This is a genomic window from Hydrogenophaga sp. (assembly GCF_014773545.1).
Taxonomy (GTDB): domain Bacteria; phylum Pseudomonadota; class Gammaproteobacteria; order Burkholderiales; family Burkholderiaceae_C; genus Hydrogenophaga.
Window position 1 is genome coordinate 1 of the sequence record NZ_SDDV01000013.1, and the last position, 53,883, is coordinate 53,883.

The 53,883-nt window shown below is 66.0% G+C and carries 54 protein-coding genes, 1 other RNA gene and 1 riboswitch; of the genes, 38 read left to right on the plus strand and 17 right to left on the minus strand.

Translation table 11 applies throughout. The features are described from left to right. The first annotated feature begins 570 nt into the window (after positions 1-570). Entirely contained in the window at positions 571-1,983 is a 1,413-nt protein-coding gene (locus EST26_RS09170) for a nodulation protein NfeD (protein ID WP_291067247.1), read from the plus strand. Positions 1,984-2,021: 38 nt separating this feature from the next. After that, positions 2,022-2,789, plus strand: coding sequence for a slipin family protein (locus EST26_RS09175; protein ID WP_291067248.1), 768 nt, complete (start codon positions 2,022-2,024; stop codon positions 2,787-2,789). A gap of 41 nt (positions 2,790-2,830) precedes the next feature. Here EST26_RS09175 and EST26_RS09180 read toward each other — a convergent pair whose 3' ends face one another. Further along, positions 2,831-4,138 carry a GNAT family N-acetyltransferase gene (locus EST26_RS09180; protein WP_291067250.1) on the minus strand — a complete coding sequence of 436 codons (1,308 nt, stop codon included), beginning with the start codon at positions 4,136-4,138 and terminating at the stop codon, positions 2,831-2,833. Here EST26_RS09180 and EST26_RS09185 point away from each other — a divergent pair. Beyond that, positions 4,137-5,834 (plus strand): NAD+ synthase, encoded by a 1,698-nt coding sequence (locus EST26_RS09185; protein ID WP_291067252.1) that lies wholly within the window; start codon positions 4,137-4,139, stop codon positions 5,832-5,834. The two genes, EST26_RS09180 and EST26_RS09185, sit on opposite strands and share 2 nt — an antisense overlap. Before the next feature lie 61 nt (positions 5,835-5,895). Next, positions 5,896-6,234, plus strand: a complete 339-nt coding sequence (locus EST26_RS09190) for a P-II family nitrogen regulator (protein WP_291067255.1) — start codon at positions 5,896-5,898, stop codon at positions 6,232-6,234. A 23-nt stretch (positions 6,235-6,257) separates the two neighbouring features. Here EST26_RS09190 and EST26_RS09195 read toward each other — a convergent pair whose 3' ends face one another. Both EST26_RS09195 and EST26_RS09200 read right to left on the minus strand, forming a co-directional pair. Then, positions 6,258-6,662, minus strand: coding sequence for a diacylglycerol kinase (locus EST26_RS09195; protein WP_291067257.1), 405 nt, complete (start codon positions 6,660-6,662; stop codon positions 6,258-6,260). After that, positions 6,659-7,231 carry an RDD family protein gene (locus EST26_RS09200; protein ID WP_291067259.1) on the minus strand — a complete coding sequence of 191 codons (573 nt, stop codon included), beginning with the start codon at positions 7,229-7,231 and terminating at the stop codon, positions 6,659-6,661. Before EST26_RS09200 ends, EST26_RS09195 begins: the two co-directional genes overlap by 4 nt. A gap of 273 nt (positions 7,232-7,504) precedes the next feature. On the opposite strand from EST26_RS09200, the gene EST26_RS09205 reads away from it, so the two are divergent. From EST26_RS09205 to rsxB, 5 genes are all read left to right on the plus strand, one after another. Then, on the plus strand, positions 7,505-9,286 hold the full coding sequence (locus EST26_RS09205; RefSeq protein ID WP_291067261.1) for an acetolactate synthase 3 catalytic subunit: 1,782 nt from the start codon (positions 7,505-7,507) through the stop codon (positions 9,284-9,286). 116 nt (positions 9,287-9,402) lie between these two features. Continuing rightward, positions 9,403-9,894 carry an acetolactate synthase small subunit gene (gene ilvN, locus EST26_RS09210; RefSeq protein ID WP_291067263.1) on the plus strand — a complete coding sequence of 164 codons (492 nt, stop codon included), beginning with the start codon at positions 9,403-9,405 and terminating at the stop codon, positions 9,892-9,894. Between the two features lie 173 nt (positions 9,895-10,067). Next, positions 10,068-11,084, plus strand: a complete 1,017-nt coding sequence (gene ilvC, locus EST26_RS09215; protein ID WP_291067265.1) for a ketol-acid reductoisomerase — start codon at positions 10,068-10,070, stop codon at positions 11,082-11,084. 241 nt (positions 11,085-11,325) lie between these two features. Then, complete coding sequence (phaZ, locus tag EST26_RS09220) at positions 11,326-12,849, plus strand: polyhydroxyalkanoate depolymerase (protein ID WP_291067267.1); 1,524 nt, start codon at positions 11,326-11,328, stop codon at positions 12,847-12,849. Between the two features lie 20 nt (positions 12,850-12,869). Then, the gene (gene rsxB / locus EST26_RS09225; RefSeq protein WP_291067339.1) at positions 12,870-13,568 is read left to right on the plus strand and encodes an electron transport complex subunit RsxB; all 699 of its coding nucleotides are present in this window, start codon (positions 12,870-12,872) and stop codon (positions 13,566-13,568) included. A 10-nt stretch (positions 13,569-13,578) separates the two neighbouring features. Here rsxB and EST26_RS09230 read toward each other — a convergent pair whose 3' ends face one another. The 5 genes from EST26_RS09230 to lptF are packed head-to-tail and all read right to left on the minus strand — an operon-like array spanning position 13,579 to position 18,314. Continuing rightward, on the minus strand, positions 13,579-14,760 hold the full coding sequence (locus EST26_RS09230) for a pyridoxal phosphate-dependent aminotransferase (protein WP_291067269.1): 1,182 nt from the start codon (positions 14,758-14,760) through the stop codon (positions 13,579-13,581). Beyond that, positions 14,750-15,694, minus strand: coding sequence for a CysB family HTH-type transcriptional regulator (locus EST26_RS09235; protein ID WP_291067271.1), 945 nt, complete (start codon positions 15,692-15,694; stop codon positions 14,750-14,752). The genes EST26_RS09230 and EST26_RS09235 overlap by 11 nt, the downstream gene beginning before the upstream one ends. After that, complete coding sequence (locus EST26_RS09240) at positions 15,691-16,059, minus strand: CbiX/SirB N-terminal domain-containing protein (protein ID WP_291067273.1); 369 nt, start codon at positions 16,057-16,059, stop codon at positions 15,691-15,693. The genes EST26_RS09235 and EST26_RS09240 overlap by 4 nt, the downstream gene beginning before the upstream one ends. A gap of 6 nt (positions 16,060-16,065) precedes the next feature. Then, positions 16,066-17,184 (minus strand): LPS export ABC transporter permease LptG, encoded by a 1,119-nt coding sequence (gene lptG / locus EST26_RS09245; RefSeq protein WP_291067275.1) that lies wholly within the window; start codon positions 17,182-17,184, stop codon positions 16,066-16,068. Next, positions 17,181-18,314: an LPS export ABC transporter permease LptF gene (gene lptF / locus EST26_RS09250; RefSeq protein ID WP_291067277.1), complete on the minus strand. Its 1,134-nt coding sequence runs from the start codon at positions 18,312-18,314 to the stop codon at positions 17,181-17,183. The genes lptG and lptF overlap by 4 nt, the downstream gene beginning before the upstream one ends. Positions 18,315-18,339: 25 nt before the next feature. Between lptF and EST26_RS09255 the strand changes: the two genes are divergently transcribed. The 6 genes from EST26_RS09255 (at position 18,340) to EST26_RS09280 (ending at position 23,764) form a co-directional block, all read left to right on the plus strand. Further along, positions 18,340-19,854, plus strand: coding sequence for a leucyl aminopeptidase (locus EST26_RS09255; RefSeq protein ID WP_291067278.1), 1,515 nt, complete (start codon positions 18,340-18,342; stop codon positions 19,852-19,854). A 7-nt stretch (positions 19,855-19,861) separates the two neighbouring features. Continuing rightward, positions 19,862-20,299: a DNA polymerase III subunit chi gene (locus tag EST26_RS09260; RefSeq protein ID WP_291067279.1), complete on the plus strand. Its 438-nt coding sequence runs from the start codon at positions 19,862-19,864 to the stop codon at positions 20,297-20,299. A gap of 121 nt (positions 20,300-20,420) precedes the next feature. Continuing rightward, positions 20,421-20,708, plus strand: a complete 288-nt coding sequence (locus EST26_RS09265; RefSeq protein WP_291067281.1) for a BrnT family toxin — start codon at positions 20,421-20,423, stop codon at positions 20,706-20,708. Then, positions 20,692-20,988, plus strand: a complete 297-nt coding sequence (locus EST26_RS09270) for a BrnA antitoxin family protein (RefSeq protein WP_291067283.1) — start codon at positions 20,692-20,694, stop codon at positions 20,986-20,988. The genes EST26_RS09265 and EST26_RS09270 overlap by 17 nt, the downstream gene beginning before the upstream one ends. 342 nt (positions 20,989-21,330) lie before the next feature. Continuing rightward, a complete protein-coding gene (gene tadA, locus EST26_RS09275; protein WP_291067285.1) occupies positions 21,331-22,788 on the plus strand; it encodes a tRNA adenosine(34) deaminase TadA in 1,458 nt (485 codons plus the stop codon). 28 nt (positions 22,789-22,816) lie between these two features. Then, a complete protein-coding gene (locus EST26_RS09280; protein ID WP_291067287.1) occupies positions 22,817-23,764 on the plus strand; it encodes an LD-carboxypeptidase in 948 nt (315 codons plus the stop codon). Positions 23,765-23,775: 11 nt separating this feature from the next. Here the strand turns inward: EST26_RS09280 and pdxH are convergent, their stop codons facing one another. The 3 genes from pdxH to EST26_RS09300 all read right to left on the minus strand — a co-directional run bounded on the left by pdxH (position 23,776) and on the right by EST26_RS09300 (position 28,839). After that, entirely contained in the window at positions 23,776-24,414 is a 639-nt protein-coding gene (pdxH, locus tag EST26_RS09285) for a pyridoxamine 5'-phosphate oxidase (RefSeq protein WP_291067289.1), read from the minus strand. A gap of 40 nt (positions 24,415-24,454) precedes the next feature. After that, entirely contained in the window at positions 24,455-27,031 is a 2,577-nt protein-coding gene (locus EST26_RS09290) for an ATP-binding protein (RefSeq protein WP_291067290.1), read from the minus strand. A 653-nt stretch (positions 27,032-27,684) separates the two neighbouring features. Further along, positions 27,685-28,839 (minus strand): aromatic ring-hydroxylating dioxygenase subunit alpha, encoded by a 1,155-nt coding sequence (locus tag EST26_RS09300; RefSeq protein ID WP_291067293.1) that lies wholly within the window; start codon positions 28,837-28,839, stop codon positions 27,685-27,687. Positions 28,840-29,100: 261 nt separating this feature from the next. On the opposite strand from EST26_RS09300, the gene xseB reads away from it, so the two are divergent. From xseB to dut, 5 genes are read left to right on the plus strand one after another with little or no spacing between them, the layout of a single operon-like run. Further along, positions 29,101-29,352 carry an exodeoxyribonuclease VII small subunit gene (xseB, locus tag EST26_RS09305; protein WP_291067295.1) on the plus strand — a complete coding sequence of 84 codons (252 nt, stop codon included), beginning with the start codon at positions 29,101-29,103 and terminating at the stop codon, positions 29,350-29,352. Beyond that, positions 29,349-30,254, plus strand: coding sequence for a farnesyl diphosphate synthase (locus EST26_RS09310; protein WP_291067297.1), 906 nt, complete (start codon positions 29,349-29,351; stop codon positions 30,252-30,254). Before xseB ends, EST26_RS09310 begins: the two co-directional genes overlap by 4 nt. A 13-nt stretch (positions 30,255-30,267) precedes the next feature. Then, positions 30,268-32,157 carry a 1-deoxy-D-xylulose-5-phosphate synthase gene (gene dxs / locus EST26_RS09315; RefSeq protein WP_291067298.1) on the plus strand — a complete coding sequence of 630 codons (1,890 nt, stop codon included), beginning with the start codon at positions 30,268-30,270 and terminating at the stop codon, positions 32,155-32,157. Then, positions 32,157-32,993, plus strand: coding sequence for a GTP cyclohydrolase FolE2 (folE2, locus tag EST26_RS09320; RefSeq protein ID WP_291067300.1), 837 nt, complete (start codon positions 32,157-32,159; stop codon positions 32,991-32,993). The genes dxs and folE2 overlap by 1 nt, the downstream gene beginning before the upstream one ends. Before the next feature lie 37 nt (positions 32,994-33,030). After that, a complete protein-coding gene (dut, locus tag EST26_RS09325; RefSeq protein ID WP_291067302.1) occupies positions 33,031-33,480 on the plus strand; it encodes a dUTP diphosphatase in 450 nt (149 codons plus the stop codon). 168 nt (positions 33,481-33,648) lie between these two features. Here dut and EST26_RS09330 read toward each other — a convergent pair whose 3' ends face one another. Further along, on the minus strand, positions 33,649-34,194 hold the full coding sequence (locus tag EST26_RS09330) for a peptidylprolyl isomerase (RefSeq protein WP_291067304.1): 546 nt from the start codon (positions 34,192-34,194) through the stop codon (positions 33,649-33,651). A gap of 134 nt (positions 34,195-34,328) precedes the next feature. Between EST26_RS09330 and EST26_RS09335 the strand changes: the two genes are divergently transcribed. Both EST26_RS09335 and EST26_RS09340 read left to right on the plus strand, forming a co-directional pair. Beyond that, positions 34,329-35,402 (plus strand): cupin domain-containing protein, encoded by a 1,074-nt coding sequence (locus EST26_RS09335; RefSeq protein WP_291067341.1) that lies wholly within the window; start codon positions 34,329-34,331, stop codon positions 35,400-35,402. A gap of 25 nt (positions 35,403-35,427) precedes the next feature. Then, positions 35,428-35,943 (plus strand): hypothetical protein, encoded by a 516-nt coding sequence (locus EST26_RS09340; protein WP_291067306.1) that lies wholly within the window; start codon positions 35,428-35,430, stop codon positions 35,941-35,943. A gap of 24 nt (positions 35,944-35,967) precedes the next feature. On the opposite strand, the gene EST26_RS09345 is transcribed toward EST26_RS09340, so the two are convergent. After that, positions 35,968-36,420, minus strand: a complete 453-nt coding sequence (locus EST26_RS09345; protein WP_291067343.1) for an SWIB/MDM2 domain-containing protein — start codon at positions 36,418-36,420, stop codon at positions 35,968-35,970. 262 nt (positions 36,421-36,682) lie between these two features. Here EST26_RS09345 and rraA point away from each other — a divergent pair, with 262 nt between their 5' ends. After that, positions 36,683-37,189 carry a ribonuclease E activity regulator RraA gene (gene rraA, locus EST26_RS09350; protein WP_291067308.1) on the plus strand — a complete coding sequence of 169 codons (507 nt, stop codon included), beginning with the start codon at positions 36,683-36,685 and terminating at the stop codon, positions 37,187-37,189. A 13-nt stretch (positions 37,190-37,202) separates the two neighbouring features. Here the strand turns inward: rraA and EST26_RS09355 are convergent, their stop codons facing one another. The 4 genes from EST26_RS09355 to EST26_RS09370 form a co-directional block, all read right to left on the minus strand. Further along, positions 37,203-38,021, minus strand: a complete 819-nt coding sequence (locus tag EST26_RS09355) for a sulfite exporter TauE/SafE family protein (RefSeq protein WP_291067310.1) — start codon at positions 38,019-38,021, stop codon at positions 37,203-37,205. A 71-nt stretch (positions 38,022-38,092) separates the two neighbouring features. Continuing rightward, positions 38,093-38,271, minus strand: a non-coding RNA gene (ssrS, locus tag EST26_RS09360) — 6S RNA. Positions 38,272-38,342: 71 nt separating this feature from the next. Further along, on the minus strand, positions 38,343-38,720 hold the full coding sequence (locus EST26_RS09365) for a cell division protein ZapA (RefSeq protein WP_291067312.1): 378 nt from the start codon (positions 38,718-38,720) through the stop codon (positions 38,343-38,345). Further along, positions 38,720-38,947, minus strand: a complete 228-nt coding sequence (locus EST26_RS09370) for a DUF904 domain-containing protein (protein WP_291067313.1) — start codon at positions 38,945-38,947, stop codon at positions 38,720-38,722. Before EST26_RS09370 ends, EST26_RS09365 begins: the two co-directional genes overlap by 1 nt. 50 nt (positions 38,948-38,997) lie before the next feature. Beyond that, positions 38,998-39,242, plus strand: a riboswitch (cobalamin riboswitch). A gap of 77 nt (positions 39,243-39,319) precedes the next feature. Here EST26_RS09370 and EST26_RS09375 point away from each other — a divergent pair. From EST26_RS09375 to EST26_RS09445, 15 genes are all read left to right on the plus strand, one after another. Next, a complete protein-coding gene (locus EST26_RS09375; RefSeq protein WP_291067314.1) occupies positions 39,320-41,173 on the plus strand; it encodes a TonB-dependent receptor in 1,854 nt (617 codons plus the stop codon). Positions 41,174-41,180: 7 nt separating this feature from the next. Continuing rightward, a complete protein-coding gene (locus EST26_RS09380) occupies positions 41,181-41,993 on the plus strand; it encodes an ABC transporter substrate-binding protein (protein ID WP_291067315.1) in 813 nt (270 codons plus the stop codon). Further along, on the plus strand, positions 41,986-42,561 hold the full coding sequence (locus EST26_RS09385; RefSeq protein ID WP_291067317.1) for a bifunctional adenosylcobinamide kinase/adenosylcobinamide-phosphate guanylyltransferase: 576 nt from the start codon (positions 41,986-41,988) through the stop codon (positions 42,559-42,561). Before EST26_RS09380 ends, EST26_RS09385 begins: the two co-directional genes overlap by 8 nt. 75 nt (positions 42,562-42,636) lie before the next feature. Next, entirely contained in the window at positions 42,637-43,530 is an 894-nt protein-coding gene (locus tag EST26_RS09390; RefSeq protein WP_291067319.1) for a helical backbone metal receptor, read from the plus strand. A gap of 65 nt (positions 43,531-43,595) precedes the next feature. After that, a complete protein-coding gene (locus EST26_RS09395; RefSeq protein ID WP_291067344.1) occupies positions 43,596-44,564 on the plus strand; it encodes an iron ABC transporter permease in 969 nt (322 codons plus the stop codon). 4 nt (positions 44,565-44,568) lie between these two features. Continuing rightward, entirely contained in the window at positions 44,569-45,402 is an 834-nt protein-coding gene (locus EST26_RS09400) for an ABC transporter ATP-binding protein (RefSeq protein ID WP_291067321.1), read from the plus strand. A 37-nt stretch (positions 45,403-45,439) separates the two neighbouring features. Further along, positions 45,440-46,009, plus strand: a complete 570-nt coding sequence (cobO, locus tag EST26_RS09405; RefSeq protein WP_291067322.1) for a cob(I)yrinic acid a,c-diamide adenosyltransferase — start codon at positions 45,440-45,442, stop codon at positions 46,007-46,009. A 29-nt stretch (positions 46,010-46,038) separates the two neighbouring features. Beyond that, complete coding sequence (bioB, locus tag EST26_RS09410; RefSeq protein ID WP_291067324.1) at positions 46,039-47,067, plus strand: biotin synthase BioB; 1,029 nt, start codon at positions 46,039-46,041, stop codon at positions 47,065-47,067. An 11-nt stretch (positions 47,068-47,078) separates the two neighbouring features. Beyond that, complete coding sequence (gene panD, locus EST26_RS09415) at positions 47,079-47,495, plus strand: aspartate 1-decarboxylase (protein WP_291067326.1); 417 nt, start codon at positions 47,079-47,081, stop codon at positions 47,493-47,495. Positions 47,496-47,507: 12 nt separating this feature from the next. After that, positions 47,508-48,893: an adenosylmethionine--8-amino-7-oxononanoate transaminase gene (locus EST26_RS09420; protein ID WP_291067328.1), complete on the plus strand. Its 1,386-nt coding sequence runs from the start codon at positions 47,508-47,510 to the stop codon at positions 48,891-48,893. Beyond that, the gene (gene bioD / locus EST26_RS09425; protein WP_291067330.1) at positions 48,883-49,593 is read left to right on the plus strand and encodes a dethiobiotin synthase; all 711 of its coding nucleotides are present in this window, start codon (positions 48,883-48,885) and stop codon (positions 49,591-49,593) included. Before EST26_RS09420 ends, bioD begins: the two co-directional genes overlap by 11 nt. Continuing rightward, a complete protein-coding gene (locus EST26_RS09430) occupies positions 49,577-50,821 on the plus strand; it encodes an 8-amino-7-oxononanoate synthase (protein ID WP_291067333.1) in 1,245 nt (414 codons plus the stop codon). The genes bioD and EST26_RS09430 overlap by 17 nt, the downstream gene beginning before the upstream one ends. Positions 50,822-50,843: 22 nt before the next feature. Next, complete coding sequence (gene cbiB / locus EST26_RS09435; RefSeq protein WP_291067334.1) at positions 50,844-51,830, plus strand: adenosylcobinamide-phosphate synthase CbiB; 987 nt, start codon at positions 50,844-50,846, stop codon at positions 51,828-51,830. Further along, the gene (locus EST26_RS09440; protein WP_291067336.1) at positions 51,827-52,798 is read left to right on the plus strand and encodes an aminotransferase class I/II-fold pyridoxal phosphate-dependent enzyme; all 972 of its coding nucleotides are present in this window, start codon (positions 51,827-51,829) and stop codon (positions 52,796-52,798) included. Before cbiB ends, EST26_RS09440 begins: the two co-directional genes overlap by 4 nt. A gap of 117 nt (positions 52,799-52,915) precedes the next feature. Further along, positions 52,916-53,883 (plus strand): IS481 family transposase (locus EST26_RS09445; RefSeq protein WP_291067337.1); only part of this gene is annotated, 968 nt, incomplete at its 3' end.

Below are 53,883 nucleotides of genomic sequence, written 5' to 3' on the forward strand. Positions count from 1 at the left end.
AAGAAGACGTGCCGGATCACAAGACAGAAGGTAGGGGCGGAAGGCTCCAGACCGGGTGTGGCAATGTACCCTACGCTTGGTGAGACTAAGGCAAGTCGTTTGAGTGGCAACACTCTGGCGCTCTGGTCGTTGAGTCAGGAAACCCCCGCTATAGCTTTGGCTTAGCGGTGGGAGTCTTCATGCCTGCGTTCGATCTGGTTCGAAGTGGCTTTCGGGGCGGCCTGGCCTTTGCTGCCCGGCCTGCCGCGGCGGTGGCCGTCCTGCTGCGACTGCGTGCGGATGGCGGGCCGCTTGCGCCGCAGCCCGGGTTGGTTGAACCGAGATTGTCCATTAGACGCACCTGCGGTGCTGGCGGCGCATGGGCGGTCATTTTTGCCCCTCATCAGTGCCCATGGCACAGGCCATGGGCTTCTCAGTCGGGACAAAACTGCCTCGCCACTGCATCCACCAGCCCACCCAAGCCCAATGGACAATCCCGGTTGAATAAAAATGGCGGACCGGGGAATTTGGAACTTGCACGCCAGCCACATCAGGGCATAGACTGGCACCATTACCCGCACGGGAGTTGCCATGCCAGAGCGTCAGCCGGCGAGACTTGCATTTCACCCATGGCGGCGCCCGCTCGCGCTGGCGTGCCTGTGGCTGTGCGCGCTGCTGCTGGGCCTGGCCGCCAGCGGCGTGCAGGCCGGCGTTCCGGTGCCGGTGCTGACGCTGCAAGGACCGATCGGGCCGGCCAGCGCCGACTACGTCATCCGTGGCTTGGCGCGCGCGCAGCAACAGGGTGCGCCGCTGGTGGTGCTGGAGCTGGACACGCCGGGCGGGCTCGACAGCTCGATGCGGCAGATTGTGATGGCCATTTTGGCTTCGCCGGTGCCGGTGGCCACCTACGTCAGCCCGCCGGGCGCACGCGCCGCCAGCGCCGGCACCTTCATCCTCTACGCCAGCCATATTGCCGCCATGGCGCCGGCCACCACGCTGGGTGCGGCCACGCCGGTGGCCATTGGCATGCCGGGCGCGCCGCCGCGCCCGGCGCCGCCGCCGCCAGGTCAACCCGCGCCGGCGCAGCCCCAGCCCGCCGCACCGCTGGACCCCGCGGCCGCCAAGCGCATTCACGACGCCGCTGCTTTCATTCGCGGGCTCGCCGAGCGCCACGGCCGCAACGCCGTCTGGGCCGAGCGTGCAGTGCGCGAGGCGGTCAGTCTGACGGCGGCCGAGGCGCTGCGCGAGAACGTGATCGACGTGGTGGCGCGCGACATCCCGGACTTGCTGGCGCAGATCGACGGCCGCAGCGTGCGGGTGGCCGATGAGCGGCGCCAACTGCAAACCCTGGGCCTGGCCGTTGTGATGCAGCCGCCCGACTGGCGGCACCAGTTGCTGGCCGTGATCTCCAACCCTGGCGTGGCGCTGATTTTGCTCATGATCGGCGTCTACGGCCTGCTGTTCGAGTTTGCTTCGCCCGGTTTTGGTGTGCCCGGCACGGTGGGCGCAATCTGCCTGTTGCTGGCGCTGTACGCGCTGCAGTTGCTGCCGGTCAATTACGCCGGGCTGGCGCTGATATTGCTCGGTTTTGCGCTGCTGGTGGGCGAATTGCTGATGCCGGCTTTTGGCGTGCTGGGGGTCGGCGGCATCGTGGCTTTCATTGCCGGCGCTTTGTTGCTGTTTGACCGCGAGGTGCCTGGTCTGGGCGTGCCGCTGCCGCTGATTTTTGCCGTCTCCATCGCCGCCGGGGTGGCGGTGTTGTTGGCCGGTGGCATGGCTTTGCGCGCGCGCCGCGCGCCGGTGGTCAGCGGCAGCGAAGAACTGCTGGGCAGCCTGGGCGAGGTGGTGCAGATCGAGCACGGACAGGCCTGGGCGCTGGTACATGGCGAGCGCTGGCAGGTGTGCGCCGATGCGCCGCTGGCGATTGGCCAGCGGGTGCGGGTGAACCGTGTGCTCGGGCTGGTACTGCAGGTGCAGCCAGAAGCCGATGCCGCAGCGGATTGATCGATTCCATTTTTCTGGAGAAAAACCCGATGTTCGATATGAATTTTGCACTCAGTGCGCTGCTGATTCCCTTGCTGCTGGCGCTGCTGCTGGCGTCGTTTCGCACCTTGCGCGAGTACGAGCGCGGCGTGGTGTTTCAGCTCGGGCGCTTCTGGCGGGTCAAGGGTCCGGGGCTGGTGATCGTGGTGCCCGGTCTGCAGCAGATGGTGCGGGTCGATCTGCGGGTGGTGACGATGGACGTCGAGCCGCAGGACGTGATCTCGCGCGACAACGTCTCGGTCAAGGTCAACGCAGTGGTGTTCTTTCGCGTGGTCGACGCGCAAAAGGCCATCATCCAAGTGGAAAACTACCTGATGGCGACCAGCCAGTTGGCGCAGACTACCTTGCGCGTGGTGCTGGGCAAGCACGAGCTCGACGAAATGCTGGCCGAGCGCGAACGGCTCAACCTGGACGTGCAGCAGATTCTGGATGCCCAGACTGACGCCTGGGGCATCAAGGTGACCAACGTCGAGATCAAGCACATCGACCTGAACGAGTCGATGGTGCGCGCCATTGCGCGCCAGGCCGAGGCCGAGCGCGAACGGCGCGCCAAGGTGATTCACGCCGAAGGCGAAAAGCAAGCGGCGGTGGCGCTGCTGGAGGCGGCGCAAATGCTGGCGCAGCAGCCCGAGGCGATGCAGTTGCGATACCTGCAAACCATGACCCAGGTCGCCGGTGACCGCGCCTCGACGATCGTGTTTCCGCTGCCCATGGACTTGCTGGGCAAGCTGCTGAACAAAGATCGACCGCCGTCGGATGCGAGCTGAGTTCAGGCAGCAAGCACCCAGACCGACGCGCTGTGCGCCGTTTACGCAGCGGGTTGCGCGCGCTGCTTTGCCCCGGCGGCGGCGGGCGGCGAGGTTTTCAGCGGCGTGCGCTGATCCAGTTGCTCCAGGTACAGCGCGAGGCCCTGGTCCTCGCGCTGCAAAAAGCGCTCTACTGCGTGGGCAAACGCAGGCTGCGCCAGCCAGTGCGCGCTGCCGGTTTTGACCGGCAACAGGGCACGCGCCATTTTGTGCTCGCCTTGGGCGCCGCCCTCAAAGCGCAAGTAGCCGTGCGCGATGCACCAGATCAGCGGCTGGTAGTAGCAGGCCTCGAAATGCAGGCAGTCGACGCGCTCGAGCGCGCCCCAGTAGCGGCCGTAGGCGACCCGGGCATCGGGGTCTATGCCAACCAGGCTGCACGCGATGGCCTGACCCGCGCGCTCGGCCACGAACAGCAGCCAGTGCTGCGGCATCAGTTGCGCTTGGAGCTGAAAAAATTCACGGTTCAAATAGGGTTGGTTGCTGTGTTCCAGGTAGGTGCGCCGGTAGCAGTGGTAGAAAAAATCCCAGTCGGCCGTCTTGATCTCAGGCCCGAGCAGGCAGCGAAAGCGCACGCCGGCTTGTTCGACTTTGCGCCGTTCCTGGCGAATTTTTTTGCGTTTTTCTTGCTGCAGACTGGCCAGGAAGTGCTCAAAATCGTCGAACGGTTGACGGTCTGCGTCCGCTGTGTCGGCCCAGCCGGGCGGGTGCGGCGCTGGGGCGTGGTTTGTCCAGTGGAACTGCACCGTCTGGCGCAGCAGCAGGCCGGCAGATCGGCAAGCGGCCAGGTCTGGCGCGGACGCGAACAACAGATGCAGTGAGGAGAGGTTTTCGCTTTGGGCGTGGTCGATCAGCGCGCGCACCAGTGCGGCACGCGCGGCGTCGTCGCGCGCGAGCAAACGCGCGCCCGGCACTGGCGTGAAGGGCACCGCCACCAGCGCCTTGGGGAAGTAGTCCAGGCGGTGTTGCGCGTAGGCATGGGCCCACGACCCGTCAAACACGTATTCGCCGCGCGAGTGGTTTTTCAAATACAGCGGGCAGGCGGCATGCAGTTCACCGTCGCGCCAGAGACTGAGGAACTGCGCCTGCCAACCCGCCTCGGCCTGGGCGCAGCCGCTGGCGTGCAGGGCTGCCAGGTACTCGTGGCGCATAAAGGGCGTGGCGCCTTGTTGCTGGGCCAGCAAACCGTTCCAGTCTGCTGCGCTGATGTCCTGCGGTGCGGCAAAGACCCGGGTGCGATAATTCACCGCCGACAAAGCGCGCTGCGCTGTGGCGTGTGGGGCAGCGTCGGCGTCGATCAATTCAAATCCCATGACCATCTCCATTTGCGTTGCTCAACTCAACTTTGTGGTGGGTGATATGGCGGGTAACGCGCGCCAGATCATCACCGCCGCACAGCAAGCGCACGCGCGCGGTGTGCGTCTGCTGCTGACGCCCGAGCTGGCCTTGTGCGGCTACCCGGCGCAAGATTTGCTGTTGCGTCCAGCCTTCATAGACGCCTGCGATGATGCCCTGAAAACCGTGGCGCATGAGACGGCCGGCCTCAAAGGCCTGTACCTGGTGGTGGGACACCCGGTGCGCAGCGCACTGCCGGCCTGCGCCCAAGAGGAGGGGTGGCGCCGCACGCAGCCGGTCTTGCACAACGCTGCCAGCGTGCTGTTTGAGGGGCGGCTGCTGCAGCGCTGCCACAAGCGCGAGCTGCCCAATGACCAGGTCTTTGATGAGCGGCGTTACTTTGTGCCCGGCGAAAACAGCGCTGTGTTCGACCTCGAGGCGGCCCCTGGCGAGCGGGTCCGGCTCGGCCTGCTGATTTGTGAAGACGCCTGGCATGAGGCGCCGGTGCGCGCAGCCTTGGCCGCTGGGGCCGAGCTGCTGCTGGTCATTAACGCATCGCCTTTTCACGCTGGCAAGGGTGGCGAGCGCGAGCGCATCATGCGCGCGCGCGTGCGCGCCACCGGCTTGCCGCTGATCTACGCGCACCTGGTGGGCGGGCAAGACGAACTGGTTTTCGATGGCCGCAGCTTCGTGCTGGCGGCCGACGGCGCGCTGGCTGGGCGCGCACCCAGCTTCGAGCCTGCTTTGTTCGATTGCCGCTTGAGCCGACAGGGCCCGGGCTGGCAGATCGACGCTCACACCGCGCCCGAGCACGACCCGCAGACCGAGCTCTGGCACGCGCTGGTGCTGGGGCTGCGTGACTACGTGCAGAAAAACGGGTTTTCCTCGACCCTGCTGGGGCTGTCGGGCGGCATCGATTCGGCGCTGGTGCTCGCGCTTGCGGTCGACGCGCTGGGACGCGAGCGGGTGCGTGCGGTGATGATGCCTTCGCCCTACACGGCTGCCATATCCTGCAGCGACGCGCGCGAGATGGCCGCCCGCTTGGGGGTGCGCTACGACGAGATCGACATTGCGCCGCTGTTTGCGGTGTTCAAGGCGGCGTTGGCACCCTTGTTTGCCGCTTGCGCCGAAGACAGCACGGAAGAAAATCTGCAAGCGCGCATACGTGGCACGCTGCTGATGGCCTTGTCCAACAAGTTAGGCGGCCTGGTGCTGACCACCGGCAACAAAAGCGAACTGGCGACCGGCTACTGCACGCTGTACGGCGATATGGCGGGTGGCTTTGCGGTCATCAAAGACCTCGCCAAGACCGAGGTGTTTCGCCTGGCGCGCTGGCGCAACGCCCACAACCCCTGCGGCGGCGTTGCCACGCCCATTCCCGAGCGCATCATCAGCCGCGCGCCGAGTGCCGAATTGCGCCACAATCAGACCGATCAAGACAGCCTGCCCGACTACGCCGTGCTCGACGCCATCGTCGAGCGCTACATGCAAGACGACCAGAGTCCGGCCAGCATCGTGGCCGCAGGCTTGGACCGCGCCGCCGTCGAACAGGTGGTGCGGCTATTGCACGGCAGCGAATACAAGCGCCAGCAAGCGCCGCTGGGCATTCGCCTGACGCACCGCAGCTTTGGCAAAGACTGGCGCTACCCTGTTACGAGCAAGTACCTGTCTTGAGCCGGGTTGGTGGGCAGTCAGCATCATTTTTGAACCATCCGTATCGACTGGAGCTTCCCCCATGAAACAAATCACCGCCATTGTCAAACCGTTCAAGCTCGAAGAGGTGCGCGAGGCGCTGGCCGAGCAGGGCGTGACCGGCCTGACCGTGACCGAGGTGAAAGGTTTTGGCCGCCAAAAAGGCCACACTGAGTTGTACCGTGGCGCCGAGTACGTGGTTGATTTTTTGCCTAAGGTCAAGGTCGAGGTGGTGGTGAAAACCGACGACGTCGAGCGCTGCGTGGACGCCATTGTCCGCGCCGCGCGCACCGGCAAGATCGGCGATGGCAAGATTTTCGTCACCTCGGTCGAGCGCGTGGTGCGTATCCGAACCGGCGAGGAAGACGAGGCTGCGGTCTGAGTGGTCCTGAGCGGTCGGCGCGTTCAAGCTGGCGCCAGCAGCGCCCAAAGAGCCGCCGCCCACACGCCAGCGCACAGCAGCAGGCTCAGCAGCACGGCGGCGCTGCCCATGTCTTTGGCGCGCTTGGACAGGTCGTGCCATTCCGGCCCGATGCGGTCGATCGCGGTCTCGATGCCGGTGTTGAGCAATTCGACCACCAGCACCAGCACCACCACGGCCACCAGCACGGCCACTTCGACCCAGCTCTGCCCGACCCAGAACGCCGCCGGGATCAACACCAGCGCCGCCAGGGCTTCTTCCCGGAACGAGGTCTCGCCCCAGCCGGCCCGCAAGCCAGCCATCGAGTAGCCCCAGGCGTGCTGGATACGGGCCAGGCCGGTGCGCTGCTTTTGCGCGTTGGCCGGTTCGCGTGGTACGGGCGTGTTCATGCCGGTGCGCTGCGTTTGTCGTGCTTGGGTGGGATGGGTTCCCTGTGGTGCACCAACTGGGTGCCGGCCAGGGCGTCGTGCAGGAATTGGCGCTGCGGATGCAAGCGCGCCAGCAACGCCCAAACCACAATCCACGCCAGCGTCAGCGCCACCACGTCCAGGCTGTGCAGTTGCAGCGCGCTGCCCAAGCCCAGTGGTGGCAGCAGCCACAGCCAGGCCAAAAGGTAGCGCAGCAGCGCATGCGCCGGCCTCAGGCGCCGGCCGTTGCGATCGACCACCCGGATGTCCCAGGTTTTCATGGCCAGCGTCTGCCCCTTGGCCCAGAACCAGGTGAAATAAAGGCCTAGCACGGCGAACAGGTAGGCCATCAGCAGCGGACGGTTTTCGAGCGCCGCTTCGACGTTCGGAATCCATTGGGCGAGCAAAAAACCGGCCAGCAACAAGACGCAGCCGGCTGCAAACAGCACGCCAAATAGCAGCAAGCCCTCGTACAGCCAGCAGGCCATGCGGCGCATGATGGGTGGGGCCTGGAGCGTGGCAGGGGCAGGCGTAGGGGTCGGGGTGAACATGGTCTGGGGCAGGGTTGTGGGGCCGGGCTGACCCGGCGGCCAGCAGCGCGAACCGATTGTCGCACTCCGGCCCGATGGCCACGGGGCGCTGGGCCAGCGCAGTCGCTATCGGTGATAATGCGCCTTGCGATTCAAAATACGGCAAACGGGTCAGGGTTCGGTGGGCAATGCGCCTGCTTATGGCTACTGGTCTCAAGTCTCGACACCGCTTCACAAGAGTGGGTCAAGAGGCACCCAAGGTTTTTCGTCAGAGAAATTCTCAACAGGTTCAACATGAAAATCAACTTGGCCGAACAGGCCCAGGCGCTCGTCGTCAATGCCGCTGCTGCGCCCCTGCCAGAGCTGCGCGGTGCAGAAATACTCGTCAAGGCCTTGCAGGCCGAAGGTGTGAAGTACATCTGGGGCTATCCCGGTGGTGCGGTGCTGCACATCTACGACGCGTTCTACAAGCAAGACACCATCCAGCATGTGCTGGTGCGCCACGAGCAGGCCGCCGTGCACGCCGCCGACGGCTACGCGCGCGCCACCGGCGAGGTCGGCGTGGCGCTGGTCACTTCCGGCCCCGGCGTCACCAATGCCATCACCGGCATTGCCACCGCCTACATGGACAGCATTCCGATGGTGATCGTCTGCGGTCAAGTACCCACGGCTGCGATTGGTCTGGACGCTTTCCAAGAGTGCGACACGGTCGGCATCACGCGCCCGATCGTCAAGCACAATTTCCTGGTCAAAGACGTGCGCGACATGGCGCTGGTGATGAAAAAGGCGTTTCACATCGCCCGCAGCGGCCGCCCCGGCCCGGTGGTGGTCGACATCCCGAAAGACGTGTCGTTCAACAAGACTGCTTACGCCGGCTACCCCGAGTCGGTCGAAATGCGCTCGTACAACCCGGTGCGCAAGGGCCACAGCGGCCAGATCCGCAAGGCCTTGCAACTGCTGCTGGGTGCCAAGCGCCCCTATGTCTACAGCGGCGGCGGCGTGCTGCTGGGCAATGCGGTGCCGGAGTTGCGCACCCTGGTCGACCTGCTGGGTTACCCGATCACCAACACCTTGATGGGCCTGGGCGCTTACCCGGCGTCGGACAAGAAATTTCTGGGCATGCCGGGCATGCACGGCACCTTCGAGGCCAACAACGCGATGCAAAATTGCGACGTGTTGCTGGCGGTGGGCGCGCGCTTTGACGACCGCGTGATCGGCAACCCCAAGCACTTTGCGCAGAACGAACGCAAGATCATCCACATTGACATCGACCCGTCCAGCATCTCCAAGCGCGTCAAGGTTGACGTTCCCATCGTCGGCCACGTCAAAGAGGTGCTGACCGAATTGATTCAGATGCTGCGCGAGACGCCGACGCGGGCCGACCCGAAGGCGCTGGCCGGCTGGTGGGACACCATAGAGGGTTGGCGCGCCAAAAATTGCCTGAGCTACGAGCGCGGCAATAAAGACGTGATCAAGCCGCAGTACGTGGTCGAGACGCTGTGGAACATGACGCGTGAGGCCGACGCCTACGTCACCTCCGATGTGGGTCAGCACCAGATGTGGGCCGCCCAGTACTACCGGTTTGACGAGCCGCGGCGCTGGATCAACTCGGGCGGCCTGGGCACCATGGGCGTGGGCATTCCCTACGCCATGGGCATCAAGCTGGCCAAACCCGACAGCGAGGTCTACTGCATCACCGGTGAGGGATCGGTACAGATGTGCATTCAGGAGCTCTCCACCTGCTTGCAGTACAACACGCCGATCAAAATCATCTCGCTCAACAACCGCTACCTCGGCATGGTGCGGCAGTGGCAGGAAATTGATTACGAAGGGCGCTACAGCCACAGCTACATGGACGCGCTGCCCAATTTCGTCAAGCTGGCCGAGGCCTACGGCCACGTCGGCCTGCTGATCGAGCGCCCGCAAGACGTCGAGCCGGCGCTGCGTGAAGCGCGCAAGCTCAAAGACCGAACGGTTTTCATGGACTTTCGCACCGATCCGACCGAAAACGTGTTCCCGATGGTCAAGGCTGGCAAGGGGCTGACCGAAATGCTGCTGGGTTCCGAAGACCTCTGAGCGCTTCGCATCCCCGGCCGCCTGTCCTGCACGCGCGGCCTCGCAAGAATCTATTTGCTGCCAAGCCGACGCATTACCGTGCGCCGGGGAGGGTACAGAAAAGAGGAATTTTTATCATGAAGCACATCATTGCCGTTTTGCTCGAAAACGAAGCCGGCGCGCTCTCGCGCGTGGTCGGCTTGTTCTCGGCGCGCGGCTACAACATCGAGTCGCTCACGGTGGCACCGACCGAAGACCCCAGCCTGTCACGCATGACGATCCAGACCACCGGGTCGGACGACGTGATAGAGCAAATCACCAAGCACCTCAACCGCCTGATCGAAGTGGTCAAGGTGGTCGACCTGACCGAAGGCGCTTACACCGAACGCGAGCTGATGCTGGTCAAGGTGCGCGCGGTGGGCAAGGAGCGCGAGGAAGTCAAGCGCATGGCCGACATTTTCCGCGGCCGGGTGATCGACGTCACCGACAAGAGCTACACCATCGAGCTCACCGGTGACCAGAGCAAGAACGACGCCTTTCTGGAAGCGATCGAGCGCAGTGCCATTTTGGAGACCGTGCGCACCGGTGCCTGCGGCATTGGCCGCGGTGAGCGCATCTTGCGGGTTTGACGGTTTTTCACAGGGCTCAGCCGTTTCTCTGCCCGTTCGGGCTGAGCCCTCAGACAGGCGTGGTACAGGCTTTGTCGAGGCTGCGGCCGCACCCCTGCGAGCGCAGCGCCTGAAGTCGTTTGGTAGGCTCAGGAAAAACGGGTCAACCTTCTGGTATTCCATTGGAGCAACAAATGAAAGTTTTCTACGACAAAGACTGTGACCTGAGCCTGATCAAAGGCAAGACGGTGGCCATCATCGGCTACGGCAGTCAGGGCCACGCGCACGCGCAAAACCTCAACGACAGCGGCGTCAAAGTGGTGGTCGGTCTGCGCAAGGGCGGTGCCTCGTGGGACAAGGTCGGCAAAGCCGGTCTGAGCGTGCTGGAAGTCAACGACGCCGTCAAGGCCGCCGACGTGGTCATGATTTTGTTGCCCGACGAGCAAATCGCCGACGTCTACCACAACAACGTGGCGCCGAACATGAAGCAGGGCGCTTCGCTGGCGTTTGCGCATGGTTTCAACGTGCACTACAACCAGGTCGTGCCGCGCGCCGATCTGGACGTCTGGATGGTTGCCCCCAAGGCGCCAGGCCACACCGTGCGCAACACCTACACCCAGGGCGGCGGCGTGCCGCACCTGGTTGCGGTGCATCAGGACAAGAGCGGTAAGGCGCGCGATCTGGCCCTGAGCTACGCCATGGCCAACGGTGGTGGCAAGGCAGGCATCATCCAGACCAGCTTCAAGGAAGAAACCGAAACCGACCTGTTCGGCGAGCAGGCGGTGCTGTGCGGCGGCGCGGTCGAGCTGATCAAAATGGGCTTTGAAACCCTGGTCGAGGCCGGTTACGCGCCAGAGATGGCTTATTTTGAGTGCCTGCACGAGCTCAAGCTGATCGTCGACCTGATCTACGAAGGCGGCATCGCCAACATGAACTACTCGATCTCGAACAACGCCGAATACGGCGAGTACGTGACAGGCCCCGAAGTGATCAATGAGCAGAGCCGTCAAGCCATGCGCAACGCCTTGAAGCGCATTCAGAGCGGTGAGTACGCCAAAATGTTTATCCTGGAAGGCCGGACCCAGTACCCGAGCATGACGGCACGCCGGCGCCTGACCGCCGAGCACCAGATCGAGGTGGTCGGTGCCCAGTTGCGCGCCATGATGCCCTGGATTGCCAAGAACAAACTGGTCGATCAAAGCCGCAACTGATGCGCCGGCGCGGCGGGCTGTGTCGGCCTGCCAGTGAACAAAGGCCACTGCGGTGGCCTTTGTTCTTGCTGCGCCCAGCAGGGGCGCAAGCGGTCAGCCGAACCGCCCGCTGCAGGAAAAACTTCATGTGAATTTTTTCATGAAGCTGACGATTGCTACACAAAATTAGGTGTAATCATCGCCACAGGGTTTTGTGCATGCTGTTATATTGCACTGCAACATCACTTTTTTCTCTTGAATCATGCTGTACCAGATTTACGAAACGCAGCGCTCCTTCATGGAGCCGTTTGCCGAATTGGCCAGTGTGGCCGCCAAGATTTACAACAACCCGACTTGGTCTTTTGCCAAGTTGCCGATGGCGCAACGCATCTCGGCGGCTTATGAGCTGATGCACCGGCTCGGCAAAGACTACGAGAAACCGGAGTTCGGCATTCACACCGTCGATGTCGACGGCGTTGGCGTGGCGATTCACGAGCGGGTCGAGATCGACAAACCGTTTTGCGAGCTGCGCCGCTTCAAGCGCTTCTCGGACGACAGCGAAACCTTGCTCAAACTCAAGGGCCAGCCGGTGGTGCTGGTGGTCGCTCCGCTGTCGGGACATTACGCCACGCTGCTGCGCGAGACCGTGCGCACCATGCTGAAAGACCACAAGGTCTACATCACCGACTGGAAAAACGCCCGCATGGTGCCGCTGTCCGAAGGCGACTTCCATCTCGACGACTACGTCAATTATGTGCAGGAGTTCATTCGCCACTTGCAGCGGATCTACGGCAACTGTCACGTCATGAGTGTGTGCCAACCCACCGTTCCCACGCTGGCCGCCGTTTCGCTCATGGCCAGCCGGGGAGAGACAGTGCCGCTGTCGATGACCATGATGGGTGGACCGATAGACGCCAATAAATCGCCCACGGCAGTCAACAACCTGGCGCTGCAGCGCAGCCACAGTTGGTTCGAGAACAACGTGATCTATCGCGTGCCGGTGAGCTTTCCGGGTAAGCGGCGGTTGGTCTACCCGGGCTTTTTGCAGCACGCCGGTTTCGTCGCCATGAACCCGAGCAGCCACGCCAGCAGCCACTACGATTACTTCCAAGACCTGATCAAGGGCGATGACTCCGGCGCCGAGAGCCACCGCAAGTTCTACGACGAGTACAACGCCGTGCTCGACATGGACGCCCACTACTACCTGGAGACCATCAAAGTGGTGTTTCAGGATTTTGATTTGATCAACGGCACCTGGGACGTGAAAAACGAACAGGGCGTAGTCGAGCGGGTGCGGCCGCAGGACATCCGCGACAGCGCCTTGCTCACCATCGAAGGCGAACTGGACGACATTTCCGGCTGCGGCCAGACCGCCGCCGCGCACGATCTGTGCACCGGCATCTCGGCGACGCAGCGCATGCACTATGAGGCCAAGGGTGCGGGTCATTACGGCATCTTTAGCGGGCGGCGCTGGCGTGAGATGGTTTATCCGGTGGTCAAGGCCTTTATCTTGTCGCACCAGCCGAGAGCGGCGAAGCCCGTTGTGCAAGCTGTCGATGCAGCCACCTTCGCGCCGGACCCGGCCAGCGAGCCTGCGGCCAGTGTGGCGGCCACAGCCAAAACGCCGGCCAAGGCAGCGCCAAGGCAGGACGCGTCATCAGCGGAAAAAACTCGAATGCCCAAGCTCAAACGAGTGGCCGAACCGGCGCTTGCCGAACCGGCGCTTGCCGAAGAATTTGTTCAAGCCAGCGACCGGGTCCTTGCAGAATCTGTCAAGTCGAACTGAAAGCCCCTGCTGCTATCGGGCTGGCTGCTGCTGCGCCGGGTATGCTTGTCGAGATGAACGAACTGGCCCGCCGCATCGACGCGGCCCTGCCGCAAACCCAGTGCACGCGCTGCGGCTACCCCGACTGTGCGCACTACGCGCAAGCCGTCGCCGACGCACAGGCGGGCATCAACCAGTGCCCGCCGGGCGGTGCGCAGGGTGTGGAGCGCTTGGCCGCCATCACCGGCTGGGCTGCAAGCCCGATCGACCCACAGCATGGCGCTGAAGGGCCGTTGTGCCTGGCGGTGATCGACGAGAACTGGTGCATCGGTTGCACGCTGTGCATCAAAGCCTGTCCGGTTGACGCCATCGTCGGTGGCAACAAGCGCATGCACAGCGTGCTCGAGCCGTATTGCACCGGCTGCGCGCTTTGCCTGCCGGTCTGCCCGGTTGACTGCATCGTGCTCGAGCCCGTCAGCGCTGCGCGCACCGGCTGGCAGGCCTGGTCCGATGTGCAGGCCAGTCAGGCGCGGCAGCGCTACGCGCAGCACTTGCAGCGCGTGCAGCGCCACACCCTGGAGCAGCAGCAGCGGCTGGAAGAAAAAGCGCGCGCCAAGCTGGCCGACCTGGCGGCTCATTCACTGCATACCGACCCCGCCGTGCTGGACAAAAAGCGCGCCGTGATCGAAGCCGCGCTGGCGCGCTCGCGCGAACGTCGCGCCGCCGTCAGTCAGGGCTAAGACGCTGATCTCACAGGCGCGCCAGCCGCTGCAAGGCTTGTTGCAGCGTTTGTTCTTGTTTGGCAAAACAAAACCGCAGCACCTTCTGCTCAAAACCCTTGCCGTAGAAGGCCGAGAGCGGAATGGCGGCGACGCCGATTTCGCGCGTGAGCCAGCGGCAGAAGTCGGCCTCAGGCAGGTCACGCTCGGGCAGCGCCAGCTCGGAGATGTCGACGCACTGGAAATACGTGCCTTCGCACGGCAGCAGGCGCAAGCGCGTGGCCGCCAGACCGGCGCGAAACAGGTCGCGCTTGCGCTGGTAGAAGGCCGACAATTCCAGGTACGGCGCCGGGTTGGCCAGGTAGTTTGCCAGCGCGTGCTGCATCGGCGTGTTGACGGTGAACACGTTGAACTGGTGCACCTTGCGGAATTCGACCGTCAGTGCCGCCGGCGCCACCACGGTGCCGATCTTCCAGCCGGTGACGTGGAAGGTCTTGCCAAAGCTGCCGACGATGAAGGCGCGTGCGGCCAGGCCCGGGTAGCGCGCCACGCTCTGGTGCGCCTGGCCGTCAAACACCATGTGTTCGTATACCTCGTCGCTGATCAGTAGCACGTCGGTCGGCTCCAGCAGGTCTTGCAGACGCAGCATGTCGGCCGCGCTCCAGACGGTGCCGCTGGGGTTGTGCGGGCTGTTGATGAGCAGGGCGCGCGTGCGCGACGAGAGCGCCGCAGCGATGGCGTCGAAATCGGGCCGGAAACGGCCTGGGCTCAGGGGAACGCGAACCGCCACACCGCCCGCGAGTTCGATGCCGGGTACGTAGCTGTCGTAACAAGGCTCGAGCACCATCACCTCGTCGCCCGGCTGCACCAGCGCCACAATGGCAGTGAAGATCGCCTGCGTGGCGCCGGCGGTGACGGTTACTTCGCTCTCGGGTTGGCAGCGCAGACCGTAGAGGGCGGTCATTTTGGCCGCCATCGCCGCGCGCAGCGCGGGCACACCCGGCATGGGCGGGTACTGGTTGTGGCCAGCCAGCATGGCGCGCGTGACCGCTTGCGGCAGCGCCGGGTCGCAGTCGAAGTCCGGGAAGCCTTGGCCCAGGTTGACCGCGCCGTGTTCCTGCGCCAGCGCCGACATGACGCTGAAAATGCTGCTGCCGACGGCGGGCAGGCGCGAGCTGATGCGGGGCTGCTTGATGGCGCGCTCAGAGTTCATAAGCGTCTGGCGTGCCGCTCATGGCACGTTGAATCTGCTCGCGCGTCAGGCGCTCGCTGAGCAGCTCGGCAAAACGCAGCACGAACTGGCGCAGGTAAGCGCCGCGCTTGAAAGCCACGCGCGCCAGGTTGTGGCCAAACAACTGGGCCGCGGGCCGCGCCACCAGCTCGGGGCTCTGGTTCTCGCCCTGCATCGCCATTTCGGCCACGATGCCCACGCCCAAGCCGAGTTTGACGTAGGTTTTGATGACGTCGGAGTCGATCGCCTCCAGCACCACATGGGGGCGCAACTGGCGCAGCGCGAAGGCCTGGTCGATGCGGCTGCGGCCGGTGAAGCTGGGGTGGTAGGTGATCAGCGGCACCTGCGCCAGGTCTTCCAGCGCGATGCGTTCGCGCGCCAGCAGCGGATGATCAACTGGCAACACCAGCACGTGCTGCCACTCGTAGCAGGGCAGGGTGATCAGCTCCGGGTAGTTGCCCAGCGACTCGGTGGCAACGCCGATTTCGGCCACATCTTCGAGCACCATGCGCGCCACCTGGTCAGGAGAACCCTGGTGCAGGCTGATGCCGACCTTGGGGTAGATCTGGCGCAAACGCGCCACCGGCACCGGCAGCACGTAGCGCGCCTGGGTATGGGTGGTGGCAATCGAGAGGGTGCCGCTGTCCTGCGCCGCATACTGTTCACCGATGCGCTTGAGGTTGTTGACTTCGCGCAAAATGATTTCGATGCTCTTGAGCACCTGCAGGCCGGGCTCGGTGACGCGCTTGATGCGCTTGCCGTGGCGGACAAAGATGTCTATGCCCAGCTCTTCTTCGAGCTCTATGATGCCCTTGGAGACGCCGGGTTGCGAGGTGTGCAGGGCCTGTGCCGCTTCGGTCAGGTTCAGGTTGCGGCGCACCGCCTCTTGCACAAAGCGAAATTGGTGCAGGTTCATGAGCTGCCATTTTCCAGCGCCATCTGGGTCAGCAGCAGGCGCAGGCGCGGGTCTTCACCCGCAATCGGCAGTTGTTCGAAGCACACCGCCGGGTGCGCCCGCCCGAGTTCGGCCATGCGCAGCGGCAGATCTTCGCGCGCGTGTTTGCCAATACCGAAAAACAGCGGCAACACGCGCACTGTGCGCGCACCAGCGGCCACCAGTTGCTGTGCGGCGCTGCCCAGGTCGGGTTGACGCAGCTCCAGGTAGGCGCACAGCACGCTGGTGGAGCTGTCTTGCGCGGCGATCTGGCGCGCCAGCTCTTCCACGGGCAGGCTCCAGAGCGGGTCGCGCGAGCCGTGCGCCAAAACAATCACAGCCTGCATGCGTGCCTACCTCCTGAAAACCAGCCAGCCAAAGGCGCCGAGCGAAACCAGTGAATAAATCAACCCTGGGGACGCTGCAGCCAACCAGGGTCGCCACTGGTTGAGGTTGCCAATGTAGCCGAATACGTTGTTGAGCAGAAAAAAGCTGATGCCAATCATGACCCCGCCAAAGACGTAAGCGGTGATGTGGCCGGAGCGAAAATGCAGGTAGGCAAACGGCAGCGCCAGCATCACCATCACCAGGCAGCTCAGGGGATAAAACACCTTGCGCCAGAACTCGATTTCATAGCGTTGCGACGCCTGGTTGTTGGCCTGCAGGTGGCGGATGTAGCTGAACAGGTCGGTGGTTTGCATCCGATCCGCACGCAGCAGGGCGGCCGACACCATCTCCAAGCTCAGGCCGCTGGGCCAGCGCGCACTCGCCGCCGTGCTGTGGCTGATGCGTTGTGCGGCCTGGCCTGCGGTGTCGAACTCGCGCCGCTGCACCTGGTGCAGCGTCCAGTACGCGTCGGCCTCGATCTGCCCGCTTTGCGCTTGCACAATGGAGACCAGAAAGCCCCGGTTGTCGAATTCAAAGATGCGCACGCCGCCGAGTTCACCGCGGCCCGACAGCGATCCGACGTTGACCGAGAACTGGCTGTAGGTCTGGCGATCCTTGAGCCAGGCGCCCGTTTGTCCCAGGCTGAGGTGGCCATCGAAGCGGGCCTTGTGCATCTGGGCGCTGCGCTCGGCCAGTGGCGCGACGTAATCGCCCACCACAAAAGTCAGCACAGAAAAAATGGCCCCCAGCCCGAGCAGGGTACGCAGCGCGCGCCAGGGCCCTAAACCGCTGGTGCGCAAAATAGTGTATTCCGAGCCCTGGGCCAGCCGCGCCAGCACCCAGATGGTGCCGATCAGTGCGGCAATCGGCAGGATTTCGTATATCCGGTTCGGCATGCCCAGCAGCACGTACAGCAGCGCGTGCTGGAATTCGTAGCTCAGCGTCGGGTCGATGACCGAGGGTCGACCCAGCGCCGGCAGTTCGTCGACCAGGTCGAAAAAGGAAAACAGCGCCAAAAAAGCCAGCAGCACGAAGGCCACGGCGACCGACACCTCGCGGTAGATCAGGCGGCGAATGGTTTTCATGGCGACGCGCTGGCAGCGGCTGCGCCGCGAGAGCGCCAGCCAACCAAGCCCTGGCGCAGGCTCAGGTTGTGGTGGCGCTTGAGCAGCCAGAACAAAGCCAGAGCAAAGACCGAGCCGTGCAGTGCCAGCATGAAGCCGCCCAGACTGACGTGGCCGCCAGCCACCCAGTTTTGCCCCAGGTTGAGAAAGTTGAAGTAGACAATGAAGGCGAACAAGGTGAAAAACAGGTTGCCGCCCCGGCCCGCGCGTGGGTTGCTGGCGGTGGCGGCAAGTGCGAGCAAGATGAAGTTGACGGCGGTCAGCGCCATGCCGATGCGCCAGCCCAGCTCGCCCAGGTTTTCCGGCTTGGGGTTTTGCAGCAAGACCCAACTGGGTCGGGCTCTGAGCCCGAGCGCAGCCGCCGGTACAGCAGCCGCATCTGCTGCAGCGCGGATGCGGGTGCCGTATTGTTCGAATTTACTGACGCGCAGACCGCCCTGGTTGGCCATGATTTCGACCCGCTGACCGTTGTCGAGCAGCAGGAATTGTTCGCCTGCGATCCACTCGAGGCGACCCGAACGCGCCGATGTGATGGTTTCGCTGCCGTCGTCAGCCCGGGTCGAAATGAACAGGTTGCGGCCCTCGGTGCCGTCGACCTCGTCTTTTTCGATGAAAAACACCTGCCGTCCGCCGGAGAATTCCTGAAACTGGCCCGGCGTCACACGCTCCAGATCACCGCGGTGTTCATAGCGCTCGCGCAGTTGCTGGGTCTGCTGGTTGGCCCAGGGCCAGGCGAAAAACACCATCAGCGTGATGACCAGCAGGATCGGCCAGGCAAAGTGCAGCACCGGGGCGACAAAACTCCCGAGTGAGCGACCAGAGGAAAACCAAACCACCATTTCGCTGTCGCGGTACATGCGCGAGAGCGTGAAAACAATCGCGATGAACAAGGCCAGCGTCAGTATGGTGGGCAGGTGGCCGAAGACCGTGTAGCCCAGCACCAGCATGATCTCCTGCGGGTTGACCCGGCCGCCGGCGGCCAGACCCAGGGTGCGAATCAGCAGCATGGTCAGCACGATGGTAAACAGCACCAGCAGCGTGGCGCCGAAACTGCGCGCGAGTTCTTTGCGAAGGGAAGAATGGAATAACATCGAATCAAGACAGGAAAACGCCATTATGGACTTCGAACTCAAATCTTTGCTGCCCGCCGAGGCCGCCGCGCTGCCTTGCGATGCGTTGTTGGTGTTGGTGCCCGAGGCGCTGGCGCCTGAGCTGGCGCCCGGTTCCCTGCACGAGCTGCTTGCCGCGGTCATGCGCGATGGCGATCTGGAGCCCGGGGTTGGCAAAACCCTGGCTTGCTACCGGGTGGCAGGCATCCAGGCAAGCCGCGTGCTGCTGGTGCGCGCCGGCGATGCGACGCCGGCGGCGGTGCGCAAGGCGGTGGCTGCGGGCGTGGCGCAGCTCAAGCAGCCCGGCGTCAAAAAAATCGCACTGCTGCTGAGTTTGATCGACGCTGACGGTGCTGCCGTGCGCGCGGCCATGCAGGCCTGCGCCGAGGCCAGCTACAGCTACACCCACACCAAGCCATCGGCCAAGGCGCGCGCCGTGCAGCAAGTCTTGCTGGGGGTGGCCGACGCCGCGCGCGTGCAGGCCGATTTTGCCTTTGGCAAGGCGCTGGTGACCGGGGTCGAACTGGCCAAGGAGTGGGCCAACCGACCCGCCAACCACGCCACGCCCAGCGCGCTGGCGCAGGTGGCGATTCAGTGCGGACGCAAAGCGGGCTTCAAGACCGACGTGCTGGGTCTGAAAGAAGTGACCGCGCTCGGCATGGGGGCCTTGCTGGCGGTGGCGCAAGGCTCGGCGCAACCGCTGCGCTTCATCGTCATGCGCTACCAAGGCGCGGCCCGCTCCAGCGCGCCGGTGGTGCTGGTGGGCAAGGGCATCACCTTTGACACCGGTGGCATCAGCCTCAAGCCCGCCGCCGAAATGGACGAAATGAAGTTCGACATGGCCGGCGCTGCCAGCGTGCTGGGCGTATTCGCCGCCCTGGCCGAGTGGCGCCCGGCGCTCAACGTCGTTGGCCTGATTCCGAGCTGCGAAAACATGCCCGATGCTCAGGCTATCAAACCCGGCGACGTGGTCACCAGCATGAGCGGGCAGACGATAGAAATCCTCAACACCGACGCCGAGGGCCGCCTGATCCTGTGCGACGCGCTGAGCTATGCGGCGCGCTTCAAGCCGCGCAGCCTGATCGACGTCGCCACGCTCACCGGCGCTTGCGTGGTGGCGCTGGGTGCCGTGCGCTCGGGCCTGTTTTCGGCCCATGAGGAACTGGCGCAGGCGCTGCAGCAAGCGGGCGAGACGGCGCTCGACCCGTGCTGGCGCCTGCCGCTGGACGACGAATACGCCGAGGCGCTCAAGTCCAACTTTGCCGATCTGGGCAACGTGGGCGGGCGACCGGCGGGTGCCATCACGGCGGCCAAGTTTTTGCAGAAATTTACCGCCGACCTGCCCTGGGCGCACCTGGACATTGCCGGCTGCGCCTGGAAAAGCGGTGCAAGCAAGGGCGCCACCGGGCGGCCGGTGCCGCTGTTGCTGCACTACCTGCGAGACGAGGCGGCCCGCGCGGCCGCCGCCACCGAGCCGCCGCCAGCAGCAGCGGGGCGCAAGCGAGCTGCCAAAACCCCATGAGCTCGCCATGACCGAGGTGGTGTTCCACTTCAACGTGCCCGACAAGCAGGCTTATGCGTGTCGCTTGTTGCGCAAGGGCTACCGGCAAGGCGTGCCGCTGCTGGTGCTGGCCGATGAACCGGTGCTGACGGAGCTGGACGCCGCTTTGTGGACGTTTGCGCCGCACGAATTCGTGCCGCACTGTCGCGCCACGGATCCGGCTCATGTCGTGCGCCACTCGCCGATTCAGTTGCACGCCGAGTTGCCGCCCTCTGCCCCTGCAGATGCGGTGCTGGTCAATCTGCGCCCGCTCGTGCCGCAGGGCTACCAGCGCTGCGCGCGCCTGATCGAGCTGGTCACAGCCGATCCGAACGACCGCCAGTTGGCGCGCCAGCGCTGGCGCGGCTACCAGCAAGACGGCTTGCAGCCGCAAAAGTATGATCTCCAAGCCCTTGCCCGGCCTTGAGTTTGCGCTGGCGCCGGGGTGAACCCCGACCTGCCGGCGCTCAAGCTCACCAAATGGCGCGAGAGGCTCCATCCCATACGCTTGACGTAACTACAAAACGAACCAACAATGTGAGCACAGTGTGAGCACAGTGGAGCTTGAATGGGACGCCGATAAAGCGGCACGAAACTTGAATAAGCACGGCGTTTCCTTCGAGGATGCCGAGCTTGTTTTTTACGACACCGGGCGGGTTGAAGCCTACGACGGGCGCGAGGACTACGGGGAAGATCGATGGGCAACGATTGGGCTTGCTTTTTCGGCTGTCCTGTATGTGGTTTACACAGTTCGACACGGGAAAACCATCCGCCTTATCTCTGCGAGGAAAGCAAGTGCCAACGAAAGAAAGCAATACCGTGAAGCGAACGCTTGACCTGAAAAAACCGCCTGTCTTGAGTGCCGAGCAGAAGGCCCGACTGGATGCCGTGGCCTCGATGCCGGATGAGCAGATCGATTACAGTGACGCACCTGGCCTGCCTGATGCCGTCTGGATGAAAGCAGCAGAGCAGTTGCCCCACATCAAGAAGCAAATCACGCTGCGCATTGATGCCGAAGTGTTGGAGTTCTTCAAGCATACCGGGGCGCGGTATCAGTCCCGCATGAACGCCGTTTTGCGCTCTTACGTTGAGGCGCACAAGGCGCGCGCGAAATGAGTGCCCACCAAATGGCGCGAGAGGCTCCATCCCATACGCTTGACGTGAAAATCGGGCCGCGACTCACTTCGCTCCCCTCTCCCGCGTGCGGGAGAGGGGTTGGGGGTGAGGGAGAACGGGCATGACTTTCATTTCCCGGGGTGGCTTTCAAAGTCATGCCCGTTAGCCGCAACGTGGCTTGGAGGCAGAGCCGTCCGAATGGGCTGGAGGGGTAGGCGCCGCCAGCCGCAGGCTGGCTTCAATCGTCTGGCCTGTCCTGCTGCTGGATGTGCTGCTTGATGATCTCCAGGGGGCCCACTCAGGCGCAGGCGCTGCGGCGCGCCAGTCTGCTAGGCTTGGCCGATGCGAGTGCCTGAGCCGCCAACCGAGAGTGACGCCGATTTCATGCGGCTGGCGCTGGCGCAGGCCCGGCTGGGTGCGGCGCTGGGTGAGGTGCCGGTGGGTGCGGTGGTGGTGCACCAGGGCCGGGTGATCGGCGCCGGCCACAACGCCCCGAGGGGCGGGCACGACCCGACCGCGCACGCCGAGATGCAGGCGCTGCGGGCGGCAGCGCAGACGCTGGGAAACTACCGGCTCGACGACTGCGAACTGTTCGTCACCCTCGAGCCCTGCGCCATGTGCAGCGGTGCCATGCTGCACGCGCGCCTGCGGCGTGTGGTTTTCGGCGCCGCCGACGCCAAAACCGGCGCTGCCGGATCGGTGCTCAACCTGTTTGCGCAGCGCCAGCTCAACCACCACACGCTGCTGCAAGGCGGTCTGCTGCAGGCCGAATGCGTCGGCTTGTTGAGCGATTTCTTTCGCCAGCGCCGCGCGCAACAGCGCGCCCTCGCGCAGCCGCTGCGCGACGACGCGCTGCGCACCCCCGAAAGCTGCTTTGCCGCTGTGCCCGACTACCCCTGGCGCGGCCACTACAGCAGCGATTTGCCGTCCTTGCGGGGCTTGCGCATGCACTACCTGGACGAGGGGGGGCGCGAGCGCGCCGGGCAGCAGGGGCCGACCTGGCTGTGTCTGCACGGCAGCCTGACCTGGAGCTACTTTTACCGCAAAATGATCCCGGTCTGGAGCGCCGCCGGTGCGCGCGTGCTGGCGCCCGATCTGGTGGGTTTTGGCAAAAGCGACAAACCCAAGCATGAGCGCTGGCACAGCTTGGACCGGCACCGGCAGGTGTTGCTGGAATGGATCGAGCGGCTCGACCTGCGCCAGATCGTGCTGGTGGTGCCCGTTGGGGGCGGCCTGCTCGACCTGCTCGGCCTGACGCTGCCGCTGGCTGACGCACAGCGCTACGCGGGCTTGCTGTTGCTCAACACCCCCTTGGCGGCGGGTGAACCCGGTTCGCCCGCCGCTTGGCCGGCCATGCGCCCAGCGCAAGCCAAGCACCGGCCGGCGGCGTTGGAGCGCTGGCTGGACCAGATTGACCCACCCTTGGGTGCTGCCGAACGCGCCGCCTACCGCGCACCCTTTCCCGACTGCGGCCACCGTGCTGCCTTGCGCGCCTTTGCCACCCTGCAGCCCGATCGCCTCACGGCCGACGCTGCGACGATTGCCCACCGCGCGCAGGATTTCTGGCTGCACGAATGGCGCGGCCGCAGTGGCATGGTGATGGGCCGACAAGACCCGGTGCTGGGTGAGCCGGTGCGGCGTGAACTCTGGCGCCAACTGGGGCAAGACGGTGCGCCGCTGCTGCTGGCGCAAGCGGGGCAGCTGGTTCCCGAACCCGGCGCGGCACTTGCACAGTGGGCCGCCCAGCAGCTTTGGCCCGGTTTTTGTCCACCGGGCCACAGCATGGCCGATCCCCGATAATCGGCCGCCTTGAGCGCTGCAACCTCGCATGAGCCACATCTACGTCTACTCACCTTCGAGCGCGGTGCGCGACAAAACGGCTTTTCGCCGCGGCGTGGCGCGCCTCAAAGCCCTCGGGCACGAGGTCGAGGTCGATCAATCGGCGCTGTGCAGCCACACGCGCTTTGCCGGAGCAGACGCGGTGCGGCTGGCGGCGATCAGCCGCGCCGCCGCCAGCGCCGCCGACCTGGCGCTGATTTCGCGCGGCGGCTACGGACTGACGCGTTTGCTTGCTGCGCTGCCCTGCGCGCCGCTGGCGCGGGCGATCGAGCGCGGTATGCAGTTTGTCGGCATGAGTGACTTCACCGCGCTGCAGTGCGCGCTTTACGCCCAGACCGGCGCCCAGACCTGGGCCGGGCCGTGTTTATTGGATGATTTTGGCACCCTGACCGAGCCGGACGACATCATGGCGGCTTGCTTTGACGACTTGCTCGCAGCGCAAGGTGAAGGTAGCGGTTGGCGTTTGCCGGCCGCCGATCTGTCTGCGCTGGCCGGGTGTTTGCAGGGGCGGGCGCTGCCAGCCGGCGAACCCGCCTTTCAATTGAGCCAGGCGACCCTCTGGGGCGGCAACCTCAGCGTGCTGTGCGCGCTGGTGGGAACGCCTTACTTGCCGGCGGTCAAGGGCGGCGTCTTGTTTCTGGAAGACGTCAACGAGCACCCGTACCGCATCGAGCGCATGCTCAGTCAGCTCTTGCACGCGGGCATTCTCGGGCAGCAAAGCGCACTCTTGCTGGGCAGCTTCAATCGATTTGAGCTCAGTGCCCATGACCGCGGCTTCAGCCTGGCCAAGGTGGTCGACTGGCTGCGCAGCCAAATCCGCATCCCGGTGCTGAGCGGCCTGCCGTTTGGGCACGTGCCGACCAAGGTCTTGCTGCCGTTCGGGCGCCGCGTCGATTTACTGGTGCAGGGCCGGCAAGCCTTGCTCTACTGGGGCTGAGGCGGCACAGCTCAGGGTGCCAGCCGTTCGCGCAGCCAGTCACCGGTCTGGGTGTTGCGGCGGTAGCGCAGCCGGTCGTGCAGCCGGCTCTTGCGGCCCTGCCAGAACTCCCATTGCTCAGGCTGCAAGCGGTAGCCGCCCCAGTGCGGCGGGCGCGGCGGTTGCAGCAGAAATTGGGCCGCGTATTTGGCTGCGTTGCCCAACAACACGGCGCGGCCGTCTATCACTTCGCTTTGCGGGCTGGCCCAGGCGCCGATGCGGTGGTCTAGCGGACGGCTGTGAAAATAGGCGTCGCTCTCGGCGGCGCTGACCCGGTCGACCCGGCCTTCGATGCGCAGCACGCGCTCGAGCTCTACCCAGTGAAATTGCAGCGCCGCAAACGGGTTGCCGGCCAGCTCCTGGCCTTTGCGGCTGGCGTAATTGCTGTACCAGACGATGCCGCGCTCGTCGAAACCCTTGATCAACACCACCCGCGTGCTCGGCCGCAGATCGCTGCCGACGCTGGCCAGCGTCATGGCGTTGGGCTCGGGCAGCGCGCCGCTGATGGCCTGGCTCAGCCAGAGGGAAAATTGCTGCAGCGGATCGGGGTTGGACGCCGATTCGTTGAGTTCGGCCTTTTCGTAGCTCTTGCGCAGATCGGCGATGTTCATGGCCGCAGTATAGGTGCGCTGCGTCGGTGCGGCGGCTGGGTCAGGGGGCTGATTCCGACTTCGGGGGCGAACCAAAATCGAAGTAAAAGCATGCGCCCTGATCGACTTGACTCTGGGCTTCGATCTGGCCACCGTGGCGCTCGATGATGCGGCGCACCGTCGCCAGCCCGATGCCAGTGCCCTTGAAATCGCTGGAATGGTGCAAGCGATGGAAGGGCTTGAACAGCATGCTGGCGTAAGCCATGTCAAAACCGATGCCATTGTCGCGTATGAACAGCCGGGCCGGCGCGCCGTCTTGGCTGGCCGTCTGGCCGAACTCGATCAGCGCCTGCGGCTGGTGTTGGCTGTATTTGAGCGCATTGCTCAGCAGGTGTTCCAGCGCCGCCCGCACCAGCCTGGGGTCGCACAGCACCTGCACGTCGGGTTCGATGCGTCTTTGCAGATCGCGCCCGGGCTGTGCTTTCAGTTGTTGGTCGAGGATCTCATGGACCAGCGCGCTCAGGTTCGTTCGTTGCCACTGCAAGTCGCGTTGGTTGACCCGGGCCAGCGCCAGCAGGTCGTCAATCAAGGCATGCATGTGCCCGGTTGAACTGAGCACGCGCTCGAGCAGGCGGCGCTCGGTGGCGTCCAGGCGCGCGCCGATTTGCTCTTCGAGCAAGCGGGTGAAGCCATTGATGGCCCGCAGCGGCGCGCGCAGGTCGTGCGAGATCGAATAGGCGAAAGAGTCGAGCTCGGCGTTGAGTTTGCTCAACTCGGCGGAGCGCTCGCGCACACGCCGCTCCAGCGTTCGGTTGAGCTGCTGGATTTCGCGCTCGCGTTGCAGTCGCACCAGTTCGGCGCTGGCGCGACTGGAAAAAATCGACATCAAAGCGTTCAGCGCCGGAGTCGGCTCCTGCGGGTGTTCCCAGACGGCGTCGAGAACGCCGATGGCGCAGCCGGCTTGATCGCGCAGCGCCACGCCGGCATAGGCCTGGTATGGCCTATTCGAAAACGGCAGGTGGGTGGGGAATTCCTGCGCCAGCGCGCCGACCCGCAGGTGCAGGCCCTGTTCGTTCAGGGTTTGCGCCCAGGGTGAGCCCGGCAGCGCATAAATGGCATTGCGCTGCGGGGCGCCATCGCTCCAGACCGCAAGGGTCTTGAGCCGTTGTTCGGCACGCAATTCGCCCACCAACACCCTGCTGGCCCCCAGCGAGTGCGCCATTTGCCTGGTCAGGGCGACGAACAAAGCCTCCCCAGCTTGCGGGTTCACGCCTTTGGCCACCTCCAGCAGCAGGGCTTGCTGCTGCTTTTCCTGACTGATGTCGGCCGCGCAAGTCAGGATGCAAGTCTCCCCGTCGAGATCGATCAACTCGGCCCACAGCCGGGTCTGGACCGCGCTGCCGTCGGGTCGCCGCAGGTTGCAGTCGTAGGCACGCACGCGCCCGTCGCGCTTGAGCTGGGAGACAAAACGCTCGCGCTCGGCCGGGTCGGCCCAGAGCTGGGCTTGAATCGAGGCCTGGTTTGTCTTCTGGCCCAGGGCTGGCGGATTCGGCTGCTCGGACTGGTGCAGTTCGATGATGGAGCCGTCGCACAGGCGGGTGATGGCCATGTCCAGTGGGCTGAGGTGAAACGCCTTGTAGAAGCGATCTTCCGTGCGCCGCAGCTGTTCGAGCAGCGCGTTTTGCTCGCTCACGTCTTGCAGCGTGGTGATGATCAGCCGGTCTTCGCGCGCGTCGGCCATTTCGCTCGATACCAGGGCATCGAAAGCGACGCCGTTGGCACGCAGCGCCTGGATCGTCATCCGATCGATGCGGCGTTGCGCGCGCAGCCGCTTCACATAGGCCGGGCGCTGCTCGGGTCGGGCCCACAAAAAGACGTCGGTGCGCCCGAGCAGTTGATTGCGGGAATAGTGCAGGCAGCGCTCGAAGGCCGGATTGACGTCCAAAATGGTGCCGTCACGGGCCGACTGCGCCAGCATGGGCGTCGGGCTGGAGCGGAAGATGCGGGCAAAGCGTTCCAGTTGGCGGTCGCGATCTAGCTCGGTTTTTTGGCGGCGCTGTATCTCGTCGCGTTGCAGTTGGGCGACTTCAGTGAAACGCTGGCGGCTGTAGAAAACCATGATCGCCACCGCTGCCAGGGTCGCGCCGTAGGTCAGCCAGACCCGCAGACCGACGCCAAAATACGGCGTTTCGGTCAGCCAGCCGTAGGACTCGGCGTAGATCAGCAGGCCCAGCACGAGCACGCTGGCGCCCAGGGTGAGCAGCAGCTCCACCTTGCTCAGAAAGATGCCGGCACCGACAACCGCAGCGACAAACAGAAAATTCACCGCCGTGCGCACCGACCCATAGGCCAGCGTCGAGAGCACGGCAGTGGCCAGGGTGCTGGCCACCAGCAAGTGCGGCACGTACTTGGCGTAGCCCTGGCGCAGCAGCCCCCAGGCCAGCGCGCAGAACAAGGCCAGAAAAGCCGCCACCCAGGCTTCTTGCTGGTCAGACCTGGCCGCCAGCAATTCGGTCAGCAGCAGCAGCAGCGATGAAACGCCGACGGTGGCCACGATCAGTTGCAGCACCCGGTTGCGGCGACTGCCGACGGGGTCGGCAGGTGCGTCGGCGTGGGATGGTCTGATGGGTGAGGGCATCGAAACAGGCGGTGCGTAATCAGCGACTGCAGTTTGCGCTGGGTGCAAAGTATGGCAGTGAACAGGGACGGGTCAGCGCGAGCGCTGCGAATTTTGCTGCGCCCCGCGCAGCCGGGGTCGCGGCGGGTTTGCGTTGCTGCCGCAGCAGTTTCGCCGTGTGCTTGAGCGCAGCGCTTGCGCTACCTGATGCGTTGCACTGATTCACCCTTGTTAAGTATCTCACTTGACTTACGTCTTTTGTGTTAATTTGTGCGCATTCGTCCCGCTCTGAGTCGGTGCTGACGGCGTCATTCAGACTGCCGTGCCGTCGCTGCGGTCTGCACCAGCGCAGTGCGCTGTCGAGCAAGAAAGCGGCGATACAGCGGCTGCTCATGTGGTTCGGCGTCGTGGCGGTGGCCAAGGGCAGGCCGGCAATGGCGTAGAACCAGGTCGTCAGCGCCACCACGCCGACCAGGCTGCGCTAGGCGTGCATGGCCGCTACCGGCGCGCGCCAAGAAACGCGGCGCCAGCGCAGCAAACCCAGCAGCAACAGCGTGCCGACCAGGCTGCGGTGCAAGTTATTGCTTCGGCCCGGTGAAGTATCAAGCGTTCGCCCTGAGCTTGTCGAAGGGCCTGTCCTGAGCTTGTCGAAGGGAGCTTGTCGAAGGGCCGGATCAATAGCCCAAGTCTGCGCCGGGCAACTGGCGTCGGTACCACTCGTGAAAGTGCTGCATGCCGTCTTCCATCGGGCTTTGGTAGGGGCCCACCTCGTTGTCGCCGCGCGCCAGCAGCGCCCGTCGGCCAGCGTCCATGCGTTCGGCGATTTCATCGTCCTCGATGCAGGTCTCCATGTAGGCGGCGCGCTGGGCCTCGACGAATTCGCGCTCGAAGGCGGCGATTTCTTCCGGGTAGTAAAACTCCACCAGGTTTAGGGTGCGATCGACGCTGAGCGGCTGCAGGGTCGAGACGGTGAGCACGTGCGGATACCACTCGACCATGATGTGCGGGTAATAGGTCAGCCAGACCGCCCCGCGTTCGGGCGCCCGTCCCTGGCGGTAGCGCATCAATTGCTGTTGCCAGCGCTGGTAGACCGGGCTGCCGGCGGGTCCGAGCAGATTGGCCGCGCCCACGGTCTGCACCGAATACTCGGGTTTGAATTCCCAGCGCAGATCGTCGCAGGTGACGAAGTTGCCCAGACCGGGGTGAAACGGCACCACGTGGTAGTCCTCCAAGTAGACCTCGATGAAGGTTTTCCAGTTGTAGTTGCACACGTGCAGTTCGACGTGGTCGAGCACCATGCCGTCAAAGTCAAAGACAGCGCGCGGCCCCATGTGGGCCAGATCGGCATCGATGTCGCGTCCGTTGTCCTCGAACAGCAAGCCGTTCCATTCGCGCAGCGGATAGTTCTGCAAATTCAGACAGGGGTCGTGGGCGAAGTGCGGCGCGCCCAGCAACGCACCCGCCGGGCCGCTGCCCTGGGCGCCGTTGTAGGTCCAGCGGTGCAGCGGGCAGACGATGTTGCCACCGGCGCTGCCGGGCTGGTGCTGCTGCAAGTTGCCACGGCCCTTGAGCATGATGGCCTGGCGGTGGCGGCAAACGTTGGAGAGCAGTTCAACGCCGCTCGGAGTTCGCACCAGGGCGCGCCCCCCGTTTTCTTGCGGCAGGGCGTAATAATCGCCCAGCCCGGGGGCGGCGAGCTGGTGCCCAACGTAGCGTGGCCCACGCTGAAAAATGGTTTCCCGTTCGCGTTGAAACAGCGTCTGGTCGAAATAGCTGGAAACCGGAAGTTGGCTTCTGGCCTGCTGGAGTTGAAGACTTAAATCAGACATGATGATCCTGACCTAGACTCCCCCTATGAAGGGGCAGGGTGAGCGCTGCTCGTGAGACGAATTCGCGCGGGAAGGGTGAAGTTCTGCGTCCCTCCGGGCAAAAAATGCCCGTCAGTTGGTAAAAGGACTCCGATTGTACCCCTCGGTCTGTCCGGGCGGCGGCTTGCGCGCGGCCTTGACCGGTCAGCGGCTTGGCGGTGAGGATAAAATGAAAGCTTTAGCACCCGCCGTCCGCCGCCTTGGCTCCGTGCCCCCTGTTTTATGGCCACGTCACTTCTGTCCCGACCCGATCAAGCGCCTGCCGAAGCGGCCGCCAGTTACGAGGCTGCGCTGCTCGAGCTCGAGCAGTTGGTGGCGCAGCTCGACGCCGGCCAGATGCCGCTCGAGCAGTTGCTCGGGCGCTATCAGCGCGGTGCCGAATTGCTGGCTTACTGCCGCGCCCGGCTGCAAGCGGTCGAAAACCAGATCAAGGTGCTTGACGGCGCAGAACTCAAACCCTGGGACAGCGCTTGAGCACGGCGACCGTCGACGCCGCGCGCTTTCCGGTCTGGCGCGAGCAACAGCAGGCCCGGGTCGAGCAGGCTTTGTCGGACTGGGTCAGTCCCACCGCGCCGGTCAACCTGGGCCAAGCCATGCGCTACGCCGTGCTCGACGGGGGCAAGCGGCTGCGCCCGCTGCTGGTGCTGGCTTGTAGCCAGGCCGTCGCTGGCTGCCCGGCGGCGGCGCTGCGCGCGGCCTGCGCGGTCGAGCTGATTCATGCTTATTCGCTGGTGCACGACGACTTGCCTTGCATGGACAACGACGTGCTGCGCCGCGGCAAGCCGACCGTTCACGTGCGCTACGGCCAAGCCCTGGCCCTGCTGGCGGGCGACGCCTTGCAGACGCTGGCTTTTGAGCTGCTGCTGCCCGAGGACGGCAGCATCGAGCCGTCGCTGGCGCTGGTGCTGGCTCGCTTGCTCGCGCGCGCTGCCGGTGCCGACGGCATGGCCGGGGGGCAGGCGCAAGACCTTGCCAGCGTGGGCGTCAAGCTGGAGCAGCCGGCGCTCGAAGCCATGCACCGACGCAAAACCGGCGCCTTGCTGCAGGCCAGCGTGCTGATGGGTGCGGCCACGGCGACGCTGAGCGCGGCGACGACAGCGCGGCTGGCCGACTACGGCGCCCATCTGGGGCTGGCGTTTCAGGTGGTGGACGACGTGTTGGACGTCAGCGCCGATTCGGCCACGCTGGGCAAGACCGCAGGCAAAGACGCGGCCGACGACAAACCCACGTTCGTTTCGCTGCTGGGGCTGGCGCAGGCACAGGCCTATGCCGAGCGCCTGCTCGATCAGGCGCACGCCGCCTTGCAGCACAGCGGTCTGAGCCAGACCGATACCTTGCACGCGCTGGCCGACTGGGTCGGACGGCGCGCGCATTGAACCTACCGTTGCCATGAGCTCATTGCTTTCTTCGATCGAATCGCCGGCCGATTTGCGCCGCCTGGCGCGCGCCCAGTTGGCGCCGCTCGCGCATGAACTGCGCACGTTTTTGCTGCACAGCGTGGCGCGCACCGGCGGCCACCTCGGCTCCAACCTGGGTACGGTGGAGTTGACGCTGGCGCTGCACTATGTGTTCAATACGCCCGATGACCGGCTGGTGTGGGACGTGGGTCATCAGACCTATCCGCACAAAATCCTGACCGGACGGCGCGATCGCATGCACAGCCTGCGCCAGCAAGGGGGCATCAGCGGCTTTCCGCGCCGCGCTGAAAGCGCCTACGACACTTTTGGCACCGGACATTCGTCGACCAGCATCTCGGCCGCGCTGGGCATGGCGCAGGCGGCCAGACTCAAGGGCGAGCAGCGCAATGCCGTGGCCATCATCGGCGACGGCGCCATGACGGCGGGCATGGCGTTCGAGGCCCTGAACAACGCTGGCGTCGCCGAAGGCCGCCTGCTGGTGGTGCTCAACGACAACGACATGTCAATTTCGCCGCCGGTCGGTGCGCTCAACCGCTACCTGGCGCAGTTGCTCAGCGGGCAGTTCTACGCCACCGCCAAGCATGTCGGCAAGCAGGTGCTGAAAAACGCGCCGCCGCTGTTCGAGCTGGCCAAGCGGCTGGAGGAGCACGCCAAGGGCATGGTGCTGCCGGCCACGCTGTTCGAGAAGTTCGGTTTCAACTACATCGGCCCGATCGACGGCCATGACCTCGACGCGCTGATTCCCACGCTGGAAAACATCCGTCAGTTGCTCGAGACCGACAGCGGCCCGCAGTTTTTGCACGTGGTGACCAAGAAGGGTCAGGGCTACAAGCTGGCCGAGGCCGACCCGGTGGCCTACCACGGCCCGGGCAAGTTTGACCCCGCCGTCGGCTTGACTGCGCCGGCCACGCCGGCCAAGCTCAGCTTCACCCAGGTATTCGGTCAGTGGCTGTGCGACATGGCTGCGGCCGATGCGCGCCTGATCGGCATCACGCCGGCCATGCGCGAGGGCTCCGGCCTGGTGGAATTCGAGCGCCGCTTTCCGGCCCGCTACTTTGACGTCGGCATTGCCGAGCAGCACGCCGTCACCTTTGCCGCTGGCTTGGCTTGCGAGGGCCTCAAGCCGGTGGTGGCGATTTATTCGACCTTTTTGCAGCGCGCCTACGACCAGTTGATTCACGACGTGGCGCTGCAAAACCTGCCGGTGGTGTTCGCGCTCGACCGCGCCGGTCTGGTCGGCGCCGACGGTGCCACCCACGCCGGCGCTTATGACATCGCCTACCTGCGCTGCATTCCCAATCTGGCCGTGGCCTGTGCGTCCGACGAAGCCGAATGCCGCCGGCTGCTGAGCACCGCTTTTGCGCAAAATCACCCGGTGGCGGTGCGCTACCCGCGCGGCGCCGGTGTCGGTGCGCAACCGGCGGCAGACCTGGCTGGCCTGCCCTACGGCCGAGGCGAGTGGACGCGCCAAGGCCACGGGGTGGCGATTCTGGCCTTTGGCACCTTGTTGCACCCGGCGCTGGCGGTGGCCGAGAAACTCGGCGTTAGTGTGGCCAATATGCGCTGGGTCAAGCCGCTCGATCTGGACTTGCTGCGCGCGTTGGCGCAGTCGCACCAGGCCCTGGTCACGCTGGAAGAGGGCTGCATACAAGGCGGCGCCGGCAGCGCGGTGCTGGAGGCCTTGCAAGCGCTGGGCCTGACGCTGCCGCTGCTGCAACTGGGCCTGCCAGATGAATTCACCGAGCACGGCGAGCACGCCCGCTTGCTGGCCCTGCTGGGCCTGGACGCAGACGGCATCGAGCGCAGCTTGCGCGCGCGCTTTGCCGACTTGCTCGCAGTTGACGCGAAAGTGCCGGTCTGATGCGCAGCAGCACGGCCGCGCCCTTGCTCTGTATGCCCGACGTGCAGGCGCGGCATGACCCGCGCGCGCTGCCGATTGCCCGTGTCGGCGTGAAAAACCTGCGCTACCCGATTGCCTGGGAGCAAGCGGGCCGCGTGCAGCACAGTGTGGGCCTGTGGAGCTTGTACGTGGGCTTGCGCGCGGAACAAAAAGGGGCGCACATGTCGCGCTTGCTGGCCTGGCTGGACGCATTCACCCAAGCCGACGACGGGTGCTCCGAGGCAGTCAATTTTGCACGGCTGCAAGCCGCGCTGCCGACGCTGCTGGCTTTGCTGCAAACCAGCAGCGCCGGGTTGGAGGTGCAGTTTCCGTTTTTCATTCGCAAAAGCGCGCCGGTCTCGGGCTTGCAAAGTTTGCTGGCTTACGACGGCGGCTGGTCGGTCACGCACAGCGCCGGCGCAGCGACCGAAATCCGCATGCAAGCCACCGTGCCGGTCAAATCGCTTTGCCCCTGCTCGAAGGAAGTCAGTGATGAAGGCGCGCACAACCAGCGCTCGCACATCCGGCTCGAGGTGCTGCTCAATGCCCCGCTCGACTGGACCGAGCTGGTGCGCTTCGCCGAGGACAACGCTTCCTGCGAACTCTGGGGCCTGCTCAAGCGCAACGACGAGAAATGGGTCACCGAACGCGCGTACGCGCAGCCAAAATTCGTCGAAGACCTGGTGCGCGACGTCGCGCTTGCCCTTGAGCGCGAGCCCCGCGTCGACGCCTACACGGTCGATGTGACCAACTTCGAATCGATCCACGCGCACGACGTACAGGCGCAACTGACGCGCGACAAGCGCGTATCCGCCTGAGCCATCCATTCCCGCTGGTTTCACAGGAGCCGACCCGATGCAGATTGATGTGAAGGTGTTGGATGCGCGTATGGCGCACCCGTTGCCCGCCTACGCCACCCCCGGCAGCGCCGGGCTGGACTTGCGGGCCTGTCTGGACGCGCCGCTGACCCTGGCGCCCAACGCCTGGCAGTTGCTGTCAACCGGGCTGGCGATTCATCTGGCCGACCCTGGCTGCGCTGCTTTGCTGCTGCCGCGCTCCGGCCTGGGGCACAAGCACGGCATCGTGCTGGGCAATCTGGTTGGTCTGATCGACAGCGACTACCAGGGCCCGCTCATGGTCAGCGTCTGGAACCGCAGCCCGCTGGCCTTCACCATCGAGCCGATGGAGCGCATTGCGCAACTGGTGATCGTGCCGGTGCTGCAGGCGCGCTGGAACGTGGTGAGCGATTTCCACGCCGCCAGCACGCGCGCCGACGGCGGCTACGGATCGACCGGCCAGCGCTGATTCACTTAGGGATGCGGAAATAGCCGATGTACCGTTTTTGGGTGTGCTGGCGGGATGCAGTGCTAGGCGTTCCGAGTGCCGTGTGGCGAGCCACACAAGCGAGGAACAACAACGCAATGCGCCCGTCAGTACAGCCACAAATGGGGATATTGGTTATTTCCGCATCCCTTAGTGCAGCGTCGCAGGCGCGCCGCCCGGGCTCTGGGTCGAGCCGAGCTGGGTGCTGAAAAAGCCGGCGCCCAGCGTACCGCGCTCGATTTCTTGCGGGCTGGCTGCGCGCACCGCGTGCACCTTGAGCGACAGACGCAGCGCGATGCCGGCCAGCGGGTGGTTGCCGTCGAGCACCACGTGTTCCGGGTAGATGCCGCTGACGAAATACAGCCGGCCTGGCGGCGCGGCCGGGTTGCAGCCGCTGGGCAGGCCCTCGAAACTCATGCCTTCTTCGAGGTCTGGCGGCAGCAGATGGCGCGGCTCCAGGAACAGCAGGCGCTCGTCGTAGTCGCCAAAAGCGTCCTGGGGTTCGAGCTGCAACTCCAGCTTGTCGCCCGTCGCATGGTCTTGCAAGGCCTGCTCGATTGTGCTCAACAGGTCGCTGCCGCCGACGAAAAACTCGACCGGCTCGTCGAGCACATCCAGCGTTTCGCCCAAGGTGTCGCGCAGTGTCCAACTCAGGGCAACGACGCAGGGCGAGGCGATCAGAATGGCATTTTTCATCGCACAATTGTCCCATGCCAAAAAGCAAACCACAAATCAAATCCAACATTGCGTCGGCTGCGCTTGCCGCCACCGCCGCGCCGCAGCCCGATCAGCCCAGCGCCTTGCTCGGTGGCTTGACGCCCAAGCAATTCATGCGCCGCCACTGGCAGAAGAAACCGCTGCTGATTCGCTCTGCACTGCCGGACTTTGCGCCGCTGCTCAGTCGCCAGCAGTTGTTTGCCCTCGCAGCCGAAGAGGCGGTCGAGTCCCGACTGATCGTGCACCAGCCGCAGGGCTGGTCGCTGCAACATGGGCCGCTGGCGCAGCGCGATCTGCCAGCGCCCGAGCAGCCGCGCTGGACGCTGCTGCTGCAAGGGCTAGACCTGCACCTGGACGCCGCGCACGAGTTGCTGCAGCGGTTTCGCTTCGTGCCCGACGCGCGGCTCGACGACCTGATGATTTCCTGGGCCAGCGATGGGGGAGGTGTAGGCCCGCATTTCGACAGCTACGATGTTTTTTTGCTGCAGGTCAACGGTCAGCGGCGCTGGCGTATTGGGCGGCAGAAGGATTTGTCGCTCGAGCCCGACGTGCCGCTGAAAATTCTCAGTCACTTCGTGCCCGAACAAGAGCACGTGCTCAGTCCGGGAGACATGCTCTACCTGCCGCCGCGCTGGGCACACGACGGCGTTGCCGTGGGTGGGGACTGCATGACTTATTCGATTGGTTTTCGTGTGCCGCAGCGCGCCGGGCTGGCGGCTGAATTGCTCCAGCGCATGGCCGACGACTACTCCGACGCCACGCTCTACCGCGACCCGGACCAGCCCGCCACCGCCACGCCGGCTGCCATGCCGGCGGCGCTGCAGGCGTTTGCGACCCAGGCCTTGCAGCGCCTGCTGGCCGAACGCGAATCCTTGGCTTGTGCGCTGGGCGAGGTCATGACCGAGCCCAAACCGCGCGTCTGGTTCGACGAGCCCAGCAGCCCGTGGCAGATTGCCGGCCTGCGGCTGGACCGGCGCAGCCGCATGATGTATGACCGTCGGCGTATTTTCATCAATGGGGAGAGCTTTCTCGCCCGTGGCGCCGACGCCCGTTTGATGCACTGCCTGGCCGATCAGCGCTGGCTCCCAGTCGAGCAGGTTCGGCGTTCCAGCAGCGCCGCGCGCACCCTGCTGCAAGACTGGTTTGAGGCCGGTTGGCTGCACCGGACGGAGGCGAACCCAAGCTGAACGCTACACCACACGGGAGAGCCGCATGACAGACTTTGCAGAACCACCGCCCGCTGCGGGCGACTTGCCACAAGGCCGGTTTCAGGGGCGCCTGGCGTTCGCCGCGCTGGTGCGGCAGGCGCTGGCGGCAGCGGCTGCACAGGGCTGGAACAGAATCATTCTGTGCGACGCCGATTTTTCCGACTGGCCGCTGGGCGAGCGCGCAACGATTGAGTCATTGAACGCCTGGTCGGCGCACGGGCGTTCGCTGCACCTGCTGGCGTGCGACTACAGCGCGCTGCGGCTGCAGCAGCCCCGGTTCGTGCAATGGCGCCAGACCTGGTCTCATCTGGTGCAGGCGCGCGCCTGCGACCGTGCCTGGGCGGGCGACTTACCCAGCGCCATCTGGTCCTCAGCCTGGACCCTGGAGCGGCTAGACCGGGTGCACGCCAGCCTGCTGGCGAGCCGGGGCGCCGAACGTCGGGTGCTGCTGGCCGAGCGACTGGACCACTGGTGGCAGCGCGCTGGGCCGTCATTTTCCACCGACACGCTGGGGTTGTAGCCGACGCCACGCACCAGCAGCCGTTTACGTCAGGTGCTGGCTGATCAGCTTGGTCATCTCGAACATCGACACCTGCTTTTTCTCGAAGATCACCTTGAGCTTGGCGTCGGCGTTGATCATGCGACGATCAGCCTCATCTTGCAGTTTGTGCTTCTTGATATAAGCCCAGACTTGCTTGGTGACCTCGGTACGTGGCAGCGCTGCAGCGCCGACGATGGCGGCCAGTGCCGCACTCGGGGTCATGGGCTTCATGAAGGCTGAGGCGAGCGCTTTCTTGGCGACCGGGGCGACCGGGGCGACAGACTTGGCAGCGGCTTTTTCCTTCACCGGGGTGAGCGCCTTTTTCGCCGGGGCGGCGGCGGTCTTGACGGCAGCGAGTGCCTTGACGGGCGCAGCAGCCTTTTTTGCTGGCGCAGCCGCCTTTTTTGCCGGCGCAGCTTCTTTTTGGGTCGGTACCGATTTTTTCTCAGTTGCCATGGTTATCATTCCTTTTTTTTGGATTGGGGTATGCGCCAGCACAGGAACGTGTTCATGCGCCGGTGTCTCGGATGCTAAATGAGTTGCCGCGTCATTCCAAGTCGATGAGGTGGAATTTTTGCTGCTTTTCACAGAGAAGTCGTCGATTCTGGCCCTGCAAAACAACACAAGCCCAAAATAGGGCGACAAACGGCGCTCCGGCAGCGCCACCCAGATGCACAAACAGCATCCTTGCATCGACATTCCGAAGGAATTTCTGTCCATGTCTAAACCCTTTGTTTTTGCCACCTGCGACCTGTGTGACGTTCACAAGAGCGATTTGTCGGGCCACTTTCGCGTCCTGCCGCCGGCCTTGCGTGATTTTGGTGCGCGGCAGCGCTTTGCCGGACCGGTGGCGACGGTCCAGTGCTTTGAGGACAACACGCTGGTCAAGGCGGCGCTGGACAGCCCGGGCGCAGGCCAGGTACTGGTAGTCGACGGCGGGGCCTCGCTGCGCCGAGCGCTGCTGGGCGGCAACCTGGCGGCGGCCGCAGTGCGCAACGGCTGGGCTGGAGTGGTGATAGACGGCTGCGTGCGCGACGTGGCCGAACTCGCATCAAGCCCGATCGGCATACGCGCGCTTGCCTGTATGCCGCTGCCGACCGAAAAGCGCAACCAGGGTCAGCGCGACGTGGCGGTGCAGTTGCAGGGCGTCTGGGTGCGCCCGGGCGACTGGCTGTACGCCGACGCCGATGGTACGGTGGTGTCGGCCCAGGCTTTGCACCACTGAATTTGCAGCGCTCTCAGGCGCTCAGCCCCTTGTGCAGCATATAAGCCGCCAGCAGGTACAAGATGGCGGCAAAGGCACGCTTGAGCGACTTGACCGGCAGCGCGTGCGCGGCCCACGCCCCCAGCGGCGCCGTCAGCACGCTGGCGCTGGCGATCACCAGCAACGCGGGCAGGAATATATAGCCCACAGAGCCGGCTGGCAGGTCGGGCACATCTTGACCCGCCAGCACGTAGCCCAGCACGTTGGCCAGCGCAATCGGAAAACCCAGCGCCGCGCTGGTGGCCACGGCCTGGTGGATGGCGATGTTGCATCGTGTCATGAACGGCACGCTGATGAAGCCACCCCCGGCGCCCACCAGGCCGGAGAGAAAACCGATTGCCGTGCCGGCACCCCACTGGCCGGCTGTGCCGGGCATGGTGCGTGTCGGCTGGGGTTTTTTGCCCAGCAACATCTGCGTGGCCGAAAAACAGACGAAGGCGGCAAAGATCAGCGCCAGCCAGGAACCTTGCAGCAGGGCAAATACCCCCAGGCTGGCCAGCGCAGCCCCGAGCACAATGCCGGGCGTCAAGCCCAGGACAATATCCCAGCGCAGCGCGCCGCGCCGGTGGTGCGATAGCACGCTGGAGACCGAGGTGAAAATAATGGTGGCCATCGAGGTGGCAATCGCCATTTTGACCGCCAGATCGGGGGCCACGCCGCGCGCGCTCAGGATGGCGCTAATGAAGGGCACCATCAGCATGCCACCGCCAATGCCGAGCAAGCCGGCCAGAAAGCCTGCGCACAGGCCAAGCAGGGCCAGTTGGGCCATCAGATAAGGGTCTAGCAGGGACATGGGCCGCTGGTGAATCAGAAGGGGTAGGCTGTTCTGTTTGGGCAACAGAGCGAACCCGCACGGCCGCAATGAGGTGTCTGCAAGTGCCGCCGGACCCGCATCCTGAACCGGGGTTCAGGTGGGCAAGGGCAGCGCGGCCTCGGGTTCATCTGACGCGAGATGCTCGCACCAGCCGCGCAATATACCAAGCCCGGGCTCTATGAGCATTGGTTCAAGGAACTATAAAGCCCGGCGTGCACTGCAGACGGTTTAATTGTAGACCTGCATGCTGCTGCTTGGCGGTGCAAACCAATAATTTTTTGCGCCAAGAGCCGTCTCGGATCAGAGCAACTGGCCGTCGTCGCCCAGTGTGTGGTCGAGTCGGCGCATCAGCTCATCCAGGCGCGTGCGTGTCAGCGCATCTTGCGGTCTGGGCGCTGCACGGGTGTCGTCCAGTGCCGCTGGTTCGGTTTGCCCGAACGAAGTGATTTGCAGGTTTTCAGCTTCTTTGAGCGAGAGCTCGAACGCCAGGTTGAGCGAAGCCAGCACCGCGATGCGCTCGCGCGCCTTGACCTTGCCGGCGTCGCGGATGCGGCACATGGCGGTGTCGACCCGCTCGACCGCGTCGAGCAAGGCCGATTCACCCCCATTCGGGCAGGTGAGTAGGTAATTTTGCCCCATGATCTGCACTTCGAGTTGATTGGCTGCGGTATTTTTCATCAGTTCTTGCCTAGGGTGTCGGTCTGGTTGCCCGTGGGCAGGCGATCGAGCAGGGCGTCGATGCGCGCGCGCGCCGCATTCAGCCGCGATTTGAGCGAATCGCGCTCGGCCTGCAAGGTGTGCACCTGCTGCTGCAGCAGCGCCTGGGTGCGTTGCAATTCCTGGTGGCGCAGCAGCAAACGCTCGACGCGATCGCTGACCTGTTCGATGAGCTGGGGGTCTATCATGGTGGCGAAAATAGGGTTGCCCATTGTAGGGTTGTCGCCGCTCGGTGTGGCTTACAATTCGTCCCGTTGGTGCTCGCGGCGTGGCTCACGCGCTGCAGTTCAACGGGAAGCAGGAGGGCACGACCCGGTTCGGGTCGGCCTAACCTGCGCTGCCCCCGCAACGGTAAGCAGACGATTCGACCGCTTCACTCGGGGGTCGAATCCGCTTTCATCACACAGCCACTGGACACCGTCTGGGAAGGCGATGAAGGCAGTTCTGCCAGCCCGGATACCGGCCAACGAGGTGGTGGCGTGCCCGCTTGGGGTGCGCCGCCGTGACGCTCGGATACCGTCGGGGAAGGCGGTAGGGCACATCATCCTTGTCTGCTTCACATGAAAAATCGCAACTTGCGCGCACCACTTGCCGCGCTGCCACTGGCATTATTGGCCACCTTTTCGCACGCCCAGACTGCGCCTGCACCGAGCGCATCCGCCAGCGCCGCCGACCATGGCGGTATCGATCTGCCTGATACCGTGGTCACCGCTACACGCTTGCACACGCAGGCGGATCAATTGGTCAGCGAGGTGGTGTTGATCGATCGCTCAGTGATTGAAGCCAGCAGCGCCCGCACGCTGCCTGAATTGCTGGCCCGCAGCGCCGGACTGCAAATCAGCGCCACCGGCGGGGCCGGCAAAGCTGCCAGCGTGTTCATTCGCGGCACCGAGGCGCGCCATGCCATTTTGTTGATCGACGGCGTGCGCTATGGATCGGCCACCCTGGGTCAACCGACTTGGAACGCGGTGCCGCTGGACATGATAGAGCGCATCGAAGTGCTCAAAGGTCCGGCGTCGGCGCTGTACGGCAGCGACGGCGTGGGCGGCGTGGTGCACATCATCACCCGTCAGGGCCGCGAAGGCTTTCATCCCCATGCGGCGCTGACGCTGGGGGCCAAGTCGCACCGCCAGATGTCGGTCGGTCTCAGCGGTGGCCAGCCCGGCGTGCGCTATACCCTGGGTTTTTCGCAGGTGCGTGAGCAGGGTTTTTCAGCCACGCGTGCCGAGGTGCCGTTTGGCAACCACCACCCGGATCGCGATCCGTGGCAGCAAGACGCCTTACAGGCATCGGTCACGGTCGATTTGCCGGCCGGCTGGCGCGCCGACGCCGGTGTGGTCTACAGCGACGGCCTCAATCACTTCGACGACGGTCTCGGCCGCGACACCCAGACGGCGCAGCGCAGCGTGGTTGCGCGCATGGGTCTGCAGGCGCAGCTCTTGCCCAACTGGCACAGCGAGCTGCGCTGGGGCCAGAGCACCGATTCATCCAACGCCCTGGTCGGCGCCTGGCTGCCAGGTCGTTTTGAAACCCGGCAACAGCAGTGGAGCTGGCAAAACACGTTCCAGACCCCGCTCGGATCGCTGCTCGCCGGCCTGGAGCAGCGCCAGCAAAAGGTCGACTCTTCGACCGCCTACACCGTTCGCGAGCGCGACATCGACGCCGTATTTGTCGGCTTACAAGGCAGTCAGGGGCCGCACAGTTGGCAGCTCAACCTGCGCCGCGACGACAACTCCCAATTTGGCCGCAGCAACACCGGCTTTGCCGGTTACGGCTTTCACCTGAACCCGGCTTGGCGGCTGCACGTCGCGCACGGCACCAGCTTCGTCGCGCCCAGCTTCAACCAGTTGTACTGGCCGGGATTTGGCAACCCTGCCTTGCAGCCCGAACGCGGTCGCAACACCGACCTGGGGTTGAGTTGGCGCAGCGTCGGGCACGAGCTCAAACTGGTGCGCTTTGACAACCGGATTCGCGGTTTCATCAGTTCGACCACCTTGCCGCAAAACGTGCCCCAAGTTCGCATCGACGGCTGGACGCTGGGCTATGAGGGACGGCTGGGGGCCTGGAGCTGGCGCGCCGGGCACGACCTGCTGGACCCGCGTGACCAGAGCAACGGCCGCCAGTTAGCGCGCCGGGCCAGACAGCAAAGCACGCTGGACTTGAACTACCAGCAGGAAAATTGGAGCGTGGGCGGATCCTTGCTGCGTGTGGGGGGGCGTTTTGACGACGCCGCGCAGCAGCGTCGGCTCGCCGCCTACACCACGCTCGATCTGCACGCCCAGTACCGGTTGGCGCAGGACTGGTCGATGCAGTTGCGACTCAACAACTTGGGCAACGCAGTCTACGAGACGGCTTTCGGCTACAAGCAGCCCGGTCGCGGCCTGTTCATGACGCTGCGCTGGCAGCCGCGCTGAGATCGTCATGTTGCCCGGCCCGCAGCGCATCGTCTGCCTGACCGAAGAAACCACCGAGTGGCTGTACCTGCTGGGGCAGGAGCAGCGCATTGTGGGCATCAGCGGCTACACGGTGCGGCCGCGCCGGGCGCGCGACGAGAAGCCCAAGGTGAGTGCTTTCCTCACGGCCAAGGTGGACAAGATCCTGGCCCTGAAGCCCGACTGCGTGTTCGGCTTCTCCGACCTGCAGGCCGACATTGCCGCTGCGCTGATCCGCGCCGGTGTGCAGGTGACGGTGTTCAACCAGCGCAGCGTGGACGAGATTTTTTCCATGCTGTACCAGGTGGCGGCCATGGTCAGTTGTGCCGGTGACGGCCTGGCGCGCATCGCGCTGATGCGTCAGCGGCTGGATGCGATCCGTGCCGAGGTCGCCGCGCTGGTGGCGTCGGGCAAGCGCCGACCGCGCGTGTTCTTTGAAGAGTGGGACGAGCCGCCCATCAGCGCCATCCGCTGGGTGTCGGAGCTGCTGGGCGTGGCCGGGGGCGACGACGTGTTTCCCGAGCTGGCCGCGCAGTCGCTGGGCAAGCACCGCATCATTGCCGACGGTGCCGAGATCGTGCGCCGCAACCCGGACATCGTGATCGGCTCCTGGTGCGGCAAAAAATTCCGGCCCGAGAAGGTGGCGGCCCGTGTGGGCTGGCAAGACGTGCCCGCCGTGTGCCATGGCCAGCTGTTCGAGATCAAGTCGGCCGACATTCTGCAGCCCGGCCCGGCCGCGCTCACCGACGGGGTGGAGCAGATGCACCGCATCGTCGCATCGTGGATGAAACAATATGGTTGAGATCGTGCGCAGCGAGTTCATCCTGGGTGGCCAAAAGAGCGGCAAGTCGCGCCGCGCCGAGGCATTGGCGAGCGGCTGGCTGAACGCTTCACCCGACCACCGCGCGGTGCTCATTGCCACCGCGCAAGCCGGGGACGCCGAGATGCGCGAGCGCATTGCGCGCCACCAACGGGACCGCGCGCAGCGTGTGCCGGGCATGGCCACGGTGGAAGAGCCGCTGGCGCTGGGCCAGGCGTTGCGCCAGCACAGCGCGCCGCAGACGCTGGTGGTGGTGGACTGCCTCACGCTGTGGCTCACCAACCAGCTCATGCCAGCCGACGCGAGCCAGGCGGCCAACGCAGACGGTTTGCAGGCGACCTGCCACGCGTTGTGCGCAGCGCTGGAAGAGGCGCGCGGGCCGGTGGTGCTGGTGGGCAACGAGATTGGGCTGGGCGTGATTCCGATGGGGCGCGAGCTGCGTGCCTTTGTGGACGCGCTGGGCCAGATGAACCAGGCGGTGGCCGCCGCGTGTGACCGCGTCACGCTGATGGCGGCTGGCTTGCCGCTGGTGTTGAAAGGTGCCGCATGACAGCGAATGGGTCAGCCTTTCTTATGAGAGAGCAGTTCCGGCCCGTTTCCACAAGTCTTTAACCGGAGTCTCCCCATGAAAACAGCTGCGAACCCGTGCTTGGGCTGGCTGGCCGCGTGCCTGGTGGTCTGGGCTTTTTTTGTCGGCAGTGTGCAGGCGGCCGGGCTGCAGGTGACCGACGACCGTGGCGTGACCGTGCGCTGGGACGCGCCGCCGCAGCGCATCGTCTCGCTGCTGCCGTCGCTGACCGAAACGGTGTGCGAGCTGGGCCAGTGCCACCGCCTGGTGGGGGTGGACCGCTATTCCAACTGGCCACAGGCCATTGCCCGGCTGCCGCGCGTGGGCGGCGGTATTGACCCGAATGTGGAAGCCATCGTGGCGCTGCGGCCCGACGTGGTGTTGCTCGCGCAATCGTCGCGGGTGGTGCAGCGGCTGGAGTCCTTGGGGCTGAAGGTGGTGGCGCTGGAGCCTAAAACCCACGCCGATGTGCTGCGCGTGCTGGGCAAGGTGGCGCAGGTGGTGGGTGTGGACGAGCAGGCCGCGCAACGCATCTGGCGCCACATTGACGCGGCGGTGTCGGCGGCGGCGCAGTCGCTGCCGCCGCAGGTGAAAAACACGCGGGTGTACTTTGAAGTGAGCCGAGGGCCCTACGGCGCAGGCACCTCGTCTTTCATTGGCGAAACGCTCACCCGCCTGGGTGTGCAAAACATCGTACCGGTCAGCCTGGGGCCGTTCCCGAAGCTCAACCCGGAGTTTGTGGTGCGGGCCAACCCCGACGTGATCATGGTGGGCGACCGCAACTTTGAAGGCATGACGCAGCGCCCGGGTTGGCGCAGCATCCGTGCGGTGCGGGAAGACCGCTTGTGCGTGTTCTCGAACACCGAATCCGACGTGCTGGTGCGGCCTGGCCCGCGCATGGCCGAAGCCGCCCGCCTCATGGCGCGCTGCCTGCAGGAGAGGGCGCCTTGAACGGCCCCACGCTGCCACAGCCTCAAAAGTCTGTGCCGGTCGAGCGGGCCACCTCGGCGCGCCCGCTGTGGCTGGCCCTGGGCTTGGTGTGGGGCGGTGCGGTGCTGGCGGTGCTGGGGCTGGGGGTGGGCAGCACCGGTCTGGAGTCGGTCTGGCGGATGCTGGAAGACCCGGTGGCCGCGCAGATTGTGTGGGACATCCGCGCGCCGCGCACGGCCGGTGCGTTTGCTGCCGGCGCTTTGCTGGGCTTGGCCGGCGCGGTGGCGCAGGGTCTGTTTCGCAACCCGCTGGCCGATCCTTTTTTGCTGGGCAGCGCCTCGGGTGCCTCGCTGGGTGTGGCGCTGGCGCTGGCCGGGCTGGGCGTGTCTCCATTTGCGACCGAGTGGGTGGTGCGCCTGGGGCTGACCGGAGCGGCCTTTGTGGGTGCTGTACTGGCGGTGCTGCTCACGCTGGCGCTGGCGCGTGGGGTGCAGCACACGCTGCGCCTGTTGCTGGCCGGGGTGGTGGTGGGGGTGGTGCTGGGCGCATTCACCTCGCTGGTCACGCTCACGACGCCCGAGATTTTGCAGGCCATGCAAGCCTTCATGCTCGGCTCCACCGGTTTTGTCGGCTGGGTGTCTTTCGGTTTGATGGCCGGCATCGGGCTGGTGTGCCTGCTGCTGGCCTGGGGCTTGTCGCGTGTGCTCGATGGGCTGGCGCTGGGTGAGGCCACCGCGCTCAGCCTGGGCCTGCCGCTGGGCCCGCTGCGTGCGGCGCTGGTGGGGGTTCTGGCCCTGGCCACCGGCACCGCCGTGGCGCAGACCGGGCTGATCGCGTTTGTGGGCCTGGCCGCGCCGCACCTGGTGCGTGCGGTGGTGAAAACCACCCACGCCTGGTTGGTGCTGCTGGCCAGCTTGATGGGGGGCGTGCTGCTGATGCTGGCCGACATGCTGGCGCGCGGCTTGCTGGCGCCACAAGAGCTGCCGGTGGGCGTGCTCACGGCGGTGCTGGGCGGGGGCTATTTGCTGTGGCTCATGCGCAAGCGGGTGGGCTGACGCCATGTTGAACACCCCCGGCACCCCTGGCACCGGCACCAGCGCACAGCCACGGCGCGCCGCTGCGCTGCAGGCGCTGGGCCTGCACGCCTCGCTGGGCCTGGGGCGCAACCAGCGCCATGTGCTGCAGGGCGTGAACCTGGCGCTGGGCGCTGCCCGCTGGACCTGCATCGTCGGCCCCAATGGCGCGGGCAAATCCACCCTGCTGCGCGCGCTGGCCGGGGTGCTGCCGCACCGTGGCGACGTGCTGCTGCACGGCCAGCCCATGGCGCGCATGGCGCCGCGTGTGCGCGCCCGGGCGCTGGCCTGGCTGGCGCAAAGCGGTGCCGCTGAAGCCAGCGCCGACGACCTCACGGTGTACGACGTGGCCTTGCTGGGGCGCCTGCCGCACCAGGCCTGGCTGGCACCCCCCAGCCCGGCCGACCACGCCGCCGTGGAGCGCGCGCTGCGCCAGACCCAGGCCTGGGACTGGCAGTGCCGCCCGCTGGGTGCGTTGTCGGGTGGCGAGCGTCAGCGCGTGCTGCTGGCGCGGCTGCTGGCGGTAGAGGCCGATGTGATGCTGATGGACGAGCCGCTGGCCAACCTGGACCCGCCGCACCAGGCCGACTGGATCGCGCTGGTGCGCAGCCTGGTGGCGCAGGGCAAAACCGTGGTCAGCGTGCTGCACGAAATCACGCTGGCGCTCATGGCCGACGAGGTGGTGGTGATGCAGCAGGGCCGCATTGCGCACGCCGGCCCCACGCACCAGACCGCTGCGCACCGGGCGCTGGAGGCGGTGTTCGAGCACCGCATTGCCATTCACGCGCTGGGCCCGCGCTGGGTGGCCTTGCCGCAATGAATGTATGACCAACGAACCGGCGACACGACACCAAACCATGCAAATCGAATCTGCACCCACTGAGAAACCCTACGAAAAACCCGAGGGCGAGCGCCGCGGCCTTGTGATCGTGAACACCGGCGACGGCAAGGGCAAGAGCACGGCGGCTTTTGGCCTGGCGCTGCGTGCGCACGGACGTGGCAAAGCGGTGAAAATCTACCAGTTCATGAAAGTGCCCAGTGCGCGCTTTGGCGAGCACCGCCTGTTCGAGCAGATCGGCATCCCGATCGAAGGCCTGGGCGACGGCTTTAGCTGGAAGAGTCAGGACCTGGAGCATTCGGCGCAACTCGCGCGCGACGGCTGGCAGAAGGCGCGCGCGGCTATCATGAGCGGTGATTATTTTCTGGTCGCGCTGGACGAACTGACCTACCCGCTGATCTACGGCTGGCTGGAGCTGGCCGACGTGTTGCAGACGCTGCGCGAGCGCCCGCGCCACACGCACGTGCTCATCACCGGTCGGCGCTGCCCGCCGGAGATCATCGAGCTGGCCGACACCGTGACCGAGATGACGCTGATCAAGCACGCCTTCCAGGCCGGTATCCCGGCCCAGCGCGGCATAGAAGACTGACCCTCACCACCCATTCAGGACACCCACCGATGAGCAGCACCCTGACCCCCGAATTCCAACCCGTGCGCCTGGTTGCGCGCAGCCCAGCGCTCAGCACCCCGCCCGCAGCGGCGCGCTGGTCGGTGCAGGCCGTGGCCGACCTGTTTGAGCTGCCGTTTGCCGAGCTGCTGTACCGCGCCCAGAGCGTGCACCGCGAGCACTTCGACCCGACCGAGGTCGAGCTGGCCACGCTGCTGTCGGTCAAGACCGGCGGCTGCCCGGAAGACTGCGGCTACTGCCCGCAGTCGGTGCATTTCGACACCGGCCTGGAAGCGGGAAAACTGATGGGCGTGGACGCCGTGCGCGAAGCCGCGCAGCGCGCCAAGCAGGCGGGGGCCACGCGGTTTTGCATGGGCGCGGCCTGGCGCGCGCCCAAAGACCGCGACGTGCAGGCCGTGGCCGAGCTGGTGCGCACCGTCAAGGCCGAAGGCCTGGAGGCCTGCGCCACGCTGGGCATGCTGGGCGAAGGCCACGCCGAAACCCTGCGCGACGCCGGGTTGGACTACTACAACCACAACCTCGACAGCGCGCCCGATTTCTACGGCGAGATCATCAGCACGCGCGACTACCAGGACCGGCTGGACACGCTGGCGCGCGTGCGCGGCGCGGGCGTCAAGGTGTGCTGCGGCGGCATCGTGGGCCTGGGCGAATCGCGCCTGCAACGCGCCGCGCTGGTGGCCGAGCTGGCCAACCTGACGCCCGCCTACCCCGAGTCGGTGCCGATCAACCACCTGGTGAAGGTCCCGGGCACGCCGCTGGCCGAGCAGCCCGACCTGGACCCGCTGGAGTTCGTGCGCACCATCGCGGTGGCGCGCATCACCATGCCGCTGGCGCGGGTGCGCCTGTCGGCCGGGCGCCAGGCGATGAGCGACGCGGTGCAGGCCCTGTGTTTCGCGGCCGGCGCCAACTCCATCTTCTACGGCGAAAAACTGCTCACCACCGGCAACCCCGACGTCGACGCCGACCGCGCGCTGCTGCAGCGCCTGGGCATGAAGCCGCGCCACTCGTTTGGCGCTTGAGGAGTGAGACCATGTTCCGCACCCTGCTGAAATCCAAAATCCACCGCGCCACCGTCACCCACTGCGAGCTGCACTACGAAGGCTCGTGCGGCATCGACGACGACCTGCTGGAGGCGAGCAACATCCGCCCCAACGAGCAGATCCACATCTGGAACGTGAACAACGGCGAGCGTTTCATCACCTACGCCATCCGTGCACCGCGCGGCAGCGGCATCATTTCGCTCAACGGCTCGGCGGCCCGGCGCGCCAGCGTGGGCGACCTGGTGATCATCGCGGCCTTCGGCATGGTGCACGAAGACCGGCTCGACGAGGCCGTGCCCCGGCTGGTGTTCCCCGATGCACGCAACCGCATCGTCGAAACCCGCAGCGAACCGGCCGGGCCGCAGGCCGGGGACCCGCTGCTGCTGCCGATCGGCAGCGCCGACTGAGGGCGCACCGGCATGTCTGTCAACGACGACTGGCGCCGCCGCAGCCTGGCCGCCGTGTGGCACCCCTGCACCCAGATGAAGCTGCACGAGCCGCAGGGTGCGGCGCTGCCGCTGATTCCGGTGGCGCGGGCCGAGGGCGTGTGGCTGCACGACCACGAAGGCAACCGTTACCTCGACGCGATCAGCTCGTGGTGGGTCAACCTGTTCGGCCACAACCACCCCGCGATCCGCGCCGCGCTCATTGACCAGCTCCACACGCTGGACCACGTGATGCTGGCCGGTTTCACCCACGCGCCGGTGGTTGAACTCTCGGAGCGGCTGGGCGCGCTCACCGGCCTGGGCCACGCCTTCTACGGCAGCGACGGCGCCAGCGCCACCGAGATTGCGCTGAAGATGAGCGCGCACCACTGGCGCAACGCCGGGCGTGGCGGCAAGAACCGTTTTGTCGGCGTGGCCGGCGGCTACCACGGCGAGACCGTGGGCGCGCTGGCGGTCACCGACATTCCCTTGTTCCGCGAAGCCTACGCGCCGCTGCTGCGCCTGGCCGCCACCGTGCCCAGCCCGGACGCGCGGCAGGCCGCGCCCGGTGAAACCCCGGCCGGCGTGGCCGAGCGGGCCGCCACCGCCCTGGGCGACTGGCTGGCCGAGCACGCGCATGAAACCGCCGCCGTGATCATCGAGCCGCTGATCCAGTGCGCCGCCGGCATGGCCATGCACGACCCGCTGTACCTGCGGCGCGCGCGCGAACTCTGCGACCGGCACCAGGTGCACCTGGTGCTGGACGAAATCGCGGTCGGCTTCGGCCGCACCGGCACCCTGTTTGCGCACCAGCAGGCGGGCATCCGCCCCGACTTTCTGTGCCTCTCCAAAGGCCTGACCGGCGGCACGCTGCCGCTGTCGGTGGTGCTCAGCACCGACGCGGTGTTTGCGGCGTTTTACGACGACGCGGTGGCGCGTGGCTTTTTGCATTCGCACAGCTACACCGGCAACCCGCTGGCCTGCCGCGCCGCGCTGGCCACGCTGGACCTGTTTGAGCAGACCGACGCGCTGCGCCAGAACGCAGCCAGCAGCGCGCGGCTGGCCGCGCAGTTCGCGCCGCTCTCGGCCCACCCCCGCGTGCGCCACGCGCGCCAGTGCGGCATGGTGTTCGCGTGGGACGTGGCGAGCAGCCTGCCCGACTTCGCCCGCCGCTGCGCCCGCCACGCGCTGGCGCAGGGGCTGCTGCTGCGCCCCATCGGCCACACGCTGTACGCCATGCCGCCGTATGTGATCGACGAGGCCGAGGGCGAGCTGCTGGCCCGGGGCGCGCTGGCCGCCCTGCAAGCCACGCTGGACGAAGAAGTCGCTGCCGGGGCCGGGCGCGAACCCACCCACCAAGGAGTCATGGATGCCGTTTAACACTGTTTTCGTCACCGGAACCGACACCGGCGTGGGCAAGACCCTGGTCAGCGCGGCCTTGCTGCACACGCTGGCGCGGCAGCACCGCCGGGTGGTCGGCATGAAGCCGGTGGCGGCGGGCCTGATCGAACACCAGGGGGGTTGGGTCAGCGAAGACCTGCTGGCCCTGCGCGCCGCCTCCACCGTGGCGGTGCCGTCTGCGCTGGACAACCCGGTGGCGCTGCCCGACCCGGTATCGCCGCACCTGGCGGCGGCGCGCGCCGGGCGCCCGGTGGACGTGGCCGAGCTGCTGGCCGCCTACCGCCATTTGCAAGGGCTGGCCGATGCGGTGGTGGTCGAGGGCGCGGGCGGCTGGCGGGTGCCGCTGAACGCGCATGAAACCCTGGCCGATCTGGCGCGCGCCATCGGCGCGCCGGTGCTGCTGGTGGTCGGTCTGCGGCTGGGTTGCCTGAACCACGCGCTGCTGAGCGCCGAGGCGATCCGCGCCGACGGCCTGCACCTGGCCGGCTGGGTGGCCAACACCCTGGACCCGGCCATGCTGTGCCGCGACGAAAACATCGACACGCTGCGCCAGCGCCTGGGCGCGCCGCTGCTGGGCGTCGTGCCCTGGCAGCCGCAAGGGCCCGATGCGCGCGCGGTGCGGCTGGAACTGCCCAGCGCCTGGAAACACGAAAAGGAAGGCCATGAGCTGGCTGAATGAATTTGACGACCGACTGGCCGCGCTGGACGCGCAGTCGCTGCGCCGCGTGCGCCGCGCGGTGCTGCCCGAGCCGGGCGCCCGCCTGAGCGTGGACGGCGTGTCGCTGCTGGCCTTTTGCAGCAACGACTACCTGGGCCTGGCGCAAGACCCGCTGCTGCGCCAGGCGGTGCACACCGCCGTGGACCGCTACGGCGTGGGCTCCGGGGCCTCGCCCATGGTGAGCGGCCACAGCGTGGCCAACGCGGCGCTGGAAGGCGAGCTGGCACAGGCCGTGGGCCTGCCGCGCGCGCTGTATTTTTATGCCGGTTACGCCACCAACGCCAGCATCGTGCCGGCCCTGGTGGGCGAGGGCGACGCGCTGTTCTCTGACGCGCTGAACCACGCCTGCCTGATCGACGGCGCCCGCCTGTCCAAGGCCACGGTGCACCGCTATGCCCATGGCGATCTGGCCCGGCTCGACGCGCTGCTGGCGGCCAGCCCGGCGCGGCGCAAGCTGGTGATCAGCGACGCCGTGTTCAGCATGGACGGCGACGTGGCCGACATCGCCGGGCTGCACGCGCTGTGCGAGCGGCACGACGCGCTGCTGCTGCTGGACGACGCGCACGGCTTTGGCGTGCTGGGGCCGCAGGGCCGGGGCGCGCTGGCCGCCGCCGGGCTGAGCGGGCCGGGCGCTTCGCCGCGCGTGCTGTACATGGCCACGCTGGGCAAGGCGCTGGGCGTGGCCGGTGCCTTTGTGGCCGGGCCCGAGCGGCTGGTCGAGTGGCTGCTGCAAAAGACGCGCAGCTACACCTACGCCACCGCCGCGCCCGCCCTGCTGGCCGAGGCGGTGCGCGCCGGTCTGCGCTGTGTGCTCGGCACCGAGGGCGAACGCCGGCGCCAGCACCTGCGCGCCCTGGTGGCCCAACTGCGCGCCGGCCTCGCGCCCGGTGCCCACGCGGCGCTGGACGCCGCCGGCTGGGCCCTGCTGCCCTCGGACACCGCGATCCAGCCGCTGCTGATCGGCGACAACGCCGCCGCGCTGGATGTGATGCAGCGCCTGCGCGAACAGGGCCTGTGGGTGCCCGCCATCCGCCCGCCCACCGTGCCGCTGGGCACGGCCCGCTTGCGCATCGCCTTGTCGGCCGCCCACCAGGCCGACGATGTGGAGCTGTTGCTGAGCGCGCTGCGCCACGCGGCTGCCGGGCGCGCCCAGGCGCTGGCTGCGGCACCGCAGGGCGTCCACGCATGAGTGCAGCGCGGGGCGGCGTCCGGTGATCGACGCTCTGGCGCTGCCCGACCTGCCGCCGCTGGCGGTCGGTGCGCTGGCGGTGCTGGTGGCCCTGGGGGTGGACCGCGCCTGGGGCGAGCCGCCCGCGCGCTGGCACCCGGTGGTGGCGATGGGCGCGTACCTGGGCTGGGCCGGGCAGCGCGTGGCGCCGCCGATGGGCGAACCCGCCCCGCCGGCTGGGAAGCTGTTCGCGCGCGGTGCGCTGGCCTGGCTGTTCGGGGCTGTTGTGGTGGTGGCCATCGCTTTCGGTCTGGCGGCGCTCCTGGCCGAGGTCTCGCCGTGCTGGCAGGCGCTGGCGCTGGGCCTGCTGCTCAAGCCGCTGCTGGCCTGGCGCATGCTGCAGGGCGAGGTGCGGGCGGTGGAAGCGGCGCTGGGCGAATCGCTGGCCGCCGGGCGGGCGCGGCTGGCCTGGCTGGTGAGCCGCGACGTGAGCGCGCTGGACGAGGCGCAGGTGCGCGAGGGCGCGATCGAAACCCTGGCCGAAAACCTCAACGACTCGGTGCTGGCGCCGCTGTTCTGGTTCGCCGTGGCCGGCCTGCCGGGCGCCGCGCTGTACCGCTTTGCCAACACCGCCGACGCCATGTGGGGCTACCGGGGCGAGCACCAGGGCCGCGACTGGACCTGGGCCGGCCGGTGGGCCGCGCGGGCCGACGACGTGCTGTCGTGGCTGCCCGCGCGCCTGACCGCTGCCTTGCTCGGTGTGCTGGGCGCTGCAGGCCGCTGGCGCGAGCTGTACACCCAAGCGGGCCGCACGCCCTCGCCCAACAGCGGCTGGCCCATGGCCGCCATGGCGCTGGCGCTGGACGTGCGCCTGGCCAAGCCCGGCGTCTACACACTGCACCCGAGCGGGCGCTGCCCGCAGACGGCCGACACCGCGATGGCCTTGCTTTTGTCCGGTCGCGTGGTCGGCGCGCTGGCGCTGCTGGCCGGCGCGGTGTTGCTCTTCATCGTCGCAAAGGCATGGTCATGAACCGCACCCACGGTGGCCCCGATGCCCTGGGCGTGCCGCGCTGGGACTTCTCCACCAACGCCAACGCCTGCGGGCCCTGCCCCACCGCCTTGGCCGCTGTGCAGCAGGCCGACGCGCAGCACTACCCCGACCCGACCTACACCGCCTTGTGCGCCGCGCTCGCTGCGTTCCATGGCGTGGCGGCGCAGCGCATCGTGCCCGCGGGCAGCGCCAGCGAATTCATCGTGCGCATCACAGCCGCCGTGGCGCACTCGGGTGGGCGGCAGGTCTGGCTGCCCGCGCTGGCCTATGGCGATTACGCCCAGGCCGCGCAGGTCTGGGGTCTGCAGCGGGTAAGCGAGCCCGCCCAGGCCGACCTGCTCTGGCTGTGCGAACCGTCCAGCCCGCTGGGCAGCGCTGAGATCATGGCGAATGCAGTGGCAGGACAGGGCGGTGTGGTGGTGCTGGACCGCGCCTACGAACCGCTGCGCCTGAACGGGGAATGCAGCCTGAGCGCCGATGCGCTGGACCGCGTCTGGCAGCTCTGGTCGCCCAACAAGGCGCTGGGTTTGACGGGCGTGCGCGGCGCGTATGCGATTGCGCCCTTGCACGGTCTGGCCCTGGCGCACACGCTGAAGCAGAGGGCGCCCTCGTGGCCGCTGGGCGCGCACGCGGTGGCGATGCTCACGGCCTGGGTGCAGACCGATACGCAGCGCTGGCTGGCGCAAAGCCGCGCGCAACTGGCCGCATGGAAGCTCGCTCAGGAGGAGATGCTGGAACAGACCGGCTGGGCCTGCCTGCCAAGCGAGGCCAACTACTTCTGCGCCCGCGCGCCGCACCCGCTGGACCTGCCCGCGCTGCGTGCGCAAGGCATCAAATTGCGCGACACCGAGTCGCTGGGCCTGCCGGGGCACTGGCGCCTGGGCGTGCTGCCGCCCGATGCCCAGCAGGCCCTCAAGGGCGCGTTGGCGGCGACTGAAAATGAGTAGGGTTAGCTGTCGCATCCCGGATGATTGCATAGACTCCAAGCGGTATCCGTTGTTCATGGCGCGAGCAGCCATGAGAGAGCTGGTACAAAGCCTTATGCAACCTGCGGGAGACCTTCCATGATGATTGCCTTGCACAAAAATGCGCGCACCACACCGGCCATCCGTGCCGAGATTGCCGCGAGCACCGCCAGTGCCGCCAGCCTGGCCCAGCGCTTTGGCATCACCGAGGCCACCGTCTACAAGTGGAAGAAGCGCACCAGCTTCCAAGACTGCTCGCACACGGCGCACCGCCTGCAGACCACCCTCACGCCCGCCCAGGAGCGCGTGGTCGTGGAGTTGCGCCGCACGCTGTTGCTGCCGCTTGATGACCTGTTGGCTGTCACTCGCGAGTTCATCTGTGCCCAGGCCACCCGCTCCGGGCTGGATCGCTGCCTGCGCCGCCATGGACTGGGTAAGCTTCAGGCGCTCAAGCCGGCCGCACCGCGTGAGCCCCACAAGAGCTTCAAGCGCTACGAGCCGGGCTACCTGCACATGGACGTGAAATACCTGCCGCAGATGGCCGATGAGACGCAGCGGCGCTACTTGTTTGTGGCGATTGACCGCGCCACGCGTTGGGTGTTCGTGGCGATCAAGAAGAACAAGACAGCGGCCAGCGCAAAGGCCTTTCTCAGCGCCCTGCACAAGGCCTGCCCGATCAGGATTCAGAAGCTGCTGACCGACAACGGCAAGGAGTTCACCGACCGGCTCTTTGCAAGCCGTGAGCGCCAGCCCACGGGCCAGCACGAGTTTGATCAGCTGTGCCAGACCTTGGGCATTGAACACCGACTGACCAAACCCAGGACACCCAGAACCAATGGCATGGTCGAGCGTTTCAATGGGCGCATTGCCGATGTGCTCAGGACGCACCGCTTTCACAGTGGCCAGGATCTGGAGCAGACCCTCATACGTTACGTGGCCTTGTACAACCATCAATTACCTCAGTCGGCTTTGAAAAGCAAAACGCCGATGCAGGCCATGAAAGACTGGTATGCTTCTCATCCTGATTTGTTTCTCAAGCGTCCTTATGATCGTCCGGGATGCGACAG

Bases quoted from the DNA above. Each gene is read 5' to 3' on its own strand.
- EST26_RS09340 (WP_291067306.1), top strand. From the start codon at position 35,428: ATGACAGACTTTGCAGAACCACCGCCCGCTGCGGGCGACTTGCCACAA.
- EST26_RS09375 (WP_291067314.1), top strand. From the start codon at position 39,320: ATGAAAAATCGCAACTTGCGCGCACCACTTGCCGCGCTGCCACTGGCA.
- bioB (WP_291067324.1), top strand. From the start codon at position 46,039: ATGAGCAGCACCCTGACCCCCGAATTCCAACCCGTGCGCCTGGTTGCG.
- EST26_RS09365 (WP_291067312.1), bottom strand. From the start codon at position 38,720: ATGAAAAATACCGCAGCCAATCAACTCGAAGTGCAGATCATGGGGCAA.
- cobO (WP_291067322.1), top strand. From the start codon at position 45,440: ATGCAAATCGAATCTGCACCCACTGAGAAACCCTACGAAAAACCCGAG.
- EST26_RS09335 (WP_291067341.1), top strand. From the start codon at position 34,329: ATGCGCCGCCACTGGCAGAAGAAACCGCTGCTGATTCGCTCTGCACTG.
- tadA (WP_291067285.1), top strand. From the start codon at position 21,331: ATGCGAGTGCCTGAGCCGCCAACCGAGAGTGACGCCGATTTCATGCGG.
- EST26_RS09180 (WP_291067250.1), bottom strand. From the start codon at position 4,138: ATGGGATTTGAATTGATCGACGCCGACGCTGCCCCACACGCCACAGCG.
- dut (WP_291067302.1), top strand. From the start codon at position 33,031: ATGCAGATTGATGTGAAGGTGTTGGATGCGCGTATGGCGCACCCGTTG.
- EST26_RS09185 (WP_291067252.1), top strand. From the start codon at position 4,137: ATGACCATCTCCATTTGCGTTGCTCAACTCAACTTTGTGGTGGGTGAT.
- bioD (WP_291067330.1), top strand. From the start codon at position 48,883: ATGCCGTTTAACACTGTTTTCGTCACCGGAACCGACACCGGCGTGGGC.
- lptG (WP_291067275.1), bottom strand. From the start codon at position 17,184: ATGAAAACCATTCGCCGCCTGATCTACCGCGAGGTGTCGGTCGCCGTG.
- EST26_RS09200 (WP_291067259.1), bottom strand. From the start codon at position 7,231: ATGTTCACCCCGACCCCTACGCCTGCCCCTGCCACGCTCCAGGCCCCA.
- EST26_RS09290 (WP_291067290.1), bottom strand. From the start codon at position 27,031: ATGCCCTCACCCATCAGACCATCCCACGCCGACGCACCTGCCGACCCC.
- EST26_RS09330 (WP_291067304.1), bottom strand. From the start codon at position 34,194: ATGAAAAATGCCATTCTGATCGCCTCGCCCTGCGTCGTTGCCCTGAGT.
- EST26_RS09420 (WP_291067328.1), top strand. From the start codon at position 47,508: ATGTCTGTCAACGACGACTGGCGCCGCCGCAGCCTGGCCGCCGTGTGG.
- EST26_RS09400 (WP_291067321.1), top strand. From the start codon at position 44,569: ATGTTGAACACCCCCGGCACCCCTGGCACCGGCACCAGCGCACAGCCA.
- EST26_RS09300 (WP_291067293.1), bottom strand. From the start codon at position 28,839: ATGTCTGATTTAAGTCTTCAACTCCAGCAGGCCAGAAGCCAACTTCCG.
- EST26_RS09345 (WP_291067343.1), bottom strand. From the start codon at position 36,420: ATGGCAACTGAGAAAAAATCGGTACCGACCCAAAAAGAAGCTGCGCCG.
- phaZ (WP_291067267.1), top strand. From the start codon at position 11,326: ATGCTGTACCAGATTTACGAAACGCAGCGCTCCTTCATGGAGCCGTTT.
- EST26_RS09255 (WP_291067278.1), top strand. From the start codon at position 18,340: ATGGACTTCGAACTCAAATCTTTGCTGCCCGCCGAGGCCGCCGCGCTG.
- rraA (WP_291067308.1), top strand. From the start codon at position 36,683: ATGTCTAAACCCTTTGTTTTTGCCACCTGCGACCTGTGTGACGTTCAC.
- EST26_RS09175 (WP_291067248.1), top strand. From the start codon at position 2,022: ATGAATTTTGCACTCAGTGCGCTGCTGATTCCCTTGCTGCTGGCGCTG.
- EST26_RS09370 (WP_291067313.1), bottom strand. From the start codon at position 38,947: ATGATAGACCCCCAGCTCATCGAACAGGTCAGCGATCGCGTCGAGCGT.
- EST26_RS09390 (WP_291067319.1), top strand. From the start codon at position 42,637: ATGAAAACAGCTGCGAACCCGTGCTTGGGCTGGCTGGCCGCGTGCCTG.
- EST26_RS09380 (WP_291067315.1), top strand. From the start codon at position 41,181: ATGTTGCCCGGCCCGCAGCGCATCGTCTGCCTGACCGAAGAAACCACC.
- EST26_RS09440 (WP_291067336.1), top strand. From the start codon at position 51,827: ATGAACCGCACCCACGGTGGCCCCGATGCCCTGGGCGTGCCGCGCTGG.
- pdxH (WP_291067289.1), bottom strand. From the start codon at position 24,414: ATGAACATCGCCGATCTGCGCAAGAGCTACGAAAAGGCCGAACTCAAC.
- folE2 (WP_291067300.1), top strand. From the start codon at position 32,157: ATGCGCAGCAGCACGGCCGCGCCCTTGCTCTGTATGCCCGACGTGCAG.
- ilvC (WP_291067265.1), top strand. From the start codon at position 10,068: ATGAAAGTTTTCTACGACAAAGACTGTGACCTGAGCCTGATCAAAGGC.
- dxs (WP_291067298.1), top strand. From the start codon at position 30,268: ATGAGCTCATTGCTTTCTTCGATCGAATCGCCGGCCGATTTGCGCCGC.
- EST26_RS09230 (WP_291067269.1), bottom strand. From the start codon at position 14,760: ATGAACTCTGAGCGCGCCATCAAGCAGCCCCGCATCAGCTCGCGCCTG.
- xseB (WP_291067295.1), top strand. From the start codon at position 29,101: ATGGCCACGTCACTTCTGTCCCGACCCGATCAAGCGCCTGCCGAAGCG.
- EST26_RS09385 (WP_291067317.1), top strand. From the start codon at position 41,986: ATGGTTGAGATCGTGCGCAGCGAGTTCATCCTGGGTGGCCAAAAGAGC.
- EST26_RS09430 (WP_291067333.1), top strand. From the start codon at position 49,577: ATGAGCTGGCTGAATGAATTTGACGACCGACTGGCCGCGCTGGACGCG.
- EST26_RS09260 (WP_291067279.1), top strand. From the start codon at position 19,862: ATGACCGAGGTGGTGTTCCACTTCAACGTGCCCGACAAGCAGGCTTAT.
- EST26_RS09170 (WP_291067247.1), top strand. From the start codon at position 571: ATGCCAGAGCGTCAGCCGGCGAGACTTGCATTTCACCCATGGCGGCGC.
- EST26_RS09190 (WP_291067255.1), top strand. From the start codon at position 5,896: ATGAAACAAATCACCGCCATTGTCAAACCGTTCAAGCTCGAAGAGGTG.
- lptF (WP_291067277.1), bottom strand. From the start codon at position 18,314: ATGTTATTCCATTCTTCCCTTCGCAAAGAACTCGCGCGCAGTTTCGGC.
- EST26_RS09195 (WP_291067257.1), bottom strand. From the start codon at position 6,662: ATGAACACGCCCGTACCACGCGAACCGGCCAACGCGCAAAAGCAGCGC.
- ilvN (WP_291067263.1), top strand. From the start codon at position 9,403: ATGAAGCACATCATTGCCGTTTTGCTCGAAAACGAAGCCGGCGCGCTC.
- EST26_RS09240 (WP_291067273.1), bottom strand. From the start codon at position 16,059: ATGCAGGCTGTGATTGTTTTGGCGCACGGCTCGCGCGACCCGCTCTGG.
- panD (WP_291067326.1), top strand. From the start codon at position 47,079: ATGTTCCGCACCCTGCTGAAATCCAAAATCCACCGCGCCACCGTCACC.
- EST26_RS09205 (WP_291067261.1), top strand. From the start codon at position 7,505: ATGAAAATCAACTTGGCCGAACAGGCCCAGGCGCTCGTCGTCAATGCC.
- EST26_RS09355 (WP_291067310.1), bottom strand. From the start codon at position 38,021: ATGTCCCTGCTAGACCCTTATCTGATGGCCCAACTGGCCCTGCTTGGC.
- EST26_RS09235 (WP_291067271.1), bottom strand. From the start codon at position 15,694: ATGAACCTGCACCAATTTCGCTTTGTGCAAGAGGCGGTGCGCCGCAAC.
- EST26_RS09280 (WP_291067287.1), top strand. From the start codon at position 22,817: ATGAGCCACATCTACGTCTACTCACCTTCGAGCGCGGTGCGCGACAAA.